Below are 55,401 nucleotides of genomic sequence, written 5' to 3'. Positions count from 1 at the left end.
TCAGTCATTTGCTCTGCGGCCTCCGGGTGAGTGGCGGCGACGAAGCGGCGGATGGCGTTCTCGGCAGCGGCGGTGAGGGCGCGGGCGGCCTCCCGCGCCTCGGGATCGTTGCAGCGGGTACCCTCAATGGTGAGGCAGCCGGCGGCGGCCGAGCCGGGGTTTGCGGGGTCCAATGCGTAGCGGCGGGCGGCTTCCTCCAGCACAGCGCCGAGGGCTTGGGTGAGGTCGGCGACGCTGAGCGCATCATAGCTGCGGGGTGGAAGAGGCGCTGTGCGGTGGCGACGGCCTGCTCGGGGTCGAAGCGGCGGGGGCGGCCACGGGGCGCGGTGTATTTGTAGGCATCAATACAAAATGCCTTGACGGGGCCCTTCCTGATCTTAATGTAGCGTACGCTACGTTAATTCAAGGAGGGCCACATGGCCGGTTTTCAGGGTAAGTCGGTTCTGGTGCTCGGCGGCAGTCGGGGGATCGGGGCAGCGATCGTGCGCCGCTTCGCCAGGGAAGGGGCGGCGGTGACTTTCACCTATGCCGGATCGCGCGAGGCGGCCGAGCAACTGGCCCGCGAGACAGGAAGCACGGCGGTGGTCACGGACAGCGCGGACCGCGACGCGGTGATTGCGCGGGTGCGAGAAAGCGGGCCGCTGGACCTGCTGGTGGTGAATGCCGGCGTGGCCATGATGGGCGACCCGCTGGAGCTGGAGGCGGACGCGGTGGACCGGATGATCCGCATCAACGTGAACGCGCCCTACCACGCGGCTGTGGAGGCGGCACGGCGGATGCCAGAGGGCGGGCGGATTGTGGTGATCGGTTCCAATGTCGGCGATCACGTGGGATTTCCCGGCATCGCAGCCTATGCGCTAACGAAGTCGGCGGTGCAGGGGCTCGTGCGCGGGCTGGCGCGGGACTTCGGGCCGCGCGGCATTACGGTGAACGCGGTGCAGCCGGGGCCTGTGGACACGGACATGAACCCTGCTGACGGGCCGCTGAAGGACATCGTTTACGGGAAGATGGCGATCCAGCGGCACGGGCGGCCTGATGAGATCGCGGGGATGGTGGCCTGGCTCGCGGGGCCGGAGGCGAGTTTCGTAACAGGCGCCATGCACACTATCGACGGCGGCTTCGCCGCCTGATCGGACCGTGCGGGCTGCCCAGGGCACCGGCCTCCCGTACGGTTCCGACGTCGATAACCACTGCTGGAGGGTGGGATAGCAGGTCTGCGAGCCAGTCACGGGTGACGGTTGGCGGAACCACCTTATAGGTGAAGGCAAGACGGGAGGCATTTGAATCGCACCAGGAGAGAACGGAGGGCTTCACGCTGCGACAATGGCAGGTGCGGAGCCTCCGTCCCCAAAGGCGCCTGCAAGAAGGCGCCGCGATGCTGATGTTGTGTTGACGATACCGTTCCCGTCTGGGATGGGCACGGATGGCCGGAAGCGGAATGTCCGTTTCCAGGCAGAGCGCCAGGGAGAGCGGATATCGGTGGCGGACATAGCCGGCCCCATCGACCCTCAGTGAGGACACTTGTCGGCTGAGGGATGTGTCTTTTCATCTGGCAGGAGACCAGCCGCGCGGTAGCCGTCGATCAGCGCATCGAACAGCGCGATGTCCGATCGGCTCCTTGCTATGAGTTGCGCGCCAGCGACGGCGGCGTAGATAGCGCGGGCCCGCTGCTCGCTCCCGGCCGCGTCAACCAAGCCTGCGGCAACCAAGACCCGGCTCAACCACGCCACATGCGCATCCTTGAAGGCCTGCACTTCCTTCCTCACCTCCTCCGGCAGGTCGTCATACTCAGCCGCCATGAAGCTGCAGAGACACAGGCGGTTCTCGCTCGCCAGCGACCTGCGAAACACCTCCGGATAGCGGTGCAGGCAATGCAGTGGGTCCGAGCTCTCCTCCAGCATGGCCTCTAGCTCGGCCGCCGAATCTTCCCAGTAGCGTCGCGTGACTGCCGCACCGAGATCGGCCTTGCTCGGGAAGTAGTAATAGATGCTGGCGCCCTTGATGCCGACGTCTGCCGCCAGGTCCCGGAAGTTCAAGCCGCCATAGCCATGCGCCTGCGCCGCCTTGCGAGCCGCCGTCAGGATGGCCTCCCGCGCATTCGTGCCTGGCTCACTGCCCCGCTGTTTCATTGCCCTCAAGCCTCTATCTGTCACTTGGTAGATAAGGGTTGACGGCCCCGATTGGAAGTCCTAGCTGTCATCTATCAAGTGGCAGGTAGGTAAAACCATGAACTCCGATATGATCTATTCCGACGCGACCAAGCTGGCCGAACTGATCCGCACCCGGCGGGTGTCGCCGGTCGAGGTCGTGCAGGCACACCTCGATCGCATCGAGACCCTGAACCCCAAAATCAACGCGATTGTCACGGTTGCAGAGAGTGCCACCAAAGCCGCGAAGGCCGCGGAAGCAGCGGTGATGGCGGGTGAGAATCTCGGCCCGCTGCATGGTGTCCCCTTCACGGTGAAGGATTCCATCGACACCGCTGGCGTGCTGACCCAACGCGGCTCGCCGATCTTCAAAGGGCGCCTTCCCGATGCCGACGCGACCAGTGTGGCGCGCATGAAGAAGGCGGGCGGGATCCTGCTCGCGAAGACGAACCTGCCGGAATTCTCCTACTGGATCGAGAGCGACAATCTGCTGAGCGGAAGGTCGAACAACCCTTGGGATCTCGAGCGCACGCCGGGCGGGTCGAGCGGCGGTGAGTCGGCCGCCATCGCCGCAGGCATGTCACCGATCGGGCTGGGCACCGACCTAGCCATCTCGGTGCGCGGACCGGCGGCGCAGACCGGCATTGTCTCCCTTAAGGCGACGCATGGGCGCGTGCCGATGACGGGCATCTGGCCCCGCGCGCCACGCCGCTTCTGGCATGTCGGCCCAATGGCGCGATCGGTGCGCGACCTAGCGCTCGCCTTCTCGGAACTGGCAGGACCGGACGGCCAGGATGCCTTTGCCACCAGTACCGCCGCCTTCGATGCCGGGATCAGCCGCTCGCCCGATCGCGCACTCCGGGTGGGGTGGCTGGTCGAGCCCGGCTTCGGGCCGATCGACCCTGAAGTTGCCGCTACGGTGCAGGCAGCGGCTGAGGCCTTGAAGGACCTTGGCTGCTTCGTGGAGCCGGTGCGCATCCCGGCTCTGGAGCGCGACTTCGCCCTCGACGTGTTCAACCGCCTGCATGTGATGGAGATGAAGCCCGCCTTTGCGGCAGCAACCGCCGGACACGGCGAGGATGAGCTCTATAAGATGGCCAAGACCATGCTCTCGCTGCCCGACACATCCATGAAAGACTACATCGACGCCGAGCAGGCGGCCGAGCGGTTGCGGGATGGCTTTGCGGACTACTTCTCACGCTATGATGCGCTGATCACCCCGGTCCTGCCGCTACCAGCCCACAAGCATGGCCAGACGGAGTTCACGATCAACGGCCAGACCGTGGACGCCATCTATCTCCAGGGTGCGACCGTGCCGCTCAACGTGACCGGATTGCCGGGCCTGTCGATGCGGTTCGGCACGAGCAAGAAAGGGCTGCCGATCAGCGTGCAGCTCGTCGGCAAGTGGCTGGCGGAGTCCACGATCCTGCACCTCGCGTCCCTGCTGGAGGAGGTGAGCCCGGTCCGAGATCGCCATCCGGACATCTGACGCCGGGCTAGAAACCGGTGGCGGGTTGTTGAATGGTGCTCCTGATTGTGCAGCCACAAGTCGGTCGGTGAGGTGCCTTTTGGGATCCGCCAGACCCGGCGCAGGGCAGGAGTGGCCGGAAGTGGAACGGCCACTCTTGAGAAACGGAGGAAGTTGCAGCTGCCGGTGAAAGCGGTTCGTTATCCTGCCGCAGCTGCACGCTCCAAGGCAGCAACATCCAGCTTAACCATACCCTGCATGGCCAGAAACGCGCGGGCCGAAACCGCGGGATCAGGGTGAGCAAGGAGTCGCGGTAGTACTTCGGGCACAATCTGCCATGGCACTCCCCAGCGGTCGCGGAGCCATCCGCACGCGATCTCCGATCCATTGTTCGCGGTCAGCGCCGCCCATAAGCGGTCAACCTCTGCCTGATCCGCGCACTCTACCGAAATCGACGCGGCCGTCCCGTAATCGGCAGGCCTGCCGCCGTTAAGCGCTTGGTAATTTTGCCCGTTCAACTTGAACCTAACCAGGATGACGTCGCCAACCTCTCCGCCAGGCCAGGGCCCAGGCGAATGTTGGATGTGTTCTATTTCGGAGCCGGGAATGAGGGAGACGTAGAAGCGGACCGCCTCTTCAACATCTTTGCCAAACCACAGGCAGGTGCTGACGTTTGACACGCGATCACCTCATCAACGAAGAGCCAGGCTAGCCTGGAATTCGGTCATCAATGGCGTTCCAAGAATGCCCGACCCTCATCCTGCGCTCAAGCGCTACGATGGCCGATCGGATTCGCTACTGCCTCTGAGAGGCCATTCGAGGAAGCGAAATGGCAGCTCTGGGCGCTGTGCCGAAGGTCGAAGCTGGTCGGGTGGGGGATGGCGGCTTCGGACGGTGGTGTGCAGAAGCGGGCGTTCTTTTTCGAATTGCGCCTGCCAAGCTGATGCGCATGATGAGCGCGGTCTTTTTCCGACGCTGAGACATGCCGTCGCTTCGCAAGGTGCGGGGCTGCACTTGGCTATCTCTGGAAGAACTCTGTCGGAACGCCTGCACTGCAGGCGTGCTCGCCCTCGACCTGCGGACCTTTTCATGCCCTTCGATAAGTTGACGCGTCGCGCCCTGCGCGAGGCGGATATCGAGCACTTCATGCAGAATGGCTTCGTGCGGATCGATGACGCTTTTCCCGGGGACTCGCCGACAGGGCGCGCGCGCTGCTGTGGCGCGACACCGGCTGCGACCCGCATGATCTGTCTACCTGGACGAAGCCAGTGATCCGTCTGGGCATGTGCACGCAGGCGCCATTCGTTAAGGCAGCCAACACCCCCATTCTCCACACCGCCTTCGACCAGCTCGTCGGGGAAGGGTGATGGCAGCCATGCAGGGCCATGGGGACCTTCCCTGTGCGCCTCCCCTCCGCGGACGACCCGGGCGACGCGGGTTGGCACATCGACATGAGCTTCGGCTGGGACAAAGCCTACTTCATGGATTGGCGTGCCAATGTCCACTCGAAGGGCCGTGCGCTGCTGATGCTGTTCCTGTTCTCTGATGTCGGAGAGGATGACGCATCGACCCGCATCCGTGCAGGGTCCCACCTTGATATCGCACGTATGCTGTCCCCGGCCGGGGAGGCAGGCCTCACGACGCGCGAAATCATTGCCCATCTGCCAGGGACGTCGCACCGGCAGGAGGTGCTCGCCACGGGGGCGGCAGGAACCGTCTATCTGTGCCATCCCTTCCTCGTCCACGCTGCCCAGCCCCACCGCGGAACCCGCCCGCGCTTCCTGGCACAACCGCCGCTCCTGCTCTTGGCGCCGTTGCGGATCGAAGGGGAGAAGGGGAAGCTCTCTCCCGTCGAGGTTGCGATCCGGTTGGCCCTGGCTGAAGCGCTCTGAGTGCTGGGCCGGGCTTGCTGCCGGGCCGCTTTCCCTGCTCCGGCAGAGGCCGACCACCGCGGACTGCTCATCGGCAAGCGGCACGCAAGGCGCGCATTCCGGGAGGCCACTGAGCCGAGTTGGGCTTCGCCCAGCAGCCAAGGCTCTGCCTGAGGTAATGAGACGTGGTGACTCGCGCTACCCAACCGCGCCGGCGTCCGGTCCTGCGAGAGCGGTTTCGAGCAGTGTTTCCAGCGCGGGCCGGAGGGCGGCCTGCTCCGGCGCGGCAAGGGCCAGGCGCACCGCGTTCGGCGCGTGGCCGGGGGCTGCGGCGAACTCGGCCGCGGGCGAGACGGCGATGCCGCGCCGGGCAGCGGCCGCGACGAAGGTCTCCGCGCGCCAGGGCTCGGGAAGCTCTAGCCAGAGATGATAGGCGCGGGAATCGCCGCGCAGGACGAGGCCACCATCGCCCAGGATCTGCCGCGCCAGGGCGTTGCGGCGGATCGCTTCCTCGCGCTTGGCAAGGACAAGGGCCTCGACGGTGCCGTCCTCCATCCACAGCGTGCCCGCGGCGAGGTCGAAGCCCTGCGCGGCCCAGCCGCCCAGGCGGAGCGCGGAGGCGATGCGCGGGCGGAGTGCGGGCGGGGCAGAGAGAAAGCCCAGCGTCATGCCGGGCGCCACGCGCTTGGAGAGACTGTCCACCACCACCGCCCGCTCCGGCGCGTGGGCGGCCACCGGTGGCGGCGCGTCGGCGGAGAGGAAGCCGTACACGGAATCCTCGACAACCAGGATGTCCAGTGCGCGGCAGAGCTCGGCCACTTCGCGCCGACGGGAGGCCGGCATGGCCGCGCCGAGCGGGTTGTGAAGATCGGGCTGCAGATAGAGCAGCCGAAGGGGGTGCGCGGCGTGGGCGGCCGCGAGAGCATCGGGGCGCAGGCCCTGATCGTCCATGGCCAGGGGCACGGGCTTGAGCCCCAGGCGCAGGGCGATGCCCTTAGCCAGGGGATAAGTCATCGCCTCCAAGCCTAGGGATTCGCCAGGCGCGATAAGCGCGGTGAAGCAGGCCGAGAGGGCCTGCTGTCCCCGGCCGGCGAAGAGGATGCTCTCCGGCACCGGAGCCCAGTCTCGACGGGCCATCAGCCGGGCGGTCGCCTCGCGCGCGGCGGGATCGCCCGCCACGGCGACGCGGGAGAGCATGGGTTGCAGGGCTTCTGCGGAGGCAAGTCGGGCGAGCCCCGGGCCGAGGAGCGCACCCTGGTCAGGCAGGACGCAGAAATTGAGCTCCAGGTCCACGATCCCACCCCGGTCGGTCTCCCGCCCCGGCAGGCGGGGCAGGGAGGCCGGCGCACGAAGGAAGGTGCCCCGGCCGACCTCGCCGACGGCCACGCCACGGCGGACCAGCTCCGCGTAGACGCGGCTGGCGGTCGACGGCGCGATGCCCTGGCCATGAGCGTAGTCGCGGCTGGTCGGAAGGCGGTCGCCGGGCTTTCGACGACCCGCCGCGAGATCTTCGGCGAGGCTGCGGGCGAGGCGATCGGCCAGGGCGCGGAAGTCGGACATGGAAAATATTGTACCGATAGCAATTCTCGAATTGAAGCAGATTTCGCGCGCATGGCAGAAGGCAATCCGACCGCAATTCGAGGCAATTAAAAGATGATCGGAGCAATAGAGTGGAACGCTCGGATCAATTCTGCAGTCCGCAGCCCGGTCTCCCGTGCACTCGCGCTGCTCCTCCTGTGGCATCGACGCGCTGCGACCCGCCGCACATTGAGTGAGCTACCGCCAGAGCGCCTGCGTGACATCGGTCTGACGAAAATGGACGCGGCCCTCGAGGCGTCGCGGCCATTCTGGCGAGGACAGCTCTAGCAGCAGCGGCGAAGCACGTCCGGCGCGAGTCCTCCGACAGCAGGCCGTGCCCAGCACACCGGGGCGCTGCCGCGGGTCTTATTCAACCCCAGCATTCACAGTCAGTGAGGCAAACCTTCCATGCTCCCGCCGGCGGGCCAGTATGTGATCTTCCTCTCCATCGTGACCGTGATCGTGGTCACCCCAGGACCCAATCTCTTTCTCCTTCTCGGCACTGCTCCGGGTGCCGGCAGACAGATCGGCGTTGCGGCAACGCTTGGAATCTGCGCCGCGATCCTGTCCCACGCGGCACTGGCCTTGGTGGGGGTTGGTGCCATCATCGCCACCTCGGCCATCCTGTTCACCGCACTTAAGGTGATCGGCGCCTTCTACCTGATCTGGATGGGGATCAGATCGCTCCTGTCTCTTCGCAGATCTGGAGGGTTGACCATTACAGCCGGGGGCGGACGCTCGGCTCCGTCGATTTCGGAGGCATTTGTCAGGGGCTACCTAACCAATATCCTGAATCCGAAGCCGGCCATCTTCTACGTCGCGGTCTTCCCCCAGTTCCTCGTGCCGCACCCGACCGGCTTCTACGCGCGAGGCGCGGCCCTGGCGCTGACCCACGCCGCTGTCGCAATGCTCTTCTACGGCTGCGTTGTCCTTGCGATGTCTGGCCTGACAAGGGTTCTGCTTCGTCCCGCAGTATCGCGCGTTGTGAAGTCGCTGTCTGGCCTGGCACTCATCCTGCTGGGCGGGCGTCTCCTGATGACGCGTGCGCCGACCTGACGTTGAGTTAAGGCGGGCACCTTATGGCAGTTGTCAGCCTTGATGCAGCGCTTGGGGCAGAAGATTGGCGAGGAGTGCCGCATGGGTTCCGGCGATGCCGCCGCCACGGGCGCTCAGCGAATTAGCTGCCCTCCGGAAGTCGAGCAGCAGGAGAAACTGCTGAGATGGATACTGAGCTGGGCGGGGATCGTGGGTAAAGGCCGCCCAAGCAACTGGTGCCGTATTCGGGGGCATCACCAGGGTTAGCAGGCCAGGCGGACGGCGCACTGGCTCGCACTCGAGATGGAAACGCTCCGGGCCGAGGAGGTCACCAAACATCAGGGCCTGCGCCTCACGATAGATCCGGCGCTGACTTGGCCGGAGGAAATGCGGGCAGTGTGATAAACGCGCCCGCGCCATGCCGCTCGCGCTTGCTGGCCAGGAGAACGGGTTCGCCGCGCGTCCAGGCCACCAACGGCCCGGCACACAGCCTATGGCAGGGCGAGAACCCGCCAAGACGTGGTGCCGGGGGACGTCACCAGTTCAGTCATGTCGCCCTCCAGGAGCCACCAACTTTATTGGTCATCTACTGGAGTATGCAGGCAGACCGCGAGGATCAAGTAGGAGGAAGAGAAGGCCCCAGAAGACCGGACCTGTTGGAACCACCCATCCGGTCACGTGAAGGCAGGCCAGAACATCGTCAAAATTTCCGTGCGTCCGTAAGATGATACGCCAAGGTACGGCTGAAAAAGGCCTGTCTGCTTCTGAAGACCGATCTGAAGAAAGCAGCCACTACGCGACGGCGCTTGCCGTTCTTCTCGGGAAGGCATGCGGCCCACCAAATCCTTGCTCCCTGACTCGGGGCAATAGGAGTTTGTCAATCATGCGGTGGCGCTTAGTCGGGCTTTAACTATCACCACGCTCAATAACGCCAGTCGATTTATCCATTTCACGAGGTGTCCAAGCTCCTGCATGGTCCTGCCACGGAACAGCCAGGAGCGGAAAAATGACCGATGTCGCGGCGCTGAGGAGCCGGATCAAGATCTGCATGTTCGACCAGTACGGCACGGTCGTGGATATGCAGGGCGGGCTGCGCGAGGCGGCGACGCCCTACCTCCAGTCTAAAGGGTGGACGGGCGATCCGAACTCCTTCGTCACCTGGTGGCGCCGCACCCATTTCGAGAACTCTATGATCGACGCGCTGCTCCACCGCGAGCACATGCGCTACCGCGACATCGGCCACCTCTCGGTGGACCAGGTGCTGAACCGCGCTGGCATCGAGCACAGCCAGAAGGAGGTGGAGACTCTTGTCTCCCACATCGAGCGGCTGAAGTGCTTTCCCGAGGTGCCGGAGGCACTCGCGCGCCTGCACCGGGATTTCAAACTCGTCGTCCTGTCCAATGGCGATCCCGATATGCTGGAGGAGGCGAAGAAGCACCACGGCATTCCGTTCGACCGAGTGATCTCCGTGGCGGCCGCGGGTGCCTTCAAGCCACATGTCTCGACATACACCAAGGCTGCGGAAATCTGCGGCGTGGCGATGGACGAAATCCTCTTCGTCGCGAACCACGAGTTTGACTGTGTCGGCGCCAAGGCGGCGGGCATGCGCGCCGCCTTCATCGACCGCCGCCGGCGCCCCTTCGCTAAGTGGCCCTATCAGCCCGACCTGATCGTCGGCAGCATGACCGAACTTGCCGACCTGCTGGTGGACCGGGCCGATGCGGTGGCCTGAGGCGAACGGCCCAGCTCCGCTGGGCGGGGTGAGGGTGCTTGACCTCACCCGCGTCGTCTCCGGGCCCTTCTGCACCATGCTGCTCGGTGACCTCGGGGCCGATGTGGTCAAGGTGGAGGAGCCGGGAAGCGGCGACGAAAGTCGCCGCTTCGGACCACCGTTCCAGGGCGGCGAGAGCAGCTACTTTCTCTCGGTCAACCGCAATAAGCGCAGCATCGCCCTGGACCTCAAGAGTGGGGAGGGACGCGGGACGGCCCTCGCGCTCGCGGCCCAGACCGATGTCGTGGTGGAGAACTTCCGTCCCGGCACGCTGGAGCGGCTGGGTCTGGGTTGGGAGGCGCTGAGCGCGGCCAACCCCAGGCTGGTTCTCTGCTCCATCACCGGCTTCGGTGGCGAGGGACCGGACGCGCAGCGCCCTGGCTACGACCTGATCATCCAGGGCGAGAGCGGGCTGATGGGCATAACGGGCCTGCCGGACGGGCCGCCCACCAAGGTGGGCACCTCGGTCGCGGACCTCGTCACCGGGCTCTACGCGTCCCAGGCGGTGCTGGCAGCGCTCCGGCGGCGCGACGCGGCGGGCAAGGGCGGTCGGGTCGAGGTGTCCATGCTCGACGCCCTGGCCTCGCTCCTGACGTTCAACGCCGGCATCTACTTCACCACGGGCCGCAGCCCAGCCCGGCGCGGCAACGCGCACGCGACCATCGCGCCCTACGAGACCTTCGAGGCCTCCGACGGCTGGATCAACATCGCCGTCGCGAACGACAAGTTCTGGCGGCTCTTCTGCGCCGCGGTCGAGTGCCAAGCATTGGAGGCAGATCCCCGGTTCGCGACGGCACCGGATCGGGTGACCAACCGAGAAGCCCTTATCGGCGCGCTTGCGCCGATGATTCGCGCGCATCCGAGGCAGCACTGGCTGTCCCTGCTCTCGGCGGCGGGCGTCCCCTGCGGTCTTATCCGCACCGTGGGTGAGGTCTGCGAGGCACCACAGCTGCTGGAGCGCGGTATGGTTGCAACGGTGGAACACCCGGCCGCTGGCCCGGTGCGCTACATCGCCTCGCCCGCGCGCTTTGATGGCCAACCACTTCCCCCGGCCGCGCCGCCGCCTCTGCTCGGGCAGCACGCGGCGGACATCCTGGCTGACTGGCTCGGCCATGCCCGGCAGGAGGCGGCGGAATGAGGGCGGTCTACTTCCTGGGCGATCGCCGCCTGGAGATCCGGGATGTGCCGGACCCAACTCCGGGCCCGGGAGAGGTCATCCTCGAGATCAAGGCGTCTGGCATGTGCGGGAGCGACCTGAAATATTACCGCGCGAAGGACGGTGCTGATTCCATCGGCCTCGGCCGCCCCTCGGACCAGCCGGTCATCGCGGGGCATGAGCCCTGCGGGGTTGTTGCCGCCCTTGGGCAAGGCGTCTCGAGCCCCGTGGCGCGGATCGGCGCACGGGTGATGAACCATCACTACGCCGGTTGTGGATGCTGCTCGCCCTGCCGCAGCGGGTGGACGCAGATGTGCGATGACGGGTCCACCACCTTCGGGGCCAACGGGGATGGCGCCCATGCGAAGTACATGAAGGTTCCGGCGGAATCGCTTATTCCCTTGCCGGATGCTCTCTCCTTCCGTGCAGGCGCAGCCATCTCCTGCGGTACGGGAACAGCCTGGGGCGGGCTGGACCGCCTCGGCCTGCGCGGCTCCGAGACCATCGCCATCTTCGGCCAGGGACCGGTGGGGCTCAGCGGCACCCGGCTTGCCTCGGCCATGGGCGCCCGTGTCATCGCCCTCGACATCGATCCGGGCCGCCTCGCCCGCGCTGCCGAGTTCGGGGCGGACGCCACGATCGACGCCCGGCGGAACGATGTCGTGGAAGCAATCCGCGATCTGACCGGCGGGCAGGGCGCCGATTGCACCATGGACTGCACGGGAGCGGCAGAGGCGCGCTCCGCGGCCATCCGTTCCGCGCGGAAATGGGGCCGTGTCGTCTTCCTCGGGGAAGGCGGGCACGTCACGATTGACGTCAGCAACGAGATGAACCGAAAGCAGCTTTCTATCTTCGGAAGCTGGACGTTCAGCCGGAACGGCCAGGCGGATTGCGCCCGCTTCGTCGCGGAGCGGGGCCTCGATGTGGACAGCCTCTTCACCCACGAATGGCCCTTGGAGCAGGCGGAGGAGGCCTACCGGCTCTTCGACACCCAGACCACGGGGAAGGGCCTCCTTGTCCCCAGCTGATCCGAATCCCAGCCCAAAGGGTCCAATGCCATGAGCGGACGACATGCCGCGCCCGGTGCTGCAGCGCGCCTTGCCTTCGAGCGCGCCGCGGCGAGCGACCGGCAGGTTTTTGGCGACTTCTTCATCAGCCGCTTCCTCGGCCTGGAGATCGAGCGCACGCCCGACGCTTGCACTGTTGCCTTCGAGGCAGAGGACTTCCTGACCAACCCGCAGGGAACGCTGCACGGCGGGATCATCGCGACGGCCCTCGACATCGCCATGGGGCATCACCTGGAGCACCGCTTCGGAGCGGGTGCCACCCTGGAGTTCAAAGTGCAGTTCCTCGGCGCTGTGCGGGGCGGGCGGGTGACGTGCCGGGGCGAGATGCTGCGGGCGGGGCGCAGCATCTGCTTCCTGCGCGCCGAGGCCCGCGACGCGTCCGGCGAGACGGTCGCCCATGCCACCTCGACCTGGAAACTCCTGCCGAAGAAGCCTTAGCGGCCGCGGCAGGCCGAAGCAGTAACAACGGAGGAACGTCGATGAAGATCCTTTCCTTGGCTGCCCTGGCGGCCAGCCTGTTGGCGCTGGCCGTGCCGGCGCGCGCCAACTGGCCTGACCGCCCGGTACGCATCGTGGTTCCCTACGGCCCGGGCGGCGGCGTTGATTCCTTCGCCAGACCGATCGCGCAGCGCCTGACCGAGCAGACTGGCCAGAGCTTCGTGATCGACAACCGCGCCGGAGCGGGCGGCACGATCGGCGTCCTCAACGCGGCGCGCTCCGCACCGGATGGCTACACCCTGCTCGCGGGTGGCGTGCATCAGCCGATGTCCGAGGCCCTGTACCCGCAGCGCGGCTACCGCATCGACACCGACTTCATCCCGATCGGCATCACCGCCGTGGTCCCCAACGTGCTGGTGGTGAACCCGGGCGCGGGGCTGACGGATCTGCCCACCCTGTTGCGTCGAGCCCGGGAGAAGCCCGGTGAGCTGACCTACTGCTCATCAGGAAATGGCACGTCACAGCACATCATCGCCGAAATCTTCCTCCGGGAGACAGGGCTCCGGATCGTTCATGTGCCCTATCGCAGCACCGCGCCGGCGATGAACGATCTGGTCGCCGGCGTCTGCCCGATGATGTTCGACGGCATGGGAACCTCCGCCTCGCAGCTCGCCGGTGGACGGCTTCGCGCCCTGGCCCTGACCAGCGCGCGCCGGTCGCCCCTATTTCCGGAAATCCCGACCATGAAGGAGGCAGGCGGCCCCGATATGGACGCGGGCACCTGGTATGCCCTCTGGGCACCGGCCGGAACACCACCCACCATCGTCGAGCGCCTTCGGGCGGAGGTACGGCGCGCCGTCGCGGCGCCGGATACGGCGCGACTGTGGGCGCAGCAGGGCGCCGAGCCGGGCAATGTCCCGGACGAGCGGCTGGACGCCTTCGTGCGGGAGGAGACGGCCCGCTGGACGGGCGAGGTGAAGGCCTTGGGACTACGGGCCGAGTAGCCCAGCTGGCGCCGGGAGGCATTTCCTCCCGAAGGACCGGGAGGGTCAGTTCAGATGGTGCGGCAGAGCGCGGTGATCGTCTCGCGGAGCCAGAGATGCGCCGCGCTGCCGTCGTAGCGGCGGTGCCAGTACAGGTGCCAGTCAAAGGGCACGGACTGGAACGGCAGGGGACGCGCGACAATCCCCCCATCGCCCGTGAACAGGTCCGCCATCTTGCGGGAGACCACCGCCAGCAGGTCTGTCCCGGCCAGGGTACGTGGCACCAGCAGCCAGTGCGGCACGGTCAGCACCACCCGCCGCTGCAGGCCCTGCTCCACAAGCACGTTGTCGACGAAGCGCGTGTCCGTTGGGCTCATGGCTACGCGCATATGCGGGTGGCCGAGGAAGCGCTCCAGGCTCAGTCGGCCCTTGGCCAGCGGGTGGCTGGCGCTCATGACGCAGCACATCCGGTCCTGGAACAGGGGGGCAGAGCGGATCAGCCGGGAGGTGTCCAGCGCCATGCTGAGGGCGAGGTCAAGCGTGTCAGCCTCCAGCGCCTTCAGGGTGTCCTCCGGCGAGGTGTGCAGGACCTCCAGGCTGACCGCCGGTGCCGCGTCCCGCAGGTGGGCGGTGATCCGGGGCAGGGCGAGGTAGCCGACCAGGTCCGACATCCGCAGGGTGAAGTGGCGGTCCGAGGCCCGAGGATCAAAGGTGAGGTCGGTCACCAGCAGGCGTTCCGCCTGGCGCAGGATCACCTCCACGGACTGGCCGAGTTCAAGGGCCCGGGGGGTCGGCTCCATCCGGCCAGCCGCCCGGATGAAGAGCTCGTCCTGGAAGAGGTGGCGCAGGCGCGAGAGCGCGTTGCTAACCGCCGGCTGGCTCATGCCGATTCGGGCGGCCGCCCGGCTCACGTGGCGCTCAGCCATGAGGGCGTCGAAGATGACCAGGAGGTTCAGGTCCACGGTACGAAGGTTCATCGCCAACCATTCATGCCTCGAATACTACTAGAGTAATAATCCATTTCCGTCATACCGGACGGGAAGGTAGAACCCGATTCATGAAGCGGGTCGCCGGAGATCCGGGCAGCACCGCACCGTGAAAGCAGTCGCGATGAGGCGCCGCTTCCATCCCGTTCCGCTGCCGGGCGCCTGCGTCGAAGCTGAGTTCCAGGACATCACCGTGACCGCACCAGAAGCGACGCCGGCAATCGCTCACGTCGAGGCCCGCCGAGTAAGCCTTCCAGCCCTGCTGGCCGTGCTCGTCCCGGTCTCCATCTCGACCATCGATATTTCCCTCACCAACACCGCCCTTCCAACCATTGCGCGGGACATCGGCGCGGCTAGCGCGACCTCCATCTGGGTGGTCAACGTCTATTATCTCGTGGTGGTCGCGGCGCTGCTGCCGTTCGCGGCGCTTGGGGAGATTTTCGGGCACCGACGGGTCTTCAGCGCCGGGATCGCCGTCTTCGTAGCGGGGTTGCTCGCCTGCGGGATGGCTTGGTCGCTACCCACCCTGGTCGCGGCTCGCGCCCTGCTGGGCCTCGGCGCGGCGGCCATATCCGCGGTAACCCCGGCCCTCATTCGTTACATCTACCCTCCCGAACGCCTCGGCCGGGGCCTCGGCATCTACGCGCTCGTTGTCGGAATCGCCTTCACGGCAGGCCCGACCGTCGCCTCCGCCGTCCTGGCCGTTGCCAAATGGCCATGGCTGTTCCTCGCGAATGTTCCGATCTGCCTGATTGCCGCGGGCCTCACGCTGCGCAGCCTCCCGACGACGGAGCGGGGCGCGCGTCATTTCGACGGCCTGTCGGCCGCCCTGTGCGCCGGACTTTTCGCCCTGCTCCTGTTCGGCCTCTCCGGGCTCGTTCACCGGATAGCTTGGCATTGGATCCTTGCTGCCTGGATCGGAGCGGCGGCGTGCGGGTATGCCCTCCTCCGGCGCGAGGCCGGCAGGCCCGCACCGATCCTGGCGGTGGATCTGTTCCGGCGTCCCCTTTTCTCCCTGTCGTCCGCGACCTCCGTCTGCGCCTTCACCGTTCAGGGGCTGGCCTTCGTCGTGCTGCCCTTCTGGCTGCACACTGTGCTTGGGTTCAGCCAGAGCCAGACGGGACTCCTCATCACTCCCTGGCCCGCCACCCTCGCCGTGATGGCCCTTATCGCGGCGCCCCTGTCGGACCGGCACTCGCCCGGCCTGCTCGGGGGCGGAGGGCTGCTTGTCCTGAGTGGTGGCCTGGCGAGCCTGGCCTTGCTGCCCGCCGATCCCGGGCCAATCGATATCGTCTGGCGCCTTGCGCTGTGCGGCGTGGGCTTCGGCTTCTTCCAAGCACCCAACATGAAGGCCATCATGGCCAGCGCGCCGCGGGAGCGCAGCGGCGGCGCCAGCGGCATCGTCGCGACATCCCGCCTCCTCGGCCAGGCGCTCGGCGCGGCCGTGGTCGCCCTCTGCCTATCCGCCTTTCCGGCCGGGGGAGCCAGGATGACCGTGTGGGTAGGATGCTTCATCGCGGTCCTTGGCAGCCTGATGAGCCTGTCCCGCCTCCTGCCCAGCGTTCGCAGCCGCGACTGAGGGGCCCATGACCCTGCTCCTCGTTCCCGGCTTGATGACCGACGCGGACCTCTGGCGGGAGGTCGAGGGTGCACTGTCGCCGTTCGGGCCGACCTTCCACGCCGACCTCAGTCGCGACGGCTCGATCGAGGCCATGACACAGCGGGCCCTGGCCGATGCCCCGGCGTGCTTTATTCTGGTTGGGTTCTCGATGGGCGGATACGTTGCCCGGGAGATCGCGCGTCCAGCGCCGGAGCGGGTCCAGGCCATGGTGCTGATCGCGACCTCGGCGCGAGGCGACCCGGCCGCCGAGGCTCAGCGCAAGGCGGCGATGGCTTCGCGACTTGCTTCGGCCAGTACCGTGGGCCTCAGCCGCTCTGCCGTTTCCTCGTCCCTGCACCCCGAGAATGCGGGTGACGAAACACTGATCGGACGCATATTTGCTATGGGAGCCCGGTTAGGTCCGGAGGTCTTCCGTCGCCAGCTGATGCTCGAGCGAAATGGAGATCTGGACCGTCTCAGCGCCATCCGCTGCCCGACCTTCATTGTTGCTGGCGAGCAGGACAGGCTGCGGTCGATCGAGGAAGCGAAAGAACTGCAGGATGGGATCCCAGAAGCAGAGCTGACGGTCATGGAGGGCGCGGGGCATATGATCCCGATGGAAGTTCCAGAGCGCCTCGTCGATGCAGTTGTTCGATGGCTCGGCAAAGTCATGGAGCCATAGCGCTAAGTCGATGAGAAACAGGGGTGGAAGCGGGGCCTGAAGGCAGCAGGGATAGGCGCCGCCCGACTGGCTGATCGTGGCCAGACCAGCCAGTCCCCGCTCCGCCGAGACCTGGCCCTACGCGCCGCGTTCAGCCTGCATTTGTGACGGCGTGCAAGTTCCAATCGAGCGGCATCAGCCGTCCACCGCGTCATAGGCCGCGACTGCTGGGGCGTCGTCCGGCATGTGGGCCAGCCATTTCTCGGCATCCAGCGCGGCCATGCACCCGCTGCCGGCCGCCGTGACGGCCTGGCGATAGATCCGGTCCTGCACGTCGCCCGCGGCGAAGACCCCCGGCACGCTGGTGCGGGTGGAGCCCGGTTGGGTCACGATATAGCCGTCCTCATCGGTCTCGAGCTGGCCGCGGATGAGGGAAGTGGCGGGGTCGTGCCCGATGGCCACGAACATGCCGTCCACCGGCAATTCGTAATGGCCGCCACCAGCAAGGTCCTTCAGCTTCAGCGCCCGCAGGGCGCGCAGCTTGCCCTCGGTGGGCAGCGCCTCCTCGACCACCGTGTTCCAGAGGATCGAGATCCTGGGATGGTTGAACAGCCGCTCCTGCATGATGCGCTCGGCCCGCAGGCTATCCCGGCGGTGGATCAGCGTGACCTTGGAAGCCAGCCCGGCGAGGTAGAGGGCCTCCTCCACGGCCGAGTTGCCGCCGCCGATCACCGCCACCTCCCGGCCGCGGAAGAAGAAGCCATCGCAGGTGGCGCAGGCGGAGACGCCGAAGCCGGAGAGCTCCTTCTCCCCGGGGATGCCGAGCCAGCGCGCCTGGGCGCCCGTGGCGATCACCATGGCCGAGGTCTCATAGAGATCCCCCGAATCGCCGGTGGCGCGGAGAGGCCGTGTGGAGAGGTCCACCTCCGTGATCACGTCCTGGATGATCCGCGTACCCACATGTTCGGCCTGGGCCCGCATCTGGTCCATCAGCCAGGGGCCCTGAACCGCGGCTGCGAAGCCCGGGTAATTTTCCACATCGGTGGTGATGGTCAGCTGCCCGCCGGGCTGGAGGCCCGCGACCAGGATCGGCTCCAGCCCTGCCCGTGCCGCATAGATGGCCGCGGTATAGCCGGCCGGCCCGGCCCCAAGGATGAGTAGTCGCGTGCGGTGAATGTTGGGCACCTTGGTCTCCTGAGCACGTGTACCCGGCCGACGACATGCCGGCCGGGCAGACCGGCATGTCGGTCATCAGGTCCGGGCCTTGTTTATGGGTGCTTGCCGGTCGTGCCTGTCACGCGCGCAGTGCACGGCAGGCATCCCGCTTCACTCCATCCGGATGCCGGCCGCCTGGATAATGCGGGCGTATCGGTCGGCCTCGGACTGGCAGAAGGCCGAGAAGCGCTCGGGCGGCTCGCTCATGCCTTCGGCGGAGACCTCTGTCAGCCGCTGGCGAACCTCGGGCCGCTTCAGGGCCGAGGCAGTCTCCGCCTGGATCCGCGAGGCCATCGCGGGCGGCAGATTGGCAGGAGCCCAGAGGCCGTACCAGGTGGTCAGGGTCATGTCGGGGAAGCCGCTCTCCACCATGGTCGGTACGGCGGGCAGGTTCCGCACGCGCTCCGTTCCGGTCACCCCGATGGCGCGCAGCTTGCCGGCCTGCACGAGGGGCAGGGAGGATGGCATGGAGTCAAACATGTAGGTCACCCGCCCGCTGACCACGTCCGTCAGCGCGGGAGCGCTGCCGCGATAGGGGATGTGCTGCGCGTCGAGCCGCGCCGCGATCTTGAACAGCTCGCCGGCTAGGTGGCCCGGAGTGCCGGTGCTGGACGAGGCGAAGCTGCAGGACGCGGGGCGGGCCCGGACGTAGCTGACAAGTTCCGCGACGGAGGCGATGGGGAGATCGGCGCTGACGACGAGCTGGATCGGCGTGGAGGCGACGCCGGTGACGGGCGTGAAGTCCTTCAGCGGGTCGTGCGGAAGGCGGGCGTAGAGGGAGGGGTTGATCACGTGAGCAGAGACGTTGATTAGCAATGTCTGCCCGTCGGACGCGGCCTTCGCCACCTGGTCGGCACCGATAATGCCGCCGGCGCCGCCGCGGTTCTCGATGACGAAGGGTTGGCGCAGCGCATCGGACATGGACTGGCAGACCACCCGCGCCACCACGTCCGTCGGCCCGCCCGCGGGAAAAGGCACGACGACGCGGACGGGCCCGGCGGGCCATGCCGTTCCCGCCCGGGCGGAGCGGGCGAGGACGGGGGTGGCGAGGGCTGCTAGGGCGTGGCGGCGTGACATCCTCATGGACGTGCTCTCCCGAGTTCTTGTCGTTCTCTTGCTTCTTGGGCAGTTCAGGAACGCGAAGGGCCGGCGGCTCCCTGAAGGGTACCACCGGCCAGGTGACCAGCACGGACCGGCAGGGGAAGGACCACCGCCGGCCGGCCGCTACTGCAGCTCCGCCTTCAGGGTCAGCGGCGGCTGGGTGCCGAGCCAGACCTTCTGGGCCTGCTGGCGGATCTGCTCCACGCGCTGCGCGACCTCCTCGGCGGTGATGGAGGAGACGGGATGGGCGATCACCACCGGCTCCAGGGTTCTCATCCCCACGGCCTGCCGCGTCAGCTCCGTCTCCCGCACGAACTCGGTGGTGATGATCACGGCCGAGGGCACGCCGAGCTTCTCCAGGGCGATGGAGTCCCGCACGCAGGCCGAGCAGCAGGAGCCGCAGTCGCCGATGGCGGTGAGGACGATGTCGTTCTCCGCCGCGATCCGCTCAATCAACTCCGGGGCCGCATCCTTCGAGAAGCTGTGCTTGACGTAGTAGTTCACGGCGGAGAAGCCGAGTTCCTCGCCCAGGGCGGCGGCCGCGCCCCGCAGCAGCTTGTTCGCGTTCCACTTGGAGTTGTCGAGAATGCCGAGGCGGAGCCCGTGCAGGGACGCCTTCCGCCCGGAAACGGGCAGGTTCTCGAAGCGCAAGGCGCCGCGCGGGTCGTAGACATGGACCGTTGCCGTGTCGGTCTGCGTCAGCATGGTGGCCTCCTGGGGATCGGCGGTGATGCTCACAGCGCGCAGACTCCGCCCGTGCATTCCCGCCCGTTGTCGCCGCTGGCGCCTTCCTCGATGGCGCGGTGGACCGGGGTGCTCATGTGGCCCCAGCCCGGGATCAGCACGGAGAAGCGTCCGGCCTCCCCGCCCATGACGAAGAGGTGGATGTTGTCCGGGCTGTGAATGATCGGGATGCGGGTGTCGTCCTCGCGCTTGTAGTAGCGTGGGATGTTGCGGTTGTAGACGCGGCCGTACCGGTGGCCGCGCGCCAGGTCGATGAAGCGGTTGCCATGATTGTGGAACAGGTAGTTCTTCACGTCGGCGCGCGACCAGCCGTGCTTGCCGATGGTCTGCGCATGCTCCAACCCCAGCACCACGGCGATGTGGCCGCCCAGCACCGCACTGTTGGAGGCGATGGTGCTCATCGCCGAGCACATCGTGTCGAGGATCCCCTCCGGGTCGTTCGAGATGTGGTCGGTGACGCTGTGCGGCGCCTCCGCCGCCATCAGGAAGACGGTCGATTCCTCCGGCTTGTAGCCCTGCTCCACATGGTAGGGGGCCAGAGGGCTCTGCGTCTCGTTCTCGCAGACGCAGTAGGTGTACTTGCCGGGGTGGCCGAGCGTGCTCTTGTCCAGGTCTCCCGGCCAGCCGCCGCCGACATTCAGCATGATCAGGCGCAGCGCGCGGCCGATGGTGGCGTTGGCGCGGTTGCCGGAGCCGAAGGCATTGCAGCCCCCGTTCATCCCGATCTCCCGCGCGATCGGGCCGTTCACCACCAGCAAGGGGGCCGCGACATGGGTCGTGGCCTGCACGCCGTTCAGGTTGAAGGCTTGGTCCGTTAGGGCTTTGACAGCGGCGAGCACCACGGGGGCATACTCGGGACGGCACCCGGCCATGACCATGTTGATGGCCAGCACCTCGCGTGTCAGTTCTCCCCAGCGTGGCGCGATCCGGGCCTCGACGAAGCCGGGATCGCCGCCCAGGCGGTCGATGATCGCCTCGACCTTCTCCGGGGTGGGCGGAACCACGGGAAGGCCGTCAGAAAAGCCGCGCTCGTAATAGTATTCGACAAGGTCCGTGCTGGCCGGAACCGTGTCCGCCACAGAGCTCTTGGGCTGCACGATGGCATTCATCTGCCTTCTCTCCCGGCTTGGTGGCCAGAAGGTTAGGGGCTCATTCCATTAATGCCCACGATAATCTATTGCTTATTGCGATTGCGTCAGACGCATAAATCAGGGGCCTCGTTGCCCCACCGGTCCTTGAGTTGGGAGAGGAAGCCTCGCGCAGCAGGGGTCAGGTCGCGCCCCCGGAGGAGAACGGCTCCGACGTTGCGGCGAATGGATGGGTGGGAGAGGGGCCGCGTGACGAGGCCAGCGTGCCTGGCAGCAGGGATGGCGCCGCCGGGGATAATCGCCAGGCCAACCCCTGCCTTGACGCACTCCATCAAAGTCGCGAACTGGTCCACCACGACCGCTTGGCGGAGGGTCAGCCCGCTCGAGACAGCGTGACCGTCGATGAGTCGCCGTGTCTCGGCCTCGCGGGGCAGGCAGACCATGTCAAAGCCGGCCGCTTCGGAGAAATCGATGCTTTTTCGCCTGGCCAGCGGATGACGGAGGGGCAGGACGACGTGGAACGCCTCCTGACCCAGCGGAATGCCCTCGAACTCGTCCGTTAGTCGGTCGAGATACGTGATCCCGAGGTCGGACACGCCGTTCCGGATCATATCCAGCACCGTGCCGTGGACACCCTCGTGGAGCTGGATCTCGATGCGCGGGTAGAGCTTCCTGTGGGCGGCTATAATGGGCGGCATGCGAGAATACGCGACCGACATGACCGCCGACAGGATCACCTGGCCACTCTCCTCGTCGCTCTGATCACGCAGGCTCTGAACGGAGAGGCGGAGGTCATCGAGAATGCGGCTGGCCATCGCCAGGAACTGGCGCCCTGCGGCTGTGACCTCGAGCTTTCGGGTCGTGCGCCGGAATAGCTCCGTACCGAGCACGCGTTCGACGCGCTGAACCGTGCGGGTGAGGGCGGGCTGGGAGATGTCGAGAACGAGCGCGGCTGCCATGAAGCTGCCCTGCTCGGCTACGGCGAGGGTCGCCTGTAGCTCCCGTACCGAGAAGTCGGGCAGAGCGGCATTTCGTGTCGGCAAGGCGGAGATCTCGAAAGAGTAGTCCTCCAATGCAAATGATCTGGGGGACTTTGTCACTAGGAACGCCGGCCAGGAGCTGCAGAAAGAAAGATCCAGCGGAGCGGAACACGCAGGCCGGTCACCCCCCCGGGCGGTGAACACCTCGGATGAGCTTTTGTGGGGGCGAGGCGTCCTGATGACGAGCAAGGCACGACGAGAGTTCATGGAGGGGTACAAGCGGGAGGTGGTGGGGCTGCTGGAGGATATCCGCCTTGTTCATGGCCGATTGTCGCAGAGCATCCCGCATGACTTCCGCCAGCGTACTTAGCTGATCACGAGATCCTCGATTCGGCGTCCAGAGGGGGGCTTTCGAGTCACTCGCGAAACGCAACCCATCGGGGCGCCAAGCTCGCTTCGGCCGTTCGGCATGCTAGGCTGCGGATGCGGTGCCAATGCTTCTACGCTACGGTCCAGGAAATGGGGCGGTGCGTCGTCGAGCAGTTGCTGCGTCATGCCTCAGGCGCGCGAACGAGAAGCGAGATCAGCGGAATGGGCACCAATGAATTCGTACCCTGGCCGACTGGGGTGCTGGCGTGAGCGCGGCAGAGATCGTCGGGCGCTACAGGCCCGATGCCCTTCGCGCCTTCGCCGCCCGACTCTTCGGCGCGGCAGGCATGGAGGCTGAAAAGGCCGAAGCTGTCGCGGACATCCTGGTTGAGGCTGATATGCTCGGCCATGACACGCACGGGCTGGAGTTGGCGGTGCGTTACCTCGGCGAGATTGAGGCCGGCAGCATGACAGTGACGGGCCAGCCGGAGGTGCTCGCAGATCGCGGTGCCACCATGGCCTGGGATGGCAGACGGCTACCGGGGCCCTGGCTGATGATCCGCGCGCTTGAGACAGGTTACGCGCGGGTGAGACAGTACGGAACAGTGAGCATCGCCATCGGTAATGGCCACCATATCGGGTGCCTGGCCGCCTATCTGCAGCGGGCGACGGAGCGCGGACTGGTGCTTTCCATCCATTCCTCCGCCCCGGGCGTAGCCACTGTGGCACCCTTCGGCGGCAGCCGCGCCGCACTCTCGCCGGCTCCTTTCGCTGTCGGGTTCCCGACCGGTGGTGACCCGGTTATGATCGACGTCAGCGCATCTATCACCACGAACAACATGGCCATGCGCTTAGCCAAGGAGGGTCGGCGCTATGACCGGCCCTGGCTGATGGACGCGGAAGGCAAAGCCACGGACGACCCCACGGCGCTCCAGCGTGGCGGCACGGTGCTGCCGGCCGGCGGACAGGACCATGGCCAGAAGGGCTATGGCTGGGGCCTGACGGCGGAGGCGCTGAGCCAGGGCTTGTCAGGCCAGGGCCGCGCGGAGGGTCCGAAGGGCATGGTGAACGCCGTCTTCCTTCAGTTGATTGACCCTGCCGCCTTTGCCGGTCTGGACGCCTTCACCCGGCAGACGGATGCCATCGCCGGGAAATGCCACAGCAGCCCGCCACGCCCGGGCTTCGGCGCGGTGCGTCTGCCCGGCGAGGCAGGGCTGCGCAGGCGAGAGACGGCGGAGCGCGACGGTGTGCTGCTGCGCCAAGGTATTCTCGAAGCCTTGCTTCCATGGGCCACCAAGCTGGGGGTCGCCGTGCCGTAGCCGCGGCGCGCGTTAAGAAGGCCGCGCGACGCTGGATGGGAAGCTGTTGGACCTCGGTGCATGGATCGGAGGTGCAATCACCTGACGCCCGACCCTCATCCAGGCTCATGCAATGCGGACGTAATCTGCGCGTCCCAGGTCCGCCCCTTGTTCGAGCGGGTCAGTGGTTCCGTCGCATCCGTCAGCGACGACGGCGCCCATGACGGGGGCGACGTCTATGCCAAGGTCGCGGCGCACTATCCCGATGCTGCTGTGGTGGTACCACCACGCGCGAGCGCTGTGCCAAGTGCGACCGCGCAGTCCACACCAACGCAGCGGGAGGCGCATCTCCGATACATCGCCGGGCGCGGCCGCATGGGTTGGCAGGAGTCCGCAGGGCAACAACTTCGTCCGCACCTGCAAGCACGACAGTGTCGGCGTCCGATCCTGCCCAGATGCTTAGACTGCCCTCCAGTCACTTCCGGCCTGGTTCAATGACTACAAGGAGGTCCACTTGCGCGGCGCACTCGGACCCGCTCCGCGCACCGGTTCATTCGTGCCGCGTTAACAGCCGGAACATGCCCGAGCATTCGGGGAGGCACAACCACATCGCTGGCTTGGCCACGGTTGATTGCCCACGCCGCGATCCTGGATCCTCAGCGCCGCATTCCGAGTGACCCCCATCCGAGAAGCGCCGGCTGCCCCCACTACATCCGCGCCTCGGGTCGGAGCTGGCTGCGATCCGAGAAACGCGCGAGACGGTAAGGGGCTGGATCTACGATCGGTGCCGCGCCGGTGATCAGGTCGGCCGCCAACCGGCCCGAAGCGGGCCCGAGGCCAAATCCCAGCCCGCTGAAACCGGCAGCAAGATAGAAGCCGGGCACCTCTTGCACCTGGGAGATGACGGGCTGCGCGTCCGGCGTGGAATCGATGAGCCCGCCCCAGGCCTGCGCGACGCGCGCCTGGGCGAGGGCGGGATAGTCGGTGCGGAGCATGGCCAGGGCCGCCTCCACCAGTTCCGATCCCGGGGCGGGATCGAGCACCCGGAGCCTCTCGAAGGGTGAGGCGCTATCGAGGGACCATCGTGCCGCAGCCTCTGGCCCTTCGACGAAGGAGCGGCCGATGCTGAAGGTCAATTTCTTACGGCGCTTGAGGAAGAGCGGGATGAAGTCGAGCGCGTAGCGGAACTTCTGGGGCGTCAGCTCCACGCGGCCGGAGCCGGCCAGCGCCACCGTGTAGCCGCCGTCGTCGCGGAGGCGCATGGCGTAGCGTCCGTCGGTGACGCCGCCCGGCGTCACCACCGCGCCGGGTTCCGTGCGAAAGGCAGTGGCGACCACGCCAGATTGCGGGAAACGGATCCCGTGCCGGCGGCAGAACATAGAGGCCCAGGCACCGCCCGCGAGGAGCACCGCGCCGGTGCGGATTCGCCCCTTCTCCGTGACGACGGCCGAGACGGCGCCTGCGGTGGTCTCCAGCCCGCGCGCCGCGCAGCCCTGGTGCAGCGTCGCGCCCCGCTCCCGCGCGGCGGCGGCGATGGCTGGGGCGGCGCGCGCGGGCTCGGCGCGCCCGTCCATCGCGGACCACATGCCGCCCAACCCCGGGGAGGCGCGCCCGGGCAAGCGCTCCGCGACCTCGGCTCTGCTCAGCATGCGGCCGTCCAGCTGGTAGGGGCGCGCCTCCTCAAGCCAGTGCTCCCAGTAGGCGCGGTCCGCCTCGGTCTGCAGCACGGTCATGACGCCGGATTGGCGGAAGCCGGTCGGTCGGCCGATCTCGCGGTCCATCCCGCCCCAGAGCCGCAGGCTGGCGGTCGCGAGTGGCAGGGCGGGAATGGCGCGGCCGTGCACGCGGCACCAGCCCCAGTTGCGGCTGGACTGCTCCCCCGCGATCCGGCCCTTCTCTAGCAGGGCGACGGAATGCCCCCTTATGGCTAGCTCGTAGGCGGCGACGGTGCCGATGATGCCACCGCCGATGACGACGACATCGGCCTGTTTCGGCAGGGTCTCATCGCTCGGAACCTGGTCAACAGGAGGGGACATGCGGTGCGCTCCTGCCTCTCAGCTCGCCCAGTACCACTGCCGCAGGTTCCAGCAGTTGGAGCGGTAGTTGATGTTCGCCCTGTAGCCGAGCAGGTCGGACTTGGAGCCCTCGATCTGATTCGTCTGGCAGATCGGCAGCATCGGCAGGTCCTGCCGCACCAGTTCCTGCACGCGGAAGTAGTTGGCTTTGCGCCTCTCGCGGTCCAGCAGGCCCACGCTCTCGCGCAGGAGGCGGTCCACCTCGGGGTTGCTGTACTGCATGGTGTTGGCACCGGAGCCGCTCTGCGCGGGGATAGCCCAGCTACCCAGCCGGTCGCTCACGTCCGGGTCGGCGCCGGTCGGGAAGATGGCGCCGACGATAGTCGATTCGAACTGGCTCTTGCGCCAGAAATCTCCCCACATCACCGCTGCTGGAAAGTTGCGGATGGTCATGGAGATGCCGAGCGGCTGCCAGCATTGCTGCAGGAACTGCTGCGCCTGCTCCCGCAGGTGATTCCCCGCGACGGTGGAGGTGGAGAAGGCCAGCCGCACGCCGTTCTTCTCCCGGATGCCACCGGTGCCGGGCTTCCAGCCCGCTTCGTCCAGCAGGCGCTTCGCTGCGGCCACGTCGTGGCGGTGGCGGGGAAGGCCATCATTATAGGCCCAGGACTGCTTCGGCAGGAAGGATTCGGTCGGCTCGTCCCGGCCGTAGAACAGGTTGCGGATGATGGCCTGGCGGTCCATGGCGAGGTAGAGCGCCTGCCGGACCGCAGGGTCCTGGAACTGCGGCAGGCCGTTGTTGAGCGTAAAGCTCGTGAGATAGGCGCTCGGCGCGACGTAGAGGATGAGGTTGCGGCGCCCGCGCACCTCCTCGACGTGGTCAGGGGACAGGCCGCCGCTCACCGCGTCGACGGCGCCGGTGATGAACTGCGTCTTCAGCCCGTTCATGTCGGGGATGTAGCGGAAGATCACGCGTTCAACGAACGGCCCCTCGCCGTGGTAGTTCTCGTTGGCGATCAGGGTGATCCGCTCCCCCGGGCGGCGGTCGCCCCACTTGAAGGGGCCGGTGCCGATAGGACGGGCGGTGAACTCGGGGTGCCGGAGATCCGCGACATCCGCGAGGACGTGGCGGGGCACCATGAGTGTCCAGGCGAGGATGGAAAGGTAGGGGGCAAAGAAGCTCTCCATGCGCCACGTGATCTCCGTCGGGCTCACCACCTGGATGTCGCGCACCAGGCTGTGGCCGTTCCGGCTCATGGCGGGGAAGTCGGGCTTCTGGAGGAGCTCCAGCGTGAACTTCACGTCCTCAGCGGTGAAGGGCGCGCCGTCGTGCCAGCGAACACCGGGGCGGAGGCGGATGCGCCAGGTCAATCCGTCGGCCGAGAGGCCGCCATTCTCCAAGGATGGGATCTCGGCTGCTAGGTCCGGCATGAACTCGCCCTCGGGCGTGATGCTCCAGAGGGCGCTGAAGATGTTGAACTGCACCCCGTCATCCACCTCGATCCGTGCCTGGAGCGGGTGGAAGCGCGTGGGCTCCTGGTAGAGGCCGACCACGATCTGCCCCTTCCGGCCGGCCGGGCGGCGGGCAGGGGCCTGGGCGTGGGCCCGGGGCATAAGGGGCAGTGCCGCGGCGCCCGCGATCAACGCGCGGCGCGGAAGGATGGGCGGCGGGGTGGTGGTCGTCATCGCTCGGTTCCTCAGGCTGTGCGGTGTTGCGCTCATTCCGCCCGGGCGCCCGAGGCGCGGACGAGGGGGGCCCAGTCCGCCACTTCCTGGGCGACGTAGGCGGCGAAGCGGTCGGGCGACCAGCCGCGCATGACGGGGGTGCCCATCTCCTCCATCCGGCGGTCGACGAGCGGGTCCGCCATGGCGTGTTCCACGGCGGCCGCCATCCGTTCGACCACGGGGCGCGGGGTGGAGGAGGGGCCAAAGAGGCCGAACCAGGAGTAGGCCTTGTATGGAGGCACCCCGGCCTCGGCCATGGTCGGCACGTCGGGCAGCAGGGGGGAGCGCTCCTCGGCGGTGACGAAGAGGCAGCGCGCCTGGCCGGACTGGTGGTAGGGCACGAGGAGCCCGTACACGTCCTGCACGAATTGGACCTCGCCCGCGATCAGCGCGTTGATGGTCTGCGTGCCCGCGCGATAGGGCACATGCTCCACGCGCGCACCGATCCGCGTGGTGAAATTGGCGTTGGCCAGGTGCCCCGTGGCACCGACACCGTTGGAGCCGTACTGGTACCGACCGGGGTTGGCGCGCAGCGTCTCGATCAGCTCCGCCGCCGTGCGGACGTTCCAGCCTGCGGTGGTGACCGCGAGCACCAGGGGCACGAAGACGCTGGGCGCGATCGCGGCGAGGTCGCGCACGGGGTCGTAGGGCAGGTTGGGGTAGAGCGTCTTTGCCACGCCGGTGGAGGCGAGGGTTGCGTGGACGAAGCTGTGCCCATCCGTGGACTTGGCGACGAAATCGGTACCGACGGTGCTGCCGCCGCCCGGCCGGTTCTCGATGACGATCGGCTTGCCCAGGAACTCGCTCATGCGCGGGGCCATCAGGCGCATCACGATGTCCGTGCTGCCGCCCGCGCCGTAGGGTACGACGAGGCGTATGGGCTGGGTGGGCCATGCGCCCTGCGCCCGCAGGACGGAGGGCACGGCCAGGCCGGCCGCGGACAGGCCCAGCAGGCAGCGCCGCCGGAGCGGTGCCGGAGGGGGCGGGGGATCATAACGCATGCTCTCTGCACCTTCCTGAATGGGTTCTGAAAGCCGCGCTGGCGCTGTTCTTGGGCCCGCAGGGCCGTAGTGGATGGTTGTGCTACTCCGCCGCCATTCCTCGCGCCGGGTGCAGCACCCGCAGCTGCGGCAGGGATTCCAGAAGCATCGCCCAGGCGGCGCGCACGGCGGGGCCACCCCCGCCCTCGGCCCTGACGGTCTCCATCAAACGCCGCTTCACGAAGTGCCGCCAGTGGATCGGCAGCCCAGACAGGATCTCCGTCAGCGCGTCATAGGCATCCCGGTCCCAGACCCGCTCAAAGACCTCGCGCTCGGGTCCGAAGCGGAAGTGAGGGGGCGGGGCGTTGCCGCGGCGGGCCGCGCGCAGGGCCTCCGTGGCGGCCTCGTCCACCGCCTCGCCGCGGATTGCCACGCCGTACTCCGTCTCGGCCGCTTCTGGCGTGACGTAGCCGCAGATCACGTCACGCAGCACGCGGGCCGGCTCGCGCTCCAGCGGGTCGCCCCGCCCGCCGCCGCCGGGGGAGATGATGGAAACAATGTCGCCGGGATTGGCGCTGAAGGTGTCCACGTTGTTCAGCACGCGCTCATCCGCGCGCCCGGGGTTGAGCACCATGCGGGAGGGCGCGCCGGGGCCGCCGCCCAGGATGCCCCAGGCGCGGAAGCGGCAGCGGTCCCGGTTGCGGGCGGTGATCCGGGTGTTCGGCGTGAAGGCCTCGAAATCCATGCGCGTGGCCAGCCCGCCGCGCCAGCGCCCCGCACCACCGGAGCCGGAAGCGAGGCCGTAGTGGCGGAAGCGGATGGGCACCTCCGCCTCGGTGATCTCGATCGGCGTGTTCTTGAGGTAGGCGGCGTCCGCGCCCGAACCGTCCGTGCCGTCCCCGTGCGGCATGCCGCCGCCGCCGCCCACGACGGGGTTGATGGCGGCGATCATCGCCTCCCCCGTACGGTCGTCATGGGTCATGACGTTGACAATGGAGGAAGAGCCGGCAGGGGCGGCCGGCATCCGGTCCGGCATGGCGAGGCCGAAGACGCCGAAGACGAGGCTGCGCAGCCGGGCGCAGGTGAGGGAGCGCATCCCCACCGCAGCCGGGAAGGAGGGGTTCACCACCGTGCCTTCCGGCAGGATGCAGGTGAAGGGTCGGGTTAGGCCGTAGTTCAGCACCAGGTTCGGGTTGAGGGAAAACAGCACGTAGTACACGCCGACCAGCATCAGCGTGTGACGCGGATTGCCGCCCGTGGGGACGTTAAGCGAGGAGGTGAGCTGCGGGTCGCTCCCCGTGAAGTCCAACTCCGCCACGTCGCCACGGATACGGAGCGTAACGGCAAGGCGCGCGGGGTGGCCTTCCGGCCCGTCCTCGTCGGCGTAGTCGGAGAAGAAGTACTCCCCGTCAGGGATGGAGCGCAGGATCTCGCGCGCCTGGTGCTCGGCATAGTCCATAAGGTCGGAAATACCCTGCATCAGCGTGTCCACGCCGAAGCGGGCGATCATCTCGCGCACCTTCCGCTCGCCAGTGTTGAGGGCGCCGACAAAGGCCTTCAGGTCGCCCATGTTCTGCTCGGGCTTCCGGACGTTCAGCATCATCACGTCCAGCAGCTCCCGGTTGAGCGCGCCTTCCCGGTAGAGCAGCGAGGGCTTGAACCGGATGCCCTCCTGGTGGACCTCGGTGAGGGCGCGGGAGAGGCTGGCGGGCACGGCGCCGCCCATATCGGTGTTGTGGATATGGCCGGCGGCGAAGCAGACCAGCCGCCCCTCGTGGAAGATCGGCTTCCACATATGCAGGTCCGGCACGTGGGTGGAGAGGAAGCCGGAATACGGATCGTTGGTGAAGGCGATGTCGCCCGGCTGGTACTCCGGGATCATCGCGATCGCCTTGCCGTAGTGCAGGCCGGGATACCAGGTGGCGCCGAGATCCATCGGCACGCCCACCGTGTGGCCCGCCGCGTCCAACAGCTGGATGGTGAAGTCCTCCGTCTCCTTCACGAAGGTGGAGTGGGCGGTGCGGTAGAGGGTGTAGGCCATGTTCTCCGCCGTCGCGCGGCAGTGATTGGCCAGGATCTGCAGCGTGACCTTGTCGATCGCCATGGGATCTACTCCGCCGCGTCCAGGATGATGTTGCCCATCTCGTCCACGCTGGCCTGGAAGCCCGGCGGAATGCAGGCGGTGGAGTCGTCCTGTGCCACGACGCAGGGGCCGGCGAAGCGCTGGCCTGTGCCGAGGGCAGCGCGACGGTAGAGCGGCACCTCGTGCCAGGCTTCTTCGAAGAAGACGCGCAGCACGCGCTCCGCCACCACCTCGCCCTCGCCGCGCGGCGGGGGCTGCATGGCCGGGCGCGGCGGGCTGCCGGCCATCACCAGGCGCAGGTTGACGATCTGCACGGGGCTGTCACGGTCGGCGAAGTCGTAGATGCCCTCATGCGCGATGTGGAAGGCCTCCGCGATGGCGGCTGTGTCGCCGGCGCGCACGGCGGCATCCGGCAGCGCGACCTCGATTTCGAAGGATTGGCCACGGTAGCGCATGTCGGCGAACCAGGAAGCTGCGGCCGGGCCGTCGAAGCGCTGCTCCTCGCGCAGCCAGGCCAGGCCCTGGCGCTCCAGCGCCGCCGCCCCACGGGCGATCGCCGGCCCCTCCGCCGGCTCGGCGGTGGCGAAGAGGGTGCGGATGAAGTCGTTGCGGATATCCGCAACGAGGCCGCCGAGGGCGCTGACCACACCCGGTCGCGCGGGTACCATGACGCGGCGCACGCCCAGCTCTCGGGCCAGGAAGCAGCCGAGCATGGGGCCGGCGCCGCCAAAGGGCAGCAGGGCGAAATCCCGCGGGTCCACGCCGGAGCGGGCGACGAGCTTGTTCACCTCCACGAACATGCCGGAGATGGCGATGCGAATGATCGCTTCCGCCGCCGCCTCGGTGGAGAGGCCCATGGGCCGGGCGATGCTGTCGATGGCCGCTTCTGCCAGGGCGCGGTCGGGTCGGAGGGCGCCATAGGCGAGCTCGTGCTGGCCGAGGAAGCCGCAGACAGTGAAGGCATCCGTGATGGTCGGCCGGGTGCCGCCGCGGCCGTAGCAGGCTGGGCCGGGGTCGGAACCGGCGCTTTCCGGCCCTACCTTCAGCACGCCGAATTCGTCCACCCACGCGATGGAACCTCCACCATCCCCGATGGAGGTCACGGAGACGGAGGGGATGTAGAGGGGCAGGTCGCCGATCTTCTCGCCGAGGCCGAACTGCGGCTGGCCATCGATGATCAGCGCGACATCCGCGCTGGTGCCGCCGATATCGAGCGTGATCACCCGGTCCTGCCGGGCCTGCCGCGCCAGGAACGCGGCGCCGATCACGCCCGAGGCGGTCCCGGAGAGCACCATGCTGACGCAGTTGCGCTTGCCCAGCGCTGCGGACATGACACCGCCATTGGACTTGGTAATCAGCGGCTCGGCCGGCACCCCGCGCGACCGCAACCCGCCGATAAGGTTGTCGAGGTAGTCGCGGACCTTCGGATGAACGTAGCCGTTGATGAGGGCCGTGGTGGTGCGCTCGTACTCGCGGATCACCGGCCAGACCTCGGTGGAGCGGAAGACAAAGAGCTCCGGCACCTCCCGCCGCAGGATTTCGGCCGCCCGCTCCTCATGGGCGGGGTTGCGGTAGGCGTTGAGGAGAGAGACGACGATCCCGTCCACGCCCTTCGCCCGCGCGGCCCTTGCGGCGCGGAGAACACTCGTCTCGTCCAGCGGCATCTCCTCCGAGCCGTCGGAGAGGATACGGCCGCCCACGCCAAAGACGCAGTCGCGGGAGACGAGCGGTGCGCCACGGCGGGAGAAGAGGCTGTAGGCCTCCGGCATGCGAAGGCGGGCCAGCTCCACCACGTCCTCGAAGCCCGCCGTCGCCAGCATCGCCAGCCGCGCGCCCTTGCGCTGGATCACCGTGTTGATGCCGACCGTTGTACCGTGGACGAAGCTGGTGATCCGTGCGGGGGTCGCGCCGTGCCGCTCCTCCAGGATCTCGAGCCCGCGGAGCAGCTCCGCGCCGGGCGTGGCGGGCGTGGTCAGCACCTTCAGGCTGTGCAGCTCCGCCGTGTCCTCGTTCCAGAGGCAAAAATCGATGAAGGTGCCGCCGATGTCCACGCCGACGCGAAAGCCCATGCTCGCCACCCCGCTTCCGGATGAGAAGGAAGTATGAAGCGTGCGCGCCGTCCGGCCACCCCCTAAAGCGACACGTCGCCATAGCCGCGGGTTATGGAAACGGCTGTGTCTCAGAAATGGCTGCTGGGCACGCTCATGATCCAGAACACCACCGCTTCCTCCTCGGCGGAGGGATTGGCGAGCTGGTGGGGCAGGTGGCTCTCGAACTGGAAGCTATCGCCCTCGGCCAACTCGGCGCGGCGGCCGTCCACCGTGAGCTCAACGCGGCCAGACATCACGTAGCCGCCCTTCTCCCCGCGGCCGACCAGCACGTCCTCGCTGACGCCGCCCGGGGGCAGGGTGATGAGCATGAAGCGCAGGGGGCTGTCGCCCTGCGGGGATAACAGCTCCTTCACCAGCCGGGTCCGCCCGACCACGAGGCGGGCGCGCCGTTCCCGCCGGCGCACGAAGCTTGGCTCGCCCTCATTCGCTGCCGCCGCCTGGCCGAAGAACTCCCAAATATTGACCCCGAGCGCGGCCCGCAGGCGCTGGATGGTCTTCATCGACGGGTTGGAATTGCCACGCTCGATCTGGCTGATCAGCCCGGCGGAGATGCCGGCCTTGGCCGCCAGTTCGAGGATGGTCAGCCCATGCTCGGCCCGGAGGGCGCGGAGGCGGGCGCCTACCTGCCTGGCGTCGTCCCTCGCGGCCAGGGCCGACTTCACCAACGTCATGCCGATCCATCCTTCCAAGCTGTCCCGGGCACCGATCCAATTTTCATTATGCTGTATCGCGGCGTTGGGGAAGGCGGTGCACAAGCCGTGAACAGGGCTGCCCGCTTGCTGGTCACAGCTCGAAGTTCGCCGTTCCAGGAGCGCAGTTGCGGCGCACGAAGCACCAAAACCTGCTTGACCATGATTTCAGTATAATGAACCGTTGCCCTCGTTCCGCGGTCCGCCACCCGCGGCAGCGACAGAGGAGATGGGCATGAGCGAGCCGAGCCATCCCGCCCGCCACCCGCAAGCGGCCATCCCGCGCCGCGGCTTCCTGCTCGGGTCGGGGGCCGCCATCGCGTCGAGCCCTGCGCTGGCGCAGCAGCCGGCGCCGCACCCGCCCTCCGCGCCGCGCGGCCAGTGCACGCTGGGTTTCTCGCAGGAGTTCACCGTCACCCACCCGCTGATGCCGGCGAACGAGGTGGACCAAGCGGTGTGGTGGAACCTGTTCAGCCCGCTCTGGGGGTTGGACCCGAGCGGCCGCTTCTACCCCATCCTGGCCAAGGCCGTGCCGAGCCAGGAGAATGGCGGCATTTCGGCCGACGGGCTGGAGTGGCGGATCGAGCTGCGCGAGGGCGTGCGGTGGCACGACGGCAAGCCCTTCACAGCAGAGGACGTGAAGTTCTCCCTCGAGCTCATCATGAACCCGCATTTCCGCGCCCGCGGGAAGGACGGCTACGACCGGATCGAGAGCATCAGCACGGAGGGGGCGAACACCGTGCGCTGGCGGCTGAAGCAGCCCTACGCGCCGCTGATGTCCATCCTCTCCATCTTCTTCATCGTGCCTGCCCATCTCCTGGCCGGCGCCGAGGACCCGAACAACACGCCGTTCCACGCCGCACCGGTAGGCACCGGCGCCTTCAAGTGGGCGGAGCGCCGCACTGGAAGCCATGTGATGCTCACGGCCAACCCGGATTACTTTGGGGAAGGGCCCTACCTGGAGCGGCTGATCTTTCGCTACGTGCCGGACGTGAACGTGATGTACACGCAGTTCCGCACGGGGATGCTGGACTATATCGGCCTGCTCGGCATTCCCGCGAACCACTACGCGGAGGCACGAACCCTGCGGGACCGCGTGATCCATGTCTGCCCGCGCGGCTCGGTGGAGAACCTGACCCTCAACCTCGGCCATCCCGTGCTGGGGCAGAAGGTGGTGCGACAGGCGCTCTATCTCTCCCTCGACACGAGGGCGATCACGGACGCGTTGTACTACGGCCTTCCGAAGGAGGCGGTGACCTTCCTCCCGCCGGAGAACTGGGCCTACAACGACGCGTTGCCGAAGCACGAGTACGACCCAGCGCGCGCGGCGCGGATGCTGGACGAGGCCGGGTGGAAGCCGGGCCGCGACGGCGTGCGCGTAAAGGACGGGCTGCGGCTGGAGTTCACCAATTCCACCACCACCGGCACCGAGATCCGCACCCAAGCGCAGCAGCTGCTGGCGCAGAGCTGGGGCAAGATCGGTATCTCCATGAAGATCCACAACCTTCCGGCCGCGGTGCTCTGGGGCAAGTTCTGGGCTGAATCGCAGTTCGACAGCCTGATGACGAACACCACCTACACCATCGCCTCCGACCCGAACGTGCTGCACCGCTTCGGCAGCCACGCCATCCCCAAGCGCGCCGGCTACGGGTCCAATGTCAGCCAGTTCGAGAACGCGCGGGCGGACGAGCTGCTCGCCCGCGGCGTGACAGTGAATTCCATGGAGGAGCGGCGGGCCATCTATCGGGAGGTGCAGGCAATCCTGCGGGAGGAGCTGCCGATGCTGCCGATCTTCCAGGGTGCGCAAATCGAGGGCACCAAGGCCGGGCTGATGGGCTTCGAGAACAACGTGCACGTGCTGGCGAACAGCTGGAACGCCGCACGCTGGTACTGGGCCTGACGCCGTGGGGGGCTATGTCGCGAAGCGGCTGCTGCAGGCCGCGGGACTTCTCCTCGTTGTCTCGATGATCGGCTTCGCCATACTCTACCTGGCGCCCGGCGGCCCGCTCTCGCAGTTCGCGGCTGGCGGAGACATGACGCAGGAGGACCTGGACCGGCTGGCCGAGCAGCTTGGCCTGAACCGGCCATTGCCGGTGCAGTATCTGGACTGGCTCTGGCGCATGCTGCGCGGGGACTGGGGCGCCTCTTACCGGGACCAGCAGCCGGTTCTCTCCGTCATCGGCTCGCATGTCGGCGCGACGCTGGAGCTGATGCTCACCTCCACCCTGGTGGCGATGATGATCGGCGCCTGGGTGGGCATCCTCGGCGCGATCCGCCGGTACTCCCTCTTCGACGCGCTAGCGACGATCGGGGCGATGGTCGCGCTCTCCATTCCCACCTTCTGGTTCGGACTGGTGGTGATCTACGTCTTCTCCGTCGGGCTGGGCTGGCTGCCGGCGGGAAACCGCTACACCATCGGGGACGAATCCTTCCTTGACCAGCTCCACCACCTCATTGGCCCCTGCATCGTGCTGGCCCTTGTCAGTACCGCGGTCTGGAGCCGCTACATGCGCTCCTCCATGCTGGACGTTATCCACCAGGACTATATCCGCACCGCCCGCTCCAAAGGCATCCCGGAGCGGCGTATCCTGATCCACCACGCCGTGCGCAACGCGCTGCTGCCGATGATCACCATCACCGGCCTGCACCTGCCCACCCTGCTCAGCGGCGCGCTGGTGACGGAGACGGTGTTCACCTGGCCCGGCATGGGGCGGCTCTTCCTCGATTCCATCAGCTATCGCGACTACCCGGTGGTGATGGGCATCCTGATGTTCACGGCGGTGCTGGTGTTGCTGGGAAGCCTGCTGGCGGACCTGCTCTACCACGTCGCGGATCCGCGCCTGGGGGCGCACGAGGCATGAGCGGCGCGAGCGAGGCCCCGTTGGGGTCGGTGGCGGTCGATGCTGCCCGGCCGCGCCAGGCGCGGCGGCGCGACGGGGCGCTGCAGCGGTTCATGCGGCACCGGCTGGCGGTGTTCGGAACGATCGTCATCGCCCTGCTGGCGCTGACCTGCGCGGTGGGGCCCTATCTCCTGCCCTTCACCGACACCGAGATTGACATCATGCAGCGCTTCGCGCCGCCCTTCTCGGGGGTGCACATCCTGGGCACGGATCCGCTGGGGCGGGACATCCTGGCGCGGATCCTCATGGCCGGGCGCATCTCCCTCTCCGTCGGCTTCGCCGCCATGGTGATCAGCATGGTGATCGGAATCACCGTCGGGGTCGTCGCCGGCTACTACGGTGGCCTGCTGGGCACGGTGCTGATGCGCTTCGTAGACGCGATGCTCTGCTTCCCCAGCATCTTCCTCCTGCTCGCCATTTCCTCCCTTATCGGGCCCGCGGTGGGATCGATCATCGTGCTGATCGCCATTACCTCCTGGATGGAGGTGGCACGCATCGTGGAGGCTCAGATCCGCGCCCTGAAGGCGCGTGATTTCGCGGTGGCGGCCGAGGCGCTGGGCTCGAGCGATGCGCGGGTGATGGTGCGGGAGTTGTTGCCCAACGCCATCGCGCCCATCGTGGTGGCCGCCACGCTGAACGTCGCCCACGCCATTCTGGCGGAGTCCTATATTTCCTTCCTCGGTTACGGCATCCAGCCACCGACGCCGAGCTGGGGCAACATGCTGGACAACGCGCAGAGCTACCTGACCAGCGCGCCCTGGCTCGCCATCTTCCCTGGCGCCGCTATCACCCTGGCGGTGACGAGCTTCAACTTCATTGGCGACGGGCTGCGCGACGCGCTGGACCCGCGCATGGGGGGGCGGTGATGCCGGAAGCCATGGTAGATCGCGACGTGGTGCCCGGGACAGCGCCGGCCTACCTGGCGGAGGACGAGGTCCTCGCCGTCCGGGACCTCTCCATCGCCTTCCGCACGCCGGTCGGGGATTTGCCGGCGGTGCGCGACGTGTCCTTCAACCTTCGCCGGGGCGAGACCCTGGCGCTGGTCGGGGAGTCCGGCTCCGGCAAGAGCGTGACGAGCCTTGGCATCCTCCGCCTCACGCCCCGTGCGCCCTTCTGCCACATCACCGGCCAGGTGTTGCTGCGCGGGCATGACGGCCGGGTGCGGGATCTCGTCTCGTTGCCAGAGGAGGAGATGCGGGACGTGCGCGGCCGGGACGCTGCCATGGTGTTCCAGGAGCCGATGACCTCGCTAAACCCCGTGCACCGCGTTGGCGACCAGATCGCCGAAGCCATCCGCTTCCACGAGGGCCTGGGCCGCCGCGCCGCGCTGGACAAAGCGGCGGCGTTGCTGGAGCTGGTCGGCATCCCCGATCCGCGCCGCCGTCTGTCGAGCTATCCGCACGAGCTGTCGGGCGGCATGCGCCAGCGCGTGATGATCGCCATCGCCCTGTCCTGCGAGCCACAGCTGCTCATCGCCGACGAGCCGACGACGGCGCTGGACGTGACGATCCAGGCTCAGATCCTGGATCTGCTGCGCCGCCTGCAGGAGCGGACGCGCATGGCCGTGATCTTCATCACTCACAACCTCGGCGTGGTGGCAGAGATCGCGGACCGGGTGATGGTGATGTACTCCGGCCGCGTGGTGGAGCAAGCGCCGGTCCGCCCGCTCTTTGGCGCGCCGCTCATGCCCTACACACGCGGCCTTCTGCGCTCCGTGCCGCGGCTGGACATGGCCGGGATCGGGCGGGAACGGCTCGCCGCCATCCCGGGCGCCGTTCCCGATCCACTGGCGCCGCCGCCCGGCTGCAGCTTCGCGCCACGCTGCGACCATTTCGAACCCGGGCACTGCGATGCGGCCGTACCACGTCTCGAGCGCGCCGCGCCGGAGCATCTGGTGCGCTGCGTGCGCTGGTCCGAGCTGGCCGGAGGAGCGATCTGATGGACGGGATGATCGCCGATCCCGCGCTGCTGGAGGTACGGGACCTCCGCAAATGGTTTGTGGGCCCGCGTCCCGGCCTCTTTCGCCCGCCTGCCAAGGTCCATGCCGTGGACGGCGTCTCCTTCGATATCCGCCGCGGCGAGGTGCTGAGCCTCGTCGGCGAATCCGGCTCGGGGAAGAGTACGGTGGGCCGCACCGTGCTGCGCCTGGCGCGGCCGGACGGCGGCAGCATCCGCTTCGGCGGTGCGGACATCACCGGCCTGGGGCGCGACGCGCTACGCCCTTTCCGCCGGCGCATGCAGCTCGTGTTCCAGGATCCCTACGCCTCCCTCAACCCGAAGATGACCGTGGAGGAGATCGTCGGCGCACCGCTTGCCATCCAGGAGCCAGCCACCGGCCAGGCGGAGCGTCGGCGGCGCGTCGAGGAGGCGCTGTCCCTGGTGGGACTGCTGCCTTCCCATGCCGCGCGGTACCCGCACGAGTTCTCCGGCGGCCAGCGGCAGCGGCTGGGAATCGCGCGCGCGCTGATCATGCGGCCGGAGCTGCTGATCGCGGACGAGCCGGTGTCGGCGCTCGACGTCTCCGTGCAGGCGCAGGTGGTGAACCTGATGCTGGAGCTGAAGGAGCGGCTGGGCCTCACCATCCTCTTCATCTCGCATGATCTTGCCGTGGTCGGGCACATTTCGGACCGGATCGCGGTGATGTATCTCGGCCGGCTGGTGGAGGTGGCGCCCACCCGCGCCCTCTTCACCATGCCGCAGCATCCCTATACGGAGGCGCTGCTCTCCGCCGTTCCCATCCCCGACCCGGTGGTGAGGCGGGAGCGGATCGTGCTGACCGGTGACGTGCCGAGCCCGCTGAACCCGCCCTCCGGCTGCCGCTTCCGCACGCGTTGCCGCTACGCCCTTCCGGCCTGCGCCGAGGAGCCGCCCGCACTGCGCGAGGTCGCGCCGGGCCATTTCAAGGCCTGCATCCGGGACGACATCGCGCTCGCCTCGCCTGTCGGCGTGGCGGCATGAGCCTGGGGCCGATCGGGCACGTCATCACACTCTGGCGCTACCCCGTCAGCTCCATGGCGGGTGAGCGGCTGGAGCAAGCCGTAATTTCAGCCTCGGGCATCGAGGGAGACCGCACCCACGGCATCTTTCACGCCGAGTCCGGAGAAATCGCCTATCCCGGCCGAGACCGGCGCTGGGCCGCCCTGCCACGCACCTTCTCTCGCCTCGGGCCGGAAGGCGGGCTGGAGGTCAGCGCGGATGGACGGTGCTGGGGTGATGCCGCCGCGCCCCATATCGGCGCCGCGCTCTCCGTTTCCCTCGGCTTCCCCGCTGCCATTCGCCGGTACGCCGGGGACGGTCCGCGCCCGCGCTACCGCCGCGCGCCGATCCATTTGCTCACCACGGCCGCCCTGCGTACCTTGCGCGCCGCGGTTCCGGGCAGCGTCATTGATGAACGCCGCTTTCGCCCGAACATCCTGGTGGAGACGCCTGAGGGAGTGGACGGCATCCCCGAATACGCGCTGCGCGGCCGCAGCTTCCGTATCGGCGGCGTCACCCTGCGCGGCACCATTCCCTGCGCCCGATGCGCGTTTACTACCCTTGGGCAGGAGGAGCTTCCGGAGGACCGCGAGGTGTTCCGCGCCCTTTTGCACCACTTCGGACGCGACTTCGGCATCTACTGCGAGGTAGAGGAAGCGGGACCGCTGCAGCACGGTGACGCCGTGCTGCAACTGGAGCCCGCGTCAGCCTGACGGCGCCGGCGATCCGTCAGCTGGCCCAGTACCACTCCCGCATGTTCCAGGTGTTCTGCCGCGCGTTCACATTGGGGCGGAACCCGATCAACGTGTCCTTCGTACCCTCGGCCGTCGCGTACTGGTAGATCGGCAGGATCGGCAGCTCGTCACGCACAATCTCCTGCAGGCGGAAGTAGATCGCCTTGCGGCGCTCCTGGTCGAAGGTGCTCTGGCCTTCAGCTAGGAGGCGGTCAGCCTCGGCGTTCATCCACTGCATGTAGTTGCCGCCGCTGCCGCCGCGCACGGGGATCGCATCCGAGGCGAAGCGTGTTGCCGGGTCGGGGTCGATCCCCGTCCGGAACGCGGTGCCGACCATCAGCATCTGGAACTTGGAGCGCACGTAGAAATCACCCCAGATCACCGCCGCCGGCATGTTGTTGATTTTCATGGAGACGCCGAGCTTGCCCCAGTCCTGCATCAGCAGCTGCTGCACCTGCTCGCGAAGCGCGGCCCCCGTCGTGGTAGAGACGGCGAACTCCAGGGGCACGCCGTTCTTCTGCCGCACGCCGCCGGCGCCGCGCGTCCAGCCGGCCCCGTCCAGGATGCGGTTCGCATCGGCGAGATCGTAGCGATGGGCGGGGAGGTTGGGGTTGTAGGCCCAGGACTCCTGCGGCGCGAAGGACTCCGTCGGCTTGTGCATGCCGTAGAAGATGACGTCGATGATGCCCTTCTTGTTCATCCCGGCGTAGAGCGCCTGCCGCACCGCCTTGTCGGCCAGCGCCGGATGCTCGAGGTTCGGCATCAGCACCTCCAGCGAGGCGTTGGGCGAGGTCGCCACACGTCGCCCGGGCAGCTTCTGGGCCTCGGCGAAGAAATTTGCGGGGATGCCCGTGCCGATGATCGTGTCCACCGAGCCCGTGCGGAACTGCGCGTAGAGCGCCGTCTGGTCCGGCACGTATTTCAAGATGGCGCGCTCAAGATAGGGGCCGGTGCCGTGGTACTTGTCGTTGGCGGCGAGCTGGATGTGGTCGCCCGGCACGCGGCGATCCCAGCGGAAGGGGCCGGTGCCAACCGGGCTGCTATTGAAGGGTGCGCTGTTCGGATCGCCCGCCTTCTCCAGGATGTGCTTCGGCACCATGTAGGTATTGGCCATCAGCGCGAGATAGGGCGCGTAGGCCTTCTCCATGCGCCAGGAGATCTCGTGCGGCCCCTTCACCACGATCTCGCGCACTAGGCTGTGACCCACGCGCGTGCGGGTGCGGAAGGAAGGGTTGTTGATCAGCTCCAGCGAGTAGCGCACGTCCTCAGCGGTGAAGGGCGTTCCATCATGCCATACTACGCCCTCGCGCAGCTTCACGGTCCAAGCCAGCCCGTCCTCCGAGATGCCGCCATTGGCGGTGGAGGGTACCTCGCGCGCGAGGTCGGCCACCAGTTCGCCCTCTGGCGTCGGGTACCAGAGGGTGCTGAAGACGTTCATCCAGATCGTCTCGTCCACCTCTATGCCGGGCATGAGGGGGTTGAAGACGGTCGGCTCCTGGGAGATGCCGACCACCACCTGGCCCTTGCGGGTGCTCGGTGGCGGCGGGACAGGGCGGCGCGCTTGGGCGCGCGCAGCTGCCGGCAGCAGCCCAGCCAGCCCCAAACCGGCGCCGAGGCCGAGGAGCCCGCGCCGCTGCAGCGCGGGGCGTGAAAGGATGCGGCTGGTCTCGTCCATGTTGCGAAATCCCTGATCTGCGGCCCCGGTTGCCTTGGTGGTGCCGGATTCACGTTTGCCTTGCGCCATGCGGGCGCCGTGGAATTCAGCCATGTGACATGGGCGCTGGTGCTTGCCCGGGTTCCCGTACCCTGCGCAGCCCGGCAGCGCCCGAAGGCGCAGCGTCGTGCCGTTTTCCCGGCCATGCGACGACAAATCTCCGGAAAGGTCGCGCCTCAGGCGACACGATCCTTAAAGCGGTAGTAGAGGCCCACAAGCGGCATGAACCAGGGCGGGCCGAAATGGCCGGGCACAGGCCTCCACTCCAGGTCACGAAAGGGATTGGCCTCGGCACGGCCGCCCATCACCTCGGCCATCACCTGCCCCATATGGACCGACATCTGCACGCCGTGGCCGCTGTAGCCTGTGGCGTAGAACAGGCCGTCCCTCTCGCCCGCGCGGGGCAGCCTGTCCTGCGTGGCGTCGATCGTGCCGCCCCAGCAGTAGTCGATCCTCACCCGGCCGAGCTGCGGGAAAATGCGGTGCAGCCCCTCCTCCAGCACGCGCCCGCTCTTCACGTCCGAGGCGAGGGAGGGCAGGGCGAAGCGCGCCCGCCCGCCCCAGACGAGGCGCCCGTCCGGCGTGGTGCGGAAGTAGTTGCCGATGATGCGCGTTGTGGTGGCCGTGCGCTGCGTCGGCATGATGGAGGCGATGCGCTCGGCCCCCAGTGGCTCCGTGACGATGACGAAGGAGCCCAGCGGCACGAGGCGGCGGCGGAAATACATCGGCCCCAGCCTGCTCGCGCCGGTCGCGAGCAGCACCTGCTTCGCTCGAAGCGCCCCGCGCGGGGTCGTGATACGGTGCCAGGCCGCCGCCCGCCGCCGCGCCGTTCCGGGTGTGTCCTCGAAGATGCGGGCGCCGCGGCGCCGCGCCGCCTCGGCAAGCCCCATCCCGAAGCGGCCCACATGCATCTGCGCGCTCTTCGGGAAGAGAACGCCACCAAAGAACGCGTCGGAGCCGATCTCCTGCCGCAGTCCCTCGCGCGGGACCAGCCGCGCCTCCGGATCCGCCTCACGCTGCAGCAGCTCGAAACCCCGCGCGATGGAGTCGTAGTGCGCGGGCTTGGCGGCGAGCTTGATCTTGCCGGAGCGGCGGAAATCGCAGGCGATCCCTTCCTCTCGCGCGATCCGCTCCACCGTGTCCACCGCGGCGTCGAAGGCGTGGTAGATGCGACGGGCGCGATCCAGCCCCAAGCTTCCCGCCAGGGCGGCGAAATTGTGGGCCGTGCCATTGTTCACATGGCCGCCGTTCCGGCCGGAGGCTTGCCCGACGACCCGGCCCCTCTCCAGCAGGGCGACCGTCGCGCCACTCCGCGCCAGGGCAAGGGCGGCGGACAGGCCGGTGAAGCCGCCGCCGATCACCGCCACGTCCACCTCACCTCCCACCGGCCCTGTCTCCGCGCCCGCGAAGGGCGTGGCGGTATCGAGCCAGTAGGGCACCATCCTCATGGTCACATCATCCCGGGCTTCTGGATGCGCGATCCGTCCACCAGCCGCTCGTAGCGGAAGGGGGCGGGGTCGACCCCGGTCTTCCCGCCCAGGATGATCTCGGCGGCGAGCTGCCCGGCGCCCGGCCCGATGCCGAAGCCGTGACCGCTATAGCCCGTGGAGATGTACAGGCCGGGCAGCGCGCCCACGGGGGAGATCACGGGCACGGCGTCCGGCGTGGAATCGATCCACCCGCCCCAGATCTTCCCCATCCTCACTCCCGCCAGGGCGGGGTAGGAGGCGGCGAGCTGCTTCAACGCCGGCTCTGCCACCCCGGCCTTTGGCGCAGGGTCCAGCACGCGCATGTCCTCCTGCTCGAAGATGGTGGGCCGGTCCATGCGCCAGCGACGGGGGAGGGCCTGCGGGCCGCGGAAGAAGGATTCGCCGATGCCGAACTTCACCATCTTCCGGCGCGCCACCAGCGTCGGCCAGAACTTGCGAGCATAGCGCAGGCCCTGCGGCGTGATCTCGATCTGGCCACGGTTGTTAGCTGCCACGATGTAGCCGCCATCCTCGCGCCGGCCGATGGTGATGTCGGGCGTGTAGAGGCCGCCCGCCGTGATCTCCGGGGCCGGCTCCGTGAGGAAGACGGTGGAGCGGATGCTGGACTGCGGCAGGTCCAGCCCGTGGCGCCGCAGCAGCATGGAGGACCAGGCGCCGCCTGCCAGCAGCACCTGCGCCGCACGGACGCGCCCGTGCTCGGTGATCACGCCGGCAATGCGCCCACCTTCGATGTCCAGGCCCCGCACCGCGCAGCGCTGGTGAACCGTGGCGCCCAGCCTGCGCGCGGCACTCGCGATGGCGGGCGCGGCTTTCCGCGGCTCGGCCCTGCCGTCATGCGGCGAGTGCACGCCGCCGATCCAGCCGCCGGCCGCCCCGGGCACCATGGCCCGCGCCTCCTCGGCGGAGAGGATGTGGCTATGAAACTGGTAGCCGCGCGCCATCTCCACCCAGCGGCGCCAGCTCTCCAGCTCGCTCTCGCTGCGGGTGGCATAGACCAGCCCGGTGCGGCGGAAGCCGACATCGATCCCCGCCTCCTTCGGCAGCGTGTCCCACAGCTCCATGCTGCGGAGCATGACGGGGATCTCGCGTTCGTCGCGGTTCTGCACACGGCACCAGCCCCAGTTGCGGCTGGACTGTTCGCCCGCGATCACGCCCTTCTCCAGCAGCGCCACGCGCTGCCCGGCCTTGGCCAGAAAATAGGCGGCCGTCACGCCGGCAATGCCGCCGCCGATGATGGCGACATCCACCTCGGCGGGCAGCTTCGGGTCGCTGGTGACGGGATCGACGGGCGGCGACATGGGCACGAACTCCGGAGCGGTTTCAGGCGATCAGAGGCCGAGCAGGCCGGGCAGGCCGCCGATGTCGGGGATCTCGTGGTATCCGTAGAACTCATTGCCCCGCGGCTCATGCCCGCGATTCACCCAGGCCTTGTCGCGGATCCCCAGATCATGCGCCGTGAACAGGTCGTAGCGGAAGGAGGAGGAAACGTGCAGCAGATCCTCCGGCCGCGCGTTCAGCTGACCGAGCATGTACTCGAAGGCCTGCATGCGCGGCTTGTAGGCCTGGGCCTGCTCGGCCGTGAACACGGCGTGGAAGGGCGCCTCCAGCTTCGCCACGTTCTCGTGGATCTGGTGATTGGCGGCGTTGGACAGGATGACGAGGGGGAACTCCTTCGCTACGCGCTTCAGCGGCTCCGGCACGTCCGGGTGCGGGCCCCAAGTGGGCACAGCGTCGGAGAAGCGGGCTCCGTCGCCCTCCTGATAGGGGATGCCGTACTTCGCCAGGGTGCGGCGCACCGCGTTGTCCAGCACTTCAGCATAAGGCTTCCAGGCACCAAGGATTTCGTCCAGCCGGTAGGCGCTGAAGTCCCGCAGGAAGGCATCCATCCGCTCGGCCGGGACACGCCCCGCGAAGTGCTCGCGCGCCACCGGGCCCATCCGGAAGTTGGTCAGCGTGCCGTAGCAATCGAAGGTGATGAACTTGGGCCGCAGATGGGGCATCGGGGTGTCCTTCGATCCGGCCCGGCCTTGCCGGGTTCACAGGTGATCCTATTGGCCGGCGGCTGGCACGATCTCACCGACACGCCGCCGCGAAGCGAAGATCATGCCGATTCAGGGGGGCGGATCGGCACAACCGGCGGTACTCCTCACCGCGCGGCCAAAGATGCCGAATCGGCCGTGACTTCGGAAGCCTGTGCCGCGCGCATGCTGTATCCCTGCCGCACGGAGAGGACCGTAGCGAGGCCTGCATGACTGCTCGACCGACACGAGAGGGGAGGGATGCCGCGCGGCTCCGCCCGCTGACGGAGGCGGATCTTCCGACGGCGCAGGCACTGACGGCCGCACTGCGCTGGCCGCACCGGGTTGAGGACTGGGCCTTCTGCCTCACGCTTGGCGAGGGACTGGCCGCCGAACTGGACGGCCGGCTCGTGGGCACGACGCTGGGCTGGTGCTACGGCCCGGATGCTGCGGCGCTCGGCCTGGTGGTGGTGGCCGATGCGGCGCAGGGGCGCGGCATCGGGCGCGCGCTGACCGAGGGTGTGATGCGGCTCCTTGGCGAACGGAGCATCACCCTCTGCGCCACCGCCGCCGGCGCGCCCCTGTACAGCAGCCTCGGCTTCGCCGGCGCCGGTACGGTACACCAGCACCAGGGCAGCAGCTTCTCGGCGGAACTGGTCGCGCTGCCGCCGGGCCAGCGCCTGCGTCCGCTGGGCCGCAGCGACGCGCGCGTGCTCGCCGCACTGGACACGCAGGCCACGGGCATGCGGCGGGATGCGCTGATCGAGGCGCTGCTGCCCCTCTCGGACGGCGTGGTGCTGGACCGAGACGGCGAGGCGATTGGCTTCGCCCTGATCCGCCGCTTCGGGCACGGGCAGGTCATCGGGCCCGTGATGGCGCCCGACGTGACGGGTGCGCGGGCAATGATTGCGCACTGGCTCGGCTCGCGCTCGGGCCAGTTCATCCGGATTGACGTGCCGGATGGGTGCGGGCTCTCGCCCTGGCTTGAGGCACTCGGCCTGACGGAGGTGGGCGGCGGGGAGGTGATGGTGCGTGGCACACCGCCGCGCGGCAACGGCGCGGTGTCCTGCTTCGCCCTGGTGAGTCAGGCATTGGGATAAGAAAGCGCATGAGCATTGTCTACAAGTCCGAGCCTGTGCGCGGAGCGGCGTGGCAGCGCCTCTTCGCAGAGGCTTTGCCGGACCTGCCTTTCCACATCTGGCCGGAGACCGGCGCGCCGGCCGCCGTGCGCTACCTGGCCGTCTGGCAGCCGCCAGAGAACCTGGCTGCGCTCTTCCCGGGGCTGGAGGTGCTCTTCTCCGTCGGCGCCGGGGTGGACCAGTTCGACCTTCGCACTCTGCCGCCGCATGTGCAGGTCGTGCGGATGGTGGAGCCCGGACTGACCGCGGGCATGGTGGAGTATGTTACCCTCTCCGTCCTCGCCTTGCACCGCGAGTTCCCGCTCTTCCTGGACCAGCAGCGGCGACGAGTGTGGGCGGCGACGAAGGGCGTGCGCGCGGAGCAGCGCCGCGTCGGCGTGCTCGGGCTCGGCGTGCTCGGCCTCGCGGCCGTCAAGGCGCTCAGGGGATTCGGGTTTACCGTCTCGGGCTGGAGCCGCGGGCGGCGCGACCTGGACGGAGCGCCCTGCTTCGCTGGGAAGGAGGAACTGCCGGCCTTCCTGTCCGGTCTCGACATTCTCGTTTGCCTCCTGCCGCTGACCGCGGAGACGCGGGGCATGCTCAATGCCTCTCTCTTTGCCGCGCTGCCGCGCGGGGCGGGGATCGTGAATGCCGGGCGCGGTGGCCACTTGGTGGATGCCGACCTGCTGGCGGCGCTGGATTCCGGCCACCTCTCTGCCGCCATCCTGGATGTGGCGGAGCCCGAACCGCCGCCCCACGGCCATCCGTTCTGGTCCCACCCGCGCATCTGGCTGACGCCGCACGTCGCGAGCACGACCCATGCGGATACGGGCGGCGAGGCCGTGATCGAGAATATCCGCCGCCACCGGCGCGGCGAGCCGATGCTGGGGTTGGTGGACCGGGGGCGGGGCTACTAGGGCGGCATAGAGCCGCTTAACCGTTCCGGTGGTTCCACCGGAACGGCATCAGCTTCGGCCGCCTGACCTTGTCACCCAGTGCCCGTGCGAGCTAGCGTCCTGCCGCGTGCGGCTTACCCGCCCCGGATGGTTGCTTCATGGTGGCTGGCGTCCCGAAACTCGACCGGATCGACCTTCGGATCCTGGCGCATCTGCAGAAGAATGGGCGCGCTACCAATGTCGACCTCGCGGAGGCGGTAGGGCTCTCGCCGAGCCCCTGCCTCACCCGCGTGAAGCGATTGGAGAAGGCGGGCTACATCGTCGGCTACGGCGCGCACATCAACTTGCAGAAGCTCGGCGACACCGTGACCATCTACACGGAGGTCACGCTGTCGGATCACCGGAGCGCCGACTTCAAGCGATTTGAGGCGAGCGTACGCGGCATGAGTGAGGTGGTGGAGTGCCACCTTGTCAGCGGCGGCTACGACTACCTGCTGAAGTTCATGACTCGCTCCATCGCGCATTACCAGGAGCGCATCGAGCATATGCTGGCGCTCAGCATCGGAATCGAGAAGTACTTCTCCTACGTCGTGATCAAGTCGGTCTTCGTGAAGCACGAATACGACCTGGAGACCTTCTTCCCCGCCGAGGGCTGAGGCCGGGCGGCCTCAGCCACCCCCGGCCATGGCGCGAAGGGATGAGCCGCCGAAGGCGCGCCGCCGCTCCAATGCTTCCCCGGCGGCCTGGCGGGCCTTCAGCCGCTCCGAGGCTTCCCGCATATGGGCTGAGGGAAGATCCATGCGTGGGCGGCGGGCCCGCACCAGCCGGGCGGTTTCCTGCGCATCGAAGAACCGCTGCGGCTCCGGCACGGCGGGCCAGCGATCCGCGTGCAGCCAGATCCGCAGCATGTGGCGCCGCCGCTCCAACTCGGGGTGATCCTCGTAGTCGGTGCGGCCGTGCAGTAGGGCGCGGTTGCTGATGAACTGGATGTCGCCCTCGCGGATGCTCATGTCCAGGTAGAACTCGGGCATGTCTGCCAGCCGCTGCAGCTCGTCATAGGCCTCCGCCTGGGCCAGTGGCAGGGGCGCACCGTTCCGGGCGGCTCGGCGCAGCTGCGCGCCGTTCAGCGCGCAGGTGAGGACGCCGTCGCTCTGCTGGAAAACCGGCACGGGCCCGTCGCTGACCGATTTTCCACTGGCCTTGGCCTCGCCGGGCGCGAGCTGGCAGACGAAGCCCTCGTAGAGGGCTGCCAGCAGGTCTGGCCGCCGCTCCAGCAGCGCGTTGTGAAGGGCGGCGGCGCTGACGATGCGGCTGGCACCGCCCGACTTGGCCTCCTGCAGGCAAAGCAGCGCCACGATGTCTGCGCCCGGGACGCCGTCCGTGTGAAAGCCCTGGCGTCCGCCCAGCTGCGTGCCGCCCTCGCGCTGCTCCCCAACGTCTGAGAGATCCATCACGCCTGTCAGCAGCTCGCCCAGGTGGCTCTGCGCGATGGGAAGGCCGACATGCCGCGCGATGCCGAAATAGATCCTGCCGAGGTCGTCGGCCGAGTAGCGTGCCCGGTCCAGCCCGCGCAGCAGCACCACACCGCTGCCTGAGTTCAGCCGCTCCTGGACGCCACGTAGCACCGGGCCGAGGTGGGGGAGGGGAAAGCTCTCCGGTGTGATCTCCGGCAGGTCCAGATCTCCCAATGCCAGCAGGTGGGCGAGCGCCGCCTCGAGCTCCTCCACATCGGCGGGCGAGAGGCGCATCAGCGCCTGCTCTTCGACATTGAAGGAAGGGCCGTGCCAGTTGGCAGGGCCGTGGACTGGCCCGATGCTCGGGGTCATGGAGGTGTCCTCAATCCGCCTTCGGATGCGCCTTCATCGCCAGGGTCAGCTCCGAGCTTCCGCTCGATCCCGGCCTGTAGGCGACGCGGTTGCTGGAGGCGAGCAGCACGGGCGCGGTGAAGAGCGGGATCAGCGACCGGCCCTCAATGGCGCGGCGATGGGCGGAGGTCAGCAGCGCCGCGCGCCCCGCCTTGTCATGCTCGGTCAGCGCCGCCTGGATCTCCCGGTCTGTCTCCGGGTCGGCCCAGCCGGAGCGGTTGCTGGACCCGAGCCCGCCCTGCGGGCTGTAGCTGTGGAAGATGGCGCCGAGCGTGTAGCCCATGTCGCCCCGGCTGTTCCCCCAGGCGCCGAGAAAGAGCGGCGCCGGGTTCCGTCCCGCGCGCACCCGCCCGAAATAGACGTTGGCCGGGATGGCCTCTACCGCCGCGCGGATTCCGATGCGCGCCAGCATCTGGCCCGCCGCCTGGCAAGTCTCCTCATCCGCCACGTAGCGGTTGTTGGTGCAGACGAGAGCGGTGCTGAACCCGTCGGGATAGCCCGCTTCCCGCAGCAGCTGCCGCGCCCGCTCCACTGAGTAACGGTCCTGCGGCGCGTCCGGCACGTGACCGGTCATCCCGGCTACCGCGATCTGGTCGGCGGTGGCGCCGTAGCCGCTGAGCAGGCTACCCACCATCGCCTGCCGGTTCATGGCGACCGAGATCGCCTCCCGCACCCGCGGGTCCATCAGCGGGTTGCGCGGATCGTTGGCCCCGGCCGTTTGTCCCGAGCCGGGGGTGAGGTTCACCCCGAGGAACATCACCCGGGTGGAGCCGCCGGCATGCACGCTGATGCCGGGCGTCGCGGCCAGCCGGGCCGCATCGCGCGGGGGAACGGCCTCGATCAGGTCCACGTCCCCCGCCAGCAAGGCGGCGTTGCGCGCGGTGTCGCTGGGGATGACCCGGAAGGTGACGCGGCTCCACTCGGGCTTCGGGCCCTGGTAGGCGGCAAAGGGCTCCACTACCAGCCGGTCGCGCCCGGTGAACTCCACGAAGCGGTAAGGACCGGTGCCGATCGCGGCGCGGCCGCTGTTGAAGTCCTCCGTGCTCCGCCCTTCCGTCGCCGCGCGGGAGACGATGGCGAGCTGCGCGATCTGGGCCTGCAGGATCGGATTGAAGCCGGCGGTGACGAACTCCACCGTGTGGTCGTCCAGCTTCCGCACCTCCGTCACGCCCTGGAGCTGGGTGGTGTAGGGCGCCGGGTTGTTCGGAAGGGACGGGACACGGCGCATCGAGAACACCACGTCTTCCGCGGTGAAGGGCGATCCGTCGTGGAAGGTGACGCCCTGGCGCAACCTGAAGCGCCAAATCGTCTCCCCGTCGGCTTCCCAGGAGGTGGCGAGGTCGGGGACCAGCCGACCATTCTCGTCGATCTGCAGCAGTGATCCGTAGATGTGCCGCTGATAGGCGACGTTGCTGTCCAGGTAGAGGAAGTGTGGATCCAGCGTCGGCGTGGCGAGGGTGCCGATGCGCAGCTCGGCCGCGGAGGCCGTGCCTCCCCCGAGCATCGCGGCGAGGGCGAGGGCCTTCAGCAGGCCGGGGAGATGGCTTTCCATCGGCGAAAGTTCTCGGACGGGGAAAAATGGTTGGCCGGGATGACGCTGGCGCTCTCCGCCTTGCTCGGCGACGGCTTGTTTCCGGCACTGTTCCAGTCGCGGGCGTACTCCGTCCAATGCCAATCGCCCCAGCAGCCATGAGGCGGGGTTATGAGGGCATGGCGCGCTGCCGGCTTCCGCCTCTATCCTCGTGCCATGAATGCTCGCCAGCTCGAGGTCTTCCGCGCCATCATGCGCAGTGGCACGCTTACCGCCGCCGCGCAGCTGCTGAACGTGTCCCAGCCCGCCATCAGCAAGATCCTACGCCACCTGGAAAGCCAGCTCGGCTACCACCTGTTCGAGCGTGCAGGCGGGCGCCTGCACGCGACGGCGGAGGCACAGCTCCTCTACGCCGACGCGGACCGGGTGTTTCGCGAGATCGAGGCGGTGCGGGACCTTGCCGTCCGCATCCGCGAGCGACAGGTGGGCCTGCTGCGAATCGGCGCTAGTGCGCCGCCGGGCTTCGCTGTGCTGCCCCGGGCCCTGGGCGCCTTCCAGGCCAGGCATCCCGGGGTGAAGGTGGTGCTCCGCACTTTGCCGGCGGAGGAGTTGAGCGAGAAGATCCTGGTGGGGGAGGTGGATCTCGGCCTTACACTTTCCACCATCCGCGTGCCGATGGTGCAGGCGGAGTTGCTGACAACCACCCCCGTGATCGCGCTGCTTCCGGCCGCATCGCCCCTGGCGCTGCGCCCCTCGGTTGGGCCGGCGGACCTGGCCGGGGAGAGGCTGATCTCCTACGGCTCCCACGCCGATGTCGGTCCTTTGCTGGACGCGGCCTTCGAGCGCGAGGGGCTGGTCCGGCAGGTCCATACGGAAATTGCCATGGCCATTTCCGCCCTGCCGCTGGTGCAGGCCGGGCTGGGTGTCGCGCTGGTGGACGGCATGCTCCCCTGGGAGAGTTTCCCCGGCGTCGCCGCGCGGCCCTTTCTGCCGCGCGTGCTGATGAGCCTCAGCCTCGTCACCTCCGGCACCCGCCCCGCCTCCCGCTTCGTGCGCGACATCGCCGAAGATATCCGTGCGGCCGTTACTGGAACCAACGGGGCCAGCGCGAAGGGCGCCGGGGGGCCTACTGCTCCGTCGGGTCGTAGCCGGGCGCGACGGACATGAAGCCTGTGGTGCCGCGCGTGTCCGGCACCACAACGCGAATGGTGTAGGCATCCAGCCGCTCCACCTGTGGCGGGAGGAAGAGGGTGCCGGTGGGCGGTGGTCCTCGACCCTCGCCATCATTCCAAGGGGGGCGCCGCACGCCGCAGACAAGCTGCACCCGGTCCGGCAACCAGTCGGTCAGGGTGTTCCGGGAGGTGAGATGGCGGTCCGGGACCACCACCTCCTCAGCGTCCATCTCAAAGGCCGCCATGGCGGCTGCGGCCACGCTGTCGGTCATCCAGCGGCAGGCGTCGCGGTACTCGAAGCCTGATGGAAGGGTCTGCTGACGGAAGACACCCCCGCGATTCGCTCGATATCAGCCGAGATGTAGATCCCCATGGCCTCAGCGCGCCCCGCCTTCCCGAGTGCGGTGCGCCAGCACGGCGCGCGTGTAGTCGTAGCCCGTTGCCTCGTAGGTAATTCCCTTGCGCGTCGCCCAGGAATTGGTGAGCTGGTAGAGCGGGATGATCGCAACGTCCTCCACCGCTCCGGCGACGGCCTGCCGGAACAGCCCTTCGCGCTCGCGGTCGTCCAGTGTCCGCACGGCCCGGCCGATCAGCGCGTCGAGCGCCGGGTTAGAATAGCCGGAACGATTAAAGCTGCCTGTCAGCTTCGCGCGGTCGTAGGTGCTGACGACATTGACCAGCGGGTGGCCCGCATGGCCCGGGCTCGCCCAGCCCCACATGGTCACAGCGAACTCCATCCGCGCCGATCGCGGCCCGTACATGGAGAGCGGCATGGTCTCCACATTCGTCTGCACGCCGATGCGCGTCCACATCTGCGCGATGGCCTGGGCCGCGATGGGGTCGGTCGGCCGCGCGTTCTGCGCGACGTGCAGCGCGATGCGGAACCCGTCGGGATAGCCCGCCTCGGCCAGCAGGCGCCGCGCGGCGGCTAGATCAGGCTTCGGCACGGCAAGGGCCGGGTTGTGGGAGGGGTAGCCTGGCGGCAGGAACTGATAGTTCGGCTCCGCCGTGCCCTGCATCACCCGTTCGGCTAGGTTGGTCCGGTTGATAGCGATGGAGAGCGCCTGCCGCACCCGCCGGTCCCGTAGCGGGTTCGTGGGCAAGGGCTGCCCGCCATTGTCCGTCACGAAGGGTGCCACCTGGGCGGACTGGTTCGGGGCCAGGTAGATCAACCGCCATCCCTGGGCGGAGAAGACGCTCGTGCCCGGGTCCGTCCGGAAGCGCGGGATGTCGTTGGGAGAGGGCGTGTCGATCAGGTCCACCCCGCCCGAGAGCAGCGCGGCCGAGCGCGCCCCGGCATTGGCAATGTAGCGGAACACCACCCGGTCCCAGTCCGGCCGCGGCCCCCACCAGTTCCTGTTCCGCACGAGCTCCGCCTCGTTCCCCGCGGTGTAGGAGCGGAGGATGAAGGGGCCGGTGCCGATCGCGGCCTTGCCGGAATTGTAGTCCTCCGTCGTTGCGCCCTCCCCGGCGTGGCGGGACACGATGGCGACGACGGAAAGATCGATGGGCAGGTTGGGGGAGGGGCCGTCCGTGTGGAAGCGCGTGGTCAGCGGGTCCACCACCTCCACGCGCTGGATGGAGCGGACCTGGCCGGCATAGCTGGCCGTCGCGTTCGGCACGTTGGGGATGCGGGCGATGGTGAACGCCACGTCATCCGCCGTGAAAGGCTGCCCGTCGGAGAAGCGCACGCCCGGGCGCAGCCGGAACTCCCAGACGCTGTCCTCCACTGGCGTCCAGCTCAGCGCCAGGCCGGCCGCCAGACTGGCATCGGGGCGGCGGTCCGTCAGCGTGTCGAAGATGTGGTAGGTCAGGGTCTGGGTGGAGGTACCCTGGTTGTAGTGCGGATCCACTGATCCCGGCGCCGCGCTGATGCCCATGGTCAGCACGGACTGCGCAGCGGCCGGCAGGGCGAGAAGGGTGGCCAGGGCCAGCGATGCGGCCGCACGGTAAATGCTCTTCGGCGGCATGGCCCCGGTCTCCATCACTGTGGTCTCCTTCAGGAAGGCCGTGGGTCAATCGGCGTCAGCCGGCCGGCGCGCGCCTCGACCAGCGCGCCGGCATCGAACAGGAAGAGGTCCTGCAGCCGGGCCGCGACGAGCTGCACGGTGGTGGGCGCGCCGTCCGCGACGCCGACCGGCACACAGAGGCCGGGCAGGGCGAGAAGTGCCGTTACATGGGCCGGCGCGTTGGCCCACATCACCTCCGCCACCGCCTCGTCGCCGCGCTGGTCGTGCTCCGCGGGCATGGCGTGACGATAGGCGATGGGCATGACCAGCAGCGGATACCGCTCGAAGAACAGGTTCCACTCCCGCAGGATTGTGGAGCGTAGGGCGACGGCCTCGATGTACTCGTCCCGGCCCGGGATCATGCGCGGGCGGAACGCGACGCGGCCCCGCATGGCGCGGCGCACGGCCTCATCGCCATGGCGCTCGATGTCGCGCAGCGTGCCGTTCTCACGCTCTGCATGCAGCAGGGCGCGGTGCAGGTCCCAGGCCTCCTCGTAGCGAGGCGGCTCTACCTCCTCCACCGTGCAGCCGGCCTCCTCCAGCCAGCGTGCAGCCTGGCGCAGGGCATTGACCACGGCAGCATCCGTGCCCGCCGGGCCGGTGAAGAGAGCGACGCGGACCGGTAGCTTCAGGCTCTCGGATTCCGGCAGCGCGGGTACCCACCAGGGGTCGCGCGGGTCGCGCGCCGACATAACCTTGTAGCCCAGCCGCGCATCCGCCACGCTGCGCGCGATCGGCCCCTGCGAGGTGGTGGACTGGTGAAGGTAGGGCCGGTCCTTGGCGACCGAGGGGTTGTAGTTCGGGATCCGGCTGGGCGTGCAACGCAGCCCCACAACCCCGCAGCAGGCCGCCGGCTGCCGCACTGAGCCGCCGAGATCATTGCCGTGTCCCAGCGCCCCGATCCCGGCCGCTACCGCCGCCGCGGCGCCGCCCGAGGAGCCGCCGGGCGTGAAGGACCGGCCCCAAGGGTTGTAGGTCTCGCCGTGCAGCTCGTTGCTGGTGAAGGGCCGCGCCGCGAAGGCCGGGCAGTTGGTCAGGCCGAGGAAGACGGCCCCCGCCTTGCGGAGGTTGGTGACCACCGGGCTGTCATCGGTCGAGACCCTGTCCTTGAAGGCGTGCAGCCCGTTGGTGCGCGGCATGCCCGCCACATCCACGTTCATCTTCACCGTGATGGGCACGCCGTGTAGCGGCCCCACTGGCTCGCCCCGGGCCAGGGCGGCGTCGGCGGCATCCGCTGCTTCCCGCGCCTGCTGCACCATCGGCACCACCACGGCGTTGATCACCGGGTTCACCGCCTCCATGCGGGTGAGCGCGCTCTCCACCGTCTCGCGGCTGGAGATCTGCCGGGCGCGGATCGCGGCCGCCAGATCCACGGCGCCCATGCGCCAGAGCTCGTCAGCCATTCGGGACCCGCCGCTTCTGCATGAGGGTGGATGGGTCCGCATGGGGCCCAAAGCCGAGTGTGGCGTAGACGCCGTGCGCGTCCTTCGTCGCCAGCATCCAGTTGCGGACGGTAGAGAGGTCGGGGTGCTCCAGCAGCGCCGCAGACAGCGCACGGCCCAAGCCCTGGCCGCGATGCGGCGCTAGGACGAATACGTCGCGCAGATAGGCGAAGACCGCGCCGTCGGTCACCGCGCGCGCGAAGCCCACCAGCGCGCCATCCCCGGTGTAGGCAGCCACTGGCAGGGATCCCGCGATGGCGCGCTCCATCACGCCCCGGTCCAGCCCATGCGCCCAGTAGGATTCGCGGTCCAGAAAAGCGTGGAGGGCGTCCACGTCCAGCAACGCGCGGTCCGTGGAGAGGCGGTAGGCCCCGTGC

50 protein-coding genes and 1 pseudogene (2 of these 51 only partly in view) are annotated in these 55,401 nt (G+C 68.2%); 25 read left to right on the top strand and 26 right to left on the bottom strand.

Features of this window, described 5'->3' with window-relative positions:
* On the bottom strand, positions 1–203 hold the 5' portion of the coding sequence (locus tag ACO1BU_RS12490) for a hypothetical protein (RefSeq protein WP_424136272.1). Its footprint begins 190 nt before the window's first position; only the first 203 of its 393 coding nucleotides appear in the window; the start codon lies at positions 201–203; its stop codon lies beyond the left edge, outside the window.
* 213 nt (positions 204–416) lie between these two features.
* On the opposite strand from ACO1BU_RS12490, the gene bdcA reads away from it, so the two are divergent.
* Positions 417–1,130, top strand: coding sequence for an SDR family oxidoreductase (bdcA, locus tag ACO1BU_RS12485; RefSeq protein WP_424136271.1), 714 nt, complete (start codon positions 417–419; stop codon positions 1,128–1,130).
* Between the two features lie 378 nt (positions 1,131–1,508).
* Here the strand turns inward: bdcA and ACO1BU_RS12480 are convergent, their stop codons facing one another.
* Complete coding sequence (locus ACO1BU_RS12480; RefSeq protein WP_424136270.1) at positions 1,509–2,129, bottom strand: TetR/AcrR family transcriptional regulator; 621 nt, start codon at positions 2,127–2,129, stop codon at positions 1,509–1,511.
* A 97-nt stretch (positions 2,130–2,226) separates the two neighbouring features.
* Between ACO1BU_RS12480 and ACO1BU_RS12475 the strand changes: the two genes are divergently transcribed.
* On the top strand, positions 2,227–3,636 hold the full coding sequence (locus tag ACO1BU_RS12475) for an amidase (protein WP_424136269.1): 1,410 nt from the start codon (positions 2,227–2,229) through the stop codon (positions 3,634–3,636).
* Positions 3,637–3,815: 179 nt separating this feature from the next.
* On the opposite strand, the gene ACO1BU_RS12470 is transcribed toward ACO1BU_RS12475, so the two are convergent.
* Positions 3,816–4,295, bottom strand: coding sequence for a VOC family protein (locus tag ACO1BU_RS12470; RefSeq protein WP_424136268.1), 480 nt, complete (start codon positions 4,293–4,295; stop codon positions 3,816–3,818).
* A 409-nt stretch (positions 4,296–4,704) separates the two neighbouring features.
* Between ACO1BU_RS12470 and ACO1BU_RS12465 the strand changes: the two genes are divergently transcribed.
* Positions 4,705–4,887, top strand: a complete 183-nt coding sequence (locus ACO1BU_RS12465; RefSeq protein WP_424136267.1) for a hypothetical protein — start codon at positions 4,705–4,707, stop codon at positions 4,885–4,887.
* Positions 4,888–5,000: 113 nt separating this feature from the next.
* Positions 5,001–5,507: a phytanoyl-CoA dioxygenase family protein gene (locus ACO1BU_RS12460; RefSeq protein WP_424136266.1), complete on the top strand. Its 507-nt coding sequence runs from the start codon at positions 5,001–5,003 to the stop codon at positions 5,505–5,507.
* Between the two features lie 177 nt (positions 5,508–5,684).
* Here the strand turns inward: ACO1BU_RS12460 and ACO1BU_RS12455 are convergent, their stop codons facing one another.
* Positions 5,685–7,046 (bottom strand): aminotransferase-like domain-containing protein, encoded by a 1,362-nt coding sequence (locus ACO1BU_RS12455; protein ID WP_424136265.1) that lies wholly within the window; start codon positions 7,044–7,046, stop codon positions 5,685–5,687.
* Positions 7,047–7,139: 93 nt separating this feature from the next.
* Here ACO1BU_RS12455 and ACO1BU_RS12450 point away from each other — a divergent pair, with 93 nt between their 5' ends.
* The 7 genes from ACO1BU_RS12450 to ACO1BU_RS12420 all read left to right on the top strand — a co-directional run bounded on the left by ACO1BU_RS12450 (position 7,140) and on the right by ACO1BU_RS12420 (position 13,535).
* Entirely contained in the window at positions 7,140–7,352 is a 213-nt protein-coding gene (locus ACO1BU_RS12450) for a DUF1127 domain-containing protein (protein ID WP_424136264.1), read from the top strand.
* 120 nt (positions 7,353–7,472) lie between these two features.
* Positions 7,473–8,120 (top strand): LysE family translocator, encoded by a 648-nt coding sequence (locus ACO1BU_RS12445; protein ID WP_424136263.1) that lies wholly within the window; start codon positions 7,473–7,475, stop codon positions 8,118–8,120.
* Positions 8,121–9,105: 985 nt separating this feature from the next.
* Positions 9,106–9,831 carry a haloacid dehalogenase type II gene (locus tag ACO1BU_RS12440; protein ID WP_424136262.1) on the top strand — a complete coding sequence of 242 codons (726 nt, stop codon included), beginning with the start codon at positions 9,106–9,108 and terminating at the stop codon, positions 9,829–9,831.
* Positions 9,818–11,008: a CaiB/BaiF CoA transferase family protein gene (locus ACO1BU_RS12435; protein WP_424136261.1), complete on the top strand. Its 1,191-nt coding sequence runs from the start codon at positions 9,818–9,820 to the stop codon at positions 11,006–11,008. Before ACO1BU_RS12440 ends, ACO1BU_RS12435 begins: the two co-directional genes overlap by 14 nt.
* Positions 11,005–12,054 (top strand): zinc-dependent alcohol dehydrogenase family protein, encoded by a 1,050-nt coding sequence (locus ACO1BU_RS12430; protein ID WP_424136260.1) that lies wholly within the window; start codon positions 11,005–11,007, stop codon positions 12,052–12,054. Before ACO1BU_RS12435 ends, ACO1BU_RS12430 begins: the two co-directional genes overlap by 4 nt.
* Before the next feature lie 30 nt (positions 12,055–12,084).
* The gene (locus ACO1BU_RS12425; RefSeq protein WP_424136259.1) at positions 12,085–12,531 is read left to right on the top strand and encodes a PaaI family thioesterase; all 447 of its coding nucleotides are present in this window, start codon (positions 12,085–12,087) and stop codon (positions 12,529–12,531) included.
* Between the two features lie 41 nt (positions 12,532–12,572).
* Positions 12,573–13,535: a Bug family tripartite tricarboxylate transporter substrate binding protein gene (locus ACO1BU_RS12420; RefSeq protein ID WP_424136258.1), complete on the top strand. Its 963-nt coding sequence runs from the start codon at positions 12,573–12,575 to the stop codon at positions 13,533–13,535.
* A 50-nt stretch (positions 13,536–13,585) separates the two neighbouring features.
* Here the strand turns inward: ACO1BU_RS12420 and ACO1BU_RS12415 are convergent, their stop codons facing one another.
* On the bottom strand, positions 13,586–14,491 hold the full coding sequence (locus tag ACO1BU_RS12415; protein ID WP_424136257.1) for a LysR family transcriptional regulator: 906 nt from the start codon (positions 14,489–14,491) through the stop codon (positions 13,586–13,588).
* A 133-nt stretch (positions 14,492–14,624) separates the two neighbouring features.
* Here ACO1BU_RS12415 and ACO1BU_RS12410 point away from each other — a divergent pair, with 133 nt between their 5' ends.
* Positions 14,625–16,079, top strand: coding sequence for an MFS transporter (locus ACO1BU_RS12410; protein WP_424136256.1), 1,455 nt, complete (start codon positions 14,625–14,627; stop codon positions 16,077–16,079).
* A gap of 7 nt (positions 16,080–16,086) precedes the next feature.
* Positions 16,087–16,782: an alpha/beta fold hydrolase gene (locus tag ACO1BU_RS12405; RefSeq protein WP_424136255.1), complete on the top strand. Its 696-nt coding sequence runs from the start codon at positions 16,087–16,089 to the stop codon at positions 16,780–16,782.
* 174 nt (positions 16,783–16,956) lie between these two features.
* Here ACO1BU_RS12405 and trxB read toward each other — a convergent pair whose 3' ends face one another.
* The 5 genes from trxB to ACO1BU_RS12380 all read right to left on the bottom strand — a co-directional run bounded on the left by trxB (position 16,957) and on the right by ACO1BU_RS12380 (position 21,952).
* Positions 16,957–17,946: a thioredoxin-disulfide reductase gene (gene trxB, locus ACO1BU_RS12400; RefSeq protein ID WP_424136254.1), complete on the bottom strand. Its 990-nt coding sequence runs from the start codon at positions 17,944–17,946 to the stop codon at positions 16,957–16,959.
* A gap of 141 nt (positions 17,947–18,087) precedes the next feature.
* Entirely contained in the window at positions 18,088–19,059 is a 972-nt protein-coding gene (locus ACO1BU_RS12395; protein WP_424136253.1) for a Bug family tripartite tricarboxylate transporter substrate binding protein, read from the bottom strand.
* 141 nt (positions 19,060–19,200) lie between these two features.
* Complete coding sequence (locus ACO1BU_RS12390) at positions 19,201–19,782, bottom strand: UGSC family (seleno)protein (protein WP_424136252.1); 582 nt, start codon at positions 19,780–19,782, stop codon at positions 19,201–19,203.
* Positions 19,783–19,811: 29 nt separating this feature from the next.
* Entirely contained in the window at positions 19,812–20,930 is a 1,119-nt protein-coding gene (locus ACO1BU_RS12385) for a hypothetical protein (protein WP_424136251.1), read from the bottom strand.
* A gap of 86 nt (positions 20,931–21,016) precedes the next feature.
* Positions 21,017–21,952, bottom strand: a complete 936-nt coding sequence (locus ACO1BU_RS12380; protein WP_424136250.1) for a LysR family transcriptional regulator — start codon at positions 21,950–21,952, stop codon at positions 21,017–21,019.
* Positions 21,953–22,127: 175 nt separating this feature from the next.
* Between ACO1BU_RS12380 and ACO1BU_RS12375 the strand changes: the two genes are divergently transcribed.
* Both ACO1BU_RS12375 and ACO1BU_RS12370 read left to right on the top strand, forming a co-directional pair.
* A complete protein-coding gene (locus ACO1BU_RS12375; RefSeq protein WP_424136249.1) occupies positions 22,128–22,259 on the top strand; it encodes a hypothetical protein in 132 nt (43 codons plus the stop codon).
* Positions 22,260–22,524: 265 nt separating this feature from the next.
* Positions 22,525–23,577, top strand: coding sequence for an Ldh family oxidoreductase (locus tag ACO1BU_RS12370; protein WP_424136248.1), 1,053 nt, complete (start codon positions 22,525–22,527; stop codon positions 23,575–23,577).
* Between the two features lie 686 nt (positions 23,578–24,263).
* Here ACO1BU_RS12370 and ACO1BU_RS12365 read toward each other — a convergent pair.
* The 6 genes from ACO1BU_RS12365 to ACO1BU_RS12340 all read right to left on the bottom strand — a co-directional run bounded on the left by ACO1BU_RS12365 (position 24,264) and on the right by ACO1BU_RS12340 (position 33,141).
* Entirely contained in the window at positions 24,264–25,592 is a 1,329-nt protein-coding gene (locus ACO1BU_RS12365; RefSeq protein ID WP_424136247.1) for an NAD(P)/FAD-dependent oxidoreductase, read from the bottom strand.
* 18 nt (positions 25,593–25,610) lie between these two features.
* Positions 25,611–27,257, bottom strand: coding sequence for a peptide ABC transporter substrate-binding protein (locus tag ACO1BU_RS12360; protein WP_424136246.1), 1,647 nt, complete (start codon positions 27,255–27,257; stop codon positions 25,611–25,613).
* 32 nt (positions 27,258–27,289) lie between these two features.
* Entirely contained in the window at positions 27,290–28,297 is a 1,008-nt protein-coding gene (locus tag ACO1BU_RS12355) for a Bug family tripartite tricarboxylate transporter substrate binding protein (protein ID WP_424136245.1), read from the bottom strand.
* An 82-nt stretch (positions 28,298–28,379) separates the two neighbouring features.
* Positions 28,380–30,380 (bottom strand): hydantoinase B/oxoprolinase family protein, encoded by a 2,001-nt coding sequence (locus ACO1BU_RS12350; protein WP_424136244.1) that lies wholly within the window; start codon positions 30,378–30,380, stop codon positions 28,380–28,382.
* A gap of 5 nt (positions 30,381–30,385) precedes the next feature.
* On the bottom strand, positions 30,386–32,428 hold the full coding sequence (locus tag ACO1BU_RS12345) for a hydantoinase/oxoprolinase family protein (protein WP_424136243.1): 2,043 nt from the start codon (positions 32,426–32,428) through the stop codon (positions 30,386–30,388).
* 110 nt (positions 32,429–32,538) lie between these two features.
* Positions 32,539–33,141, bottom strand: coding sequence for a helix-turn-helix domain-containing protein (locus ACO1BU_RS12340; protein WP_424136242.1), 603 nt, complete (start codon positions 33,139–33,141; stop codon positions 32,539–32,541).
* Positions 33,142–33,394: 253 nt separating this feature from the next.
* Here ACO1BU_RS12340 and ACO1BU_RS12335 point away from each other — a divergent pair, with 253 nt between their 5' ends.
* From ACO1BU_RS12335 to ACO1BU_RS12310, 6 genes are read left to right on the top strand one after another with little or no spacing between them, the layout of a single operon-like run.
* Positions 33,395–35,059 carry a peptide ABC transporter substrate-binding protein gene (locus tag ACO1BU_RS12335; protein WP_424136241.1) on the top strand — a complete coding sequence of 555 codons (1,665 nt, stop codon included), beginning with the start codon at positions 33,395–33,397 and terminating at the stop codon, positions 35,057–35,059.
* A gap of 4 nt (positions 35,060–35,063) precedes the next feature.
* Complete coding sequence (locus ACO1BU_RS12330) at positions 35,064–36,020, top strand: ABC transporter permease (protein WP_424136240.1); 957 nt, start codon at positions 35,064–35,066, stop codon at positions 36,018–36,020.
* Complete coding sequence (locus tag ACO1BU_RS12325; RefSeq protein WP_424136239.1) at positions 36,017–36,925, top strand: ABC transporter permease; 909 nt, start codon at positions 36,017–36,019, stop codon at positions 36,923–36,925. Before ACO1BU_RS12330 ends, ACO1BU_RS12325 begins: the two co-directional genes overlap by 4 nt.
* Positions 36,926–36,936: 11 nt before the next feature.
* Positions 36,937–37,998: an ABC transporter ATP-binding protein gene (locus ACO1BU_RS12320; protein ID WP_424136238.1), complete on the top strand. Its 1,062-nt coding sequence runs from the start codon at positions 36,937–36,939 to the stop codon at positions 37,996–37,998.
* A gap of 8 nt (positions 37,999–38,006) precedes the next feature.
* A complete protein-coding gene (locus tag ACO1BU_RS12315) occupies positions 38,007–39,017 on the top strand; it encodes an ABC transporter ATP-binding protein (protein ID WP_424136282.1) in 1,011 nt (336 codons plus the stop codon).
* A complete protein-coding gene (locus ACO1BU_RS12310) occupies positions 39,014–39,748 on the top strand; it encodes an MOSC domain-containing protein (protein ID WP_424136237.1) in 735 nt (244 codons plus the stop codon). The genes ACO1BU_RS12315 and ACO1BU_RS12310 overlap by 4 nt, the downstream gene beginning before the upstream one ends.
* Positions 39,749–39,764: 16 nt before the next feature.
* Here the strand turns inward: ACO1BU_RS12310 and ACO1BU_RS12305 are convergent, their stop codons facing one another.
* The 4 genes from ACO1BU_RS12305 to ACO1BU_RS12290 all read right to left on the bottom strand — a co-directional run bounded on the left by ACO1BU_RS12305 (position 39,765) and on the right by ACO1BU_RS12290 (position 44,973).
* Complete coding sequence (locus ACO1BU_RS12305) at positions 39,765–41,444, bottom strand: peptide ABC transporter substrate-binding protein (protein WP_424136236.1); 1,680 nt, start codon at positions 41,442–41,444, stop codon at positions 39,765–39,767.
* A gap of 215 nt (positions 41,445–41,659) precedes the next feature.
* Positions 41,660–42,931 (bottom strand): NAD(P)/FAD-dependent oxidoreductase, encoded by a 1,272-nt coding sequence (locus ACO1BU_RS12300; RefSeq protein ID WP_424136235.1) that lies wholly within the window; start codon positions 42,929–42,931, stop codon positions 41,660–41,662.
* A gap of 2 nt (positions 42,932–42,933) precedes the next feature.
* Positions 42,934–44,271 carry an NAD(P)/FAD-dependent oxidoreductase gene (locus ACO1BU_RS12295; RefSeq protein ID WP_424136234.1) on the bottom strand — a complete coding sequence of 446 codons (1,338 nt, stop codon included), beginning with the start codon at positions 44,269–44,271 and terminating at the stop codon, positions 42,934–42,936.
* Between the two features lie 30 nt (positions 44,272–44,301).
* The gene (locus ACO1BU_RS12290; RefSeq protein WP_424136233.1) at positions 44,302–44,973 is read right to left on the bottom strand and encodes a haloacid dehalogenase type II; all 672 of its coding nucleotides are present in this window, start codon (positions 44,971–44,973) and stop codon (positions 44,302–44,304) included.
* Positions 44,974–45,221: 248 nt separating this feature from the next.
* On the opposite strand from ACO1BU_RS12290, the gene ACO1BU_RS12285 reads away from it, so the two are divergent.
* The 3 genes from ACO1BU_RS12285 to ACO1BU_RS12275 all read left to right on the top strand — a co-directional run bounded on the left by ACO1BU_RS12285 (position 45,222) and on the right by ACO1BU_RS12275 (position 47,661).
* Complete coding sequence (locus tag ACO1BU_RS12285; protein ID WP_424136232.1) at positions 45,222–46,091, top strand: GNAT family N-acetyltransferase; 870 nt, start codon at positions 45,222–45,224, stop codon at positions 46,089–46,091.
* Positions 46,092–46,099: 8 nt separating this feature from the next.
* Complete coding sequence (locus ACO1BU_RS12280) at positions 46,100–47,026, top strand: 2-hydroxyacid dehydrogenase (RefSeq protein WP_424136231.1); 927 nt, start codon at positions 46,100–46,102, stop codon at positions 47,024–47,026.
* 137 nt (positions 47,027–47,163) lie between these two features.
* The gene (locus ACO1BU_RS12275) at positions 47,164–47,661 is read left to right on the top strand and encodes an Lrp/AsnC family transcriptional regulator (protein ID WP_424136230.1); all 498 of its coding nucleotides are present in this window, start codon (positions 47,164–47,166) and stop codon (positions 47,659–47,661) included.
* A 12-nt stretch (positions 47,662–47,673) separates the two neighbouring features.
* Here ACO1BU_RS12275 and ACO1BU_RS12270 read toward each other — a convergent pair whose 3' ends face one another.
* Positions 47,674–48,831 carry a TauD/TfdA family dioxygenase gene (locus ACO1BU_RS12270; RefSeq protein ID WP_424136229.1) on the bottom strand — a complete coding sequence of 386 codons (1,158 nt, stop codon included), beginning with the start codon at positions 48,829–48,831 and terminating at the stop codon, positions 47,674–47,676.
* A 10-nt stretch (positions 48,832–48,841) separates the two neighbouring features.
* Positions 48,842–50,422, bottom strand: a complete 1,581-nt coding sequence (locus ACO1BU_RS12265) for an ABC transporter substrate-binding protein (protein ID WP_424136228.1) — start codon at positions 50,420–50,422, stop codon at positions 48,842–48,844.
* A gap of 150 nt (positions 50,423–50,572) precedes the next feature.
* On the opposite strand from ACO1BU_RS12265, the gene ACO1BU_RS12260 reads away from it, so the two are divergent.
* Positions 50,573–51,568, top strand: coding sequence for a LysR family transcriptional regulator (locus tag ACO1BU_RS12260; RefSeq protein WP_424136227.1), 996 nt, complete (start codon positions 50,573–50,575; stop codon positions 51,566–51,568).
* On the opposite strand, the pseudogene ACO1BU_RS12255 reads toward ACO1BU_RS12260, so the two are convergent.
* The 4 genes and pseudogenes from ACO1BU_RS12255 to ACO1BU_RS12240 all read right to left on the bottom strand — a co-directional run.
* A pseudogene (locus ACO1BU_RS12255) lies at positions 51,528–51,884 on the bottom strand (M55 family metallopeptidase); the annotation flags it as partial. The gene ACO1BU_RS12260 and the pseudogene ACO1BU_RS12255 overlap by 41 nt on opposite strands.
* 66 nt (positions 51,885–51,950) lie before the next feature.
* Entirely contained in the window at positions 51,951–53,558 is a 1,608-nt protein-coding gene (locus ACO1BU_RS12250) for an ABC transporter substrate-binding protein (protein WP_424136281.1), read from the bottom strand.
* A 14-nt stretch (positions 53,559–53,572) separates the two neighbouring features.
* Positions 53,573–54,985 carry an amidase gene (locus ACO1BU_RS12245; protein WP_424136226.1) on the bottom strand — a complete coding sequence of 471 codons (1,413 nt, stop codon included), beginning with the start codon at positions 54,983–54,985 and terminating at the stop codon, positions 53,573–53,575.
* Positions 54,978–55,401, bottom strand: partial view of a GNAT family N-acetyltransferase gene (locus ACO1BU_RS12240; protein WP_424136225.1) — the 3' portion only. It continues 35 nt past the right edge of the window; the window shows 424 of its 459 coding nt (coding positions 36–459); its start codon lies beyond the right edge, outside the window — the gene reads right to left on this strand; the stop codon is at positions 54,978–54,980. Before ACO1BU_RS12240 ends, ACO1BU_RS12245 begins: the two co-directional genes overlap by 8 nt.

This window comes from Roseomonas chloroacetimidivorans (genome assembly GCF_049629625.1).
GTDB classification, from domain to species: Bacteria; Pseudomonadota; Alphaproteobacteria; order Acetobacterales; family Acetobacteraceae; genus Roseomonas; species Roseomonas chloroacetimidivorans.
This window is presented reverse-complemented; position numbering and strand designations above follow the sequence as displayed.

What these genes read in the sequence shown, in the direction of transcription:
- bdcA (WP_424136271.1), top strand. Translation starts at nt 417, where the DNA reads ATGGCCGGTTTTCAGGGTAAGTCGGTTCTGGTGCTCGGCGGCAGTCGG.
- ACO1BU_RS12480 (WP_424136270.1), bottom strand. Translation starts at nt 2,129, where the DNA reads ATGAAACAGCGGGGCAGTGAGCCAGGCACGAATGCGCGGGAGGCCATC.
- ACO1BU_RS12475 (WP_424136269.1), top strand. Translation starts at nt 2,227, where the DNA reads ATGAACTCCGATATGATCTATTCCGACGCGACCAAGCTGGCCGAACTG.
- ACO1BU_RS12465 (WP_424136267.1), top strand. Translation starts at nt 4,705, where the DNA reads ATGCCCTTCGATAAGTTGACGCGTCGCGCCCTGCGCGAGGCGGATATC.
- ACO1BU_RS12460 (WP_424136266.1), top strand. Translation starts at nt 5,001, where the DNA reads ATGGGGACCTTCCCTGTGCGCCTCCCCTCCGCGGACGACCCGGGCGAC.
- ACO1BU_RS12455 (WP_424136265.1), bottom strand. Translation starts at nt 7,046, where the DNA reads ATGTCCGACTTCCGCGCCCTGGCCGATCGCCTCGCCCGCAGCCTCGCC.
- ACO1BU_RS12450 (WP_424136264.1), top strand. Translation starts at nt 7,140, where the DNA reads ATGATCGGAGCAATAGAGTGGAACGCTCGGATCAATTCTGCAGTCCGC.
- ACO1BU_RS12445 (WP_424136263.1), top strand. Translation starts at nt 7,473, where the DNA reads ATGCTCCCGCCGGCGGGCCAGTATGTGATCTTCCTCTCCATCGTGACC.
- ACO1BU_RS12440 (WP_424136262.1), top strand. Translation starts at nt 9,106, where the DNA reads ATGACCGATGTCGCGGCGCTGAGGAGCCGGATCAAGATCTGCATGTTC.
- ACO1BU_RS12435 (WP_424136261.1), top strand. Translation starts at nt 9,818, where the DNA reads ATGCGGTGGCCTGAGGCGAACGGCCCAGCTCCGCTGGGCGGGGTGAGG.
- ACO1BU_RS12430 (WP_424136260.1), top strand. Translation starts at nt 11,005, where the DNA reads ATGAGGGCGGTCTACTTCCTGGGCGATCGCCGCCTGGAGATCCGGGAT.
- ACO1BU_RS12425 (WP_424136259.1), top strand. Translation starts at nt 12,085, where the DNA reads ATGAGCGGACGACATGCCGCGCCCGGTGCTGCAGCGCGCCTTGCCTTC.
- ACO1BU_RS12420 (WP_424136258.1), top strand. Translation starts at nt 12,573, where the DNA reads ATGAAGATCCTTTCCTTGGCTGCCCTGGCGGCCAGCCTGTTGGCGCTG.
- ACO1BU_RS12415 (WP_424136257.1), bottom strand. Translation starts at nt 14,491, where the DNA reads ATGAACCTTCGTACCGTGGACCTGAACCTCCTGGTCATCTTCGACGCC.
- ACO1BU_RS12410 (WP_424136256.1), top strand. Translation starts at nt 14,625, where the DNA reads ATGAGGCGCCGCTTCCATCCCGTTCCGCTGCCGGGCGCCTGCGTCGAA.
- ACO1BU_RS12405 (WP_424136255.1), top strand. Translation starts at nt 16,087, where the DNA reads ATGACCCTGCTCCTCGTTCCCGGCTTGATGACCGACGCGGACCTCTGG.
- ACO1BU_RS12395 (WP_424136253.1), bottom strand. Translation starts at nt 19,059, where the DNA reads ATGAGGATGTCACGCCGCCACGCCCTAGCAGCCCTCGCCACCCCCGTC.
- ACO1BU_RS12390 (WP_424136252.1), bottom strand. Translation starts at nt 19,782, where the DNA reads ATGCTGACGCAGACCGACACGGCAACGGTCCATGTCTACGACCCGCGC.
- ACO1BU_RS12385 (WP_424136251.1), bottom strand. Translation starts at nt 20,930, where the DNA reads ATGAATGCCATCGTGCAGCCCAAGAGCTCTGTGGCGGACACGGTTCCG.
- ACO1BU_RS12375 (WP_424136249.1), top strand. Translation starts at nt 22,128, where the DNA reads ATGACGAGCAAGGCACGACGAGAGTTCATGGAGGGGTACAAGCGGGAG.
- ACO1BU_RS12365 (WP_424136247.1), bottom strand. Translation starts at nt 25,592, where the DNA reads ATGTCCCCTCCTGTTGACCAGGTTCCGAGCGATGAGACCCTGCCGAAA.
- ACO1BU_RS12360 (WP_424136246.1), bottom strand. Translation starts at nt 27,257, where the DNA reads ATGACGACCACCACCCCGCCGCCCATCCTTCCGCGCCGCGCGTTGATC.
- ACO1BU_RS12355 (WP_424136245.1), bottom strand. Translation starts at nt 28,297, where the DNA reads ATGCGTTATGATCCCCCGCCCCCTCCGGCACCGCTCCGGCGGCGCTGC.
- ACO1BU_RS12350 (WP_424136244.1), bottom strand. Translation starts at nt 30,380, where the DNA reads ATGGCGATCGACAAGGTCACGCTGCAGATCCTGGCCAATCACTGCCGC.
- ACO1BU_RS12345 (WP_424136243.1), bottom strand. Translation starts at nt 32,428, where the DNA reads ATGGGCTTTCGCGTCGGCGTGGACATCGGCGGCACCTTCATCGATTTT.
- ACO1BU_RS12340 (WP_424136242.1), bottom strand. Translation starts at nt 33,141, where the DNA reads ATGACGTTGGTGAAGTCGGCCCTGGCCGCGAGGGACGACGCCAGGCAG.
- ACO1BU_RS12335 (WP_424136241.1), top strand. Translation starts at nt 33,395, where the DNA reads ATGAGCGAGCCGAGCCATCCCGCCCGCCACCCGCAAGCGGCCATCCCG.
- ACO1BU_RS12325 (WP_424136239.1), top strand. Translation starts at nt 36,017, where the DNA reads ATGAGCGGCGCGAGCGAGGCCCCGTTGGGGTCGGTGGCGGTCGATGCT.
- ACO1BU_RS12320 (WP_424136238.1), top strand. Translation starts at nt 36,937, where the DNA reads ATGGTAGATCGCGACGTGGTGCCCGGGACAGCGCCGGCCTACCTGGCG.
- ACO1BU_RS12315 (WP_424136282.1), top strand. Translation starts at nt 38,007, where the DNA reads ATGATCGCCGATCCCGCGCTGCTGGAGGTACGGGACCTCCGCAAATGG.
- ACO1BU_RS12310 (WP_424136237.1), top strand. Translation starts at nt 39,014, where the DNA reads ATGAGCCTGGGGCCGATCGGGCACGTCATCACACTCTGGCGCTACCCC.
- ACO1BU_RS12305 (WP_424136236.1), bottom strand. Translation starts at nt 41,444, where the DNA reads ATGGACGAGACCAGCCGCATCCTTTCACGCCCCGCGCTGCAGCGGCGC.
- ACO1BU_RS12300 (WP_424136235.1), bottom strand. Translation starts at nt 42,931, where the DNA reads ATGAGGATGGTGCCCTACTGGCTCGATACCGCCACGCCCTTCGCGGGC.
- ACO1BU_RS12295 (WP_424136234.1), bottom strand. Translation starts at nt 44,271, where the DNA reads ATGTCGCCGCCCGTCGATCCCGTCACCAGCGACCCGAAGCTGCCCGCC.
- ACO1BU_RS12290 (WP_424136233.1), bottom strand. Translation starts at nt 44,973, where the DNA reads ATGCCCCATCTGCGGCCCAAGTTCATCACCTTCGATTGCTACGGCACG.
- ACO1BU_RS12285 (WP_424136232.1), top strand. Translation starts at nt 45,222, where the DNA reads ATGACTGCTCGACCGACACGAGAGGGGAGGGATGCCGCGCGGCTCCGC.
- ACO1BU_RS12280 (WP_424136231.1), top strand. Translation starts at nt 46,100, where the DNA reads ATGAGCATTGTCTACAAGTCCGAGCCTGTGCGCGGAGCGGCGTGGCAG.
- ACO1BU_RS12275 (WP_424136230.1), top strand. Translation starts at nt 47,164, where the DNA reads ATGGTGGCTGGCGTCCCGAAACTCGACCGGATCGACCTTCGGATCCTG.
- ACO1BU_RS12270 (WP_424136229.1), bottom strand. Translation starts at nt 48,831, where the DNA reads ATGACCCCGAGCATCGGGCCAGTCCACGGCCCTGCCAACTGGCACGGC.
- ACO1BU_RS12265 (WP_424136228.1), bottom strand. Translation starts at nt 50,422, where the DNA reads ATGGAAAGCCATCTCCCCGGCCTGCTGAAGGCCCTCGCCCTCGCCGCG.
- ACO1BU_RS12260 (WP_424136227.1), top strand. Translation starts at nt 50,573, where the DNA reads ATGAGGGCATGGCGCGCTGCCGGCTTCCGCCTCTATCCTCGTGCCATG.
- ACO1BU_RS12250 (WP_424136281.1), bottom strand. Translation starts at nt 53,558, where the DNA reads ATGGAGACCGGGGCCATGCCGCCGAAGAGCATTTACCGTGCGGCCGCA.
- ACO1BU_RS12245 (WP_424136226.1), bottom strand. Translation starts at nt 54,985, where the DNA reads ATGGCTGACGAGCTCTGGCGCATGGGCGCCGTGGATCTGGCGGCCGCG.